54 protein-coding genes, 6 tRNA genes and 1 pseudogene (2 of these 61 cut by a window edge) are annotated in these 57,671 nt (G+C 41.8%); 23 read left to right on the forward strand and 38 right to left on the reverse strand.

Annotated elements, in window-relative coordinates; all coding sequences use genetic code 11:
• Positions 1-684 carry the 3' portion of an outer membrane protein transport protein gene (locus tag EC846_RS17070; protein WP_123775864.1) on the forward strand. The gene continues 663 nt to the left of window position 1, outside the view, so 684 of the gene's 1,347 nt are visible here — the last part of the coding sequence; the start codon falls outside the window, past its left edge; its stop codon occupies positions 682-684.
• Between the two features lie 253 nt (positions 685-937).
• Positions 938-2,167: an OmpP1/FadL family transporter gene (locus EC846_RS17075; RefSeq protein WP_123775865.1), complete on the forward strand. Its 1,230-nt coding sequence runs from the start codon at positions 938-940 to the stop codon at positions 2,165-2,167.
• Between the two features lie 80 nt (positions 2,168-2,247).
• On the opposite strand, the gene thrH is transcribed toward EC846_RS17075, so the two are convergent.
• A complete protein-coding gene (gene thrH / locus EC846_RS17080; RefSeq protein WP_004652299.1) occupies positions 2,248-2,865 on the reverse strand; it encodes a bifunctional phosphoserine phosphatase/homoserine phosphotransferase ThrH in 618 nt (205 codons plus the stop codon).
• A 208-nt stretch (positions 2,866-3,073) separates the two neighbouring features.
• Here thrH and EC846_RS17085 point away from each other — a divergent pair, with 208 nt between their 5' ends.
• On the forward strand, positions 3,074-3,694 hold the full coding sequence (locus tag EC846_RS17085) for a phosphoadenosine phosphosulfate reductase family protein (protein ID WP_005259304.1): 621 nt from the start codon (positions 3,074-3,076) through the stop codon (positions 3,692-3,694).
• Positions 3,695-3,875: 181 nt separating this feature from the next.
• Positions 3,876-5,264, forward strand: coding sequence for a WS/DGAT/MGAT family O-acyltransferase (locus EC846_RS17090; RefSeq protein ID WP_004775297.1), 1,389 nt, complete (start codon positions 3,876-3,878; stop codon positions 5,262-5,264).
• A gap of 35 nt (positions 5,265-5,299) precedes the next feature.
• On the opposite strand, the gene EC846_RS18525 is transcribed toward EC846_RS17090, so the two are convergent.
• The 6 genes from EC846_RS18525 to EC846_RS17120 all read right to left on the reverse strand — a co-directional run bounded on the left by EC846_RS18525 (position 5,300) and on the right by EC846_RS17120 (position 10,068).
• Positions 5,300-5,473: a PA1571 family protein gene (locus tag EC846_RS18525; protein ID WP_004775299.1), complete on the reverse strand. Its 174-nt coding sequence runs from the start codon at positions 5,471-5,473 to the stop codon at positions 5,300-5,302.
• A 135-nt stretch (positions 5,474-5,608) separates the two neighbouring features.
• Complete coding sequence (gene rng, locus EC846_RS17100; RefSeq protein WP_004775302.1) at positions 5,609-7,063, reverse strand: ribonuclease G; 1,455 nt, start codon at positions 7,061-7,063, stop codon at positions 5,609-5,611.
• Positions 7,064-7,126: 63 nt separating this feature from the next.
• Positions 7,127-7,687, reverse strand: coding sequence for a Maf-like protein (locus EC846_RS17105; RefSeq protein ID WP_123775866.1), 561 nt, complete (start codon positions 7,685-7,687; stop codon positions 7,127-7,129).
• On the reverse strand, positions 7,675-8,166 hold the full coding sequence (gene mreD / locus EC846_RS17110) for a rod shape-determining protein MreD (RefSeq protein WP_005259310.1): 492 nt from the start codon (positions 8,164-8,166) through the stop codon (positions 7,675-7,677). The genes EC846_RS17105 and mreD overlap by 13 nt, the downstream gene beginning before the upstream one ends.
• Positions 8,153-9,010, reverse strand: a complete 858-nt coding sequence (mreC, locus tag EC846_RS17115; RefSeq protein ID WP_004775307.1) for a rod shape-determining protein MreC — start codon at positions 9,008-9,010, stop codon at positions 8,153-8,155. The genes mreD and mreC overlap by 14 nt, the downstream gene beginning before the upstream one ends.
• Before the next feature lie 17 nt (positions 9,011-9,027).
• Positions 9,028-10,068, reverse strand: coding sequence for a rod shape-determining protein (locus tag EC846_RS17120; protein ID WP_004775309.1), 1,041 nt, complete (start codon positions 10,066-10,068; stop codon positions 9,028-9,030).
• A gap of 133 nt (positions 10,069-10,201) precedes the next feature.
• On the opposite strand from EC846_RS17120, the gene gatC reads away from it, so the two are divergent.
• Genes gatC through gatB form a run of 3 tightly spaced genes read left to right on the forward strand, consistent with a single transcriptional unit; the run spans position 10,202 to position 13,520 of the window.
• The gene (gatC, locus tag EC846_RS17125) at positions 10,202-10,519 is read left to right on the forward strand and encodes an Asp-tRNA(Asn)/Glu-tRNA(Gln) amidotransferase subunit GatC (RefSeq protein WP_004652310.1); all 318 of its coding nucleotides are present in this window, start codon (positions 10,202-10,204) and stop codon (positions 10,517-10,519) included.
• 53 nt (positions 10,520-10,572) lie between these two features.
• Complete coding sequence (gene gatA / locus EC846_RS17130; RefSeq protein WP_123775867.1) at positions 10,573-12,051, forward strand: Asp-tRNA(Asn)/Glu-tRNA(Gln) amidotransferase subunit GatA; 1,479 nt, start codon at positions 10,573-10,575, stop codon at positions 12,049-12,051.
• Positions 12,051-13,520, forward strand: coding sequence for an Asp-tRNA(Asn)/Glu-tRNA(Gln) amidotransferase subunit GatB (gene gatB, locus EC846_RS17135; protein ID WP_123775868.1), 1,470 nt, complete (start codon positions 12,051-12,053; stop codon positions 13,518-13,520). The genes gatA and gatB overlap by 1 nt, the downstream gene beginning before the upstream one ends.
• Before the next feature lie 44 nt (positions 13,521-13,564).
• On the opposite strand, the gene EC846_RS17140 is transcribed toward gatB, so the two are convergent.
• On the reverse strand, positions 13,565-14,185 hold the full coding sequence (locus EC846_RS17140) for a TetR/AcrR family transcriptional regulator (protein WP_004775313.1): 621 nt from the start codon (positions 14,183-14,185) through the stop codon (positions 13,565-13,567).
• 112 nt (positions 14,186-14,297) lie between these two features.
• On the opposite strand from EC846_RS17140, the gene EC846_RS17145 reads away from it, so the two are divergent.
• Both EC846_RS17145 and EC846_RS17150 read left to right on the forward strand, forming a co-directional pair.
• Entirely contained in the window at positions 14,298-15,164 is an 867-nt protein-coding gene (locus tag EC846_RS17145; RefSeq protein WP_123775869.1) for a metal-dependent hydrolase, read from the forward strand.
• A gap of 143 nt (positions 15,165-15,307) precedes the next feature.
• Positions 15,308-15,790, forward strand: coding sequence for a hypothetical protein (locus tag EC846_RS17150; protein ID WP_123775870.1), 483 nt, complete (start codon positions 15,308-15,310; stop codon positions 15,788-15,790).
• Between the two features lie 51 nt (positions 15,791-15,841).
• On the opposite strand, the gene EC846_RS17155 is transcribed toward EC846_RS17150, so the two are convergent.
• Both EC846_RS17155 and EC846_RS17160 read right to left on the reverse strand, forming a co-directional pair.
• The gene (locus tag EC846_RS17155) at positions 15,842-16,357 is read right to left on the reverse strand and encodes a hypothetical protein (RefSeq protein ID WP_123775871.1); all 516 of its coding nucleotides are present in this window, start codon (positions 16,355-16,357) and stop codon (positions 15,842-15,844) included.
• A 153-nt stretch (positions 16,358-16,510) separates the two neighbouring features.
• Positions 16,511-17,281, reverse strand: coding sequence for a hypothetical protein (locus EC846_RS17160; RefSeq protein WP_123775872.1), 771 nt, complete (start codon positions 17,279-17,281; stop codon positions 16,511-16,513).
• A 129-nt stretch (positions 17,282-17,410) separates the two neighbouring features.
• On the opposite strand from EC846_RS17160, the gene EC846_RS17165 reads away from it, so the two are divergent.
• Entirely contained in the window at positions 17,411-18,160 is a 750-nt protein-coding gene (locus EC846_RS17165) for a DUF4850 domain-containing protein (RefSeq protein ID WP_123775873.1), read from the forward strand.
• Between the two features lie 13 nt (positions 18,161-18,173).
• On the opposite strand, the gene EC846_RS17170 is transcribed toward EC846_RS17165, so the two are convergent.
• Positions 18,174-19,073: a LysR family transcriptional regulator gene (locus EC846_RS17170; RefSeq protein ID WP_047429744.1), complete on the reverse strand. Its 900-nt coding sequence runs from the start codon at positions 19,071-19,073 to the stop codon at positions 18,174-18,176.
• A 100-nt stretch (positions 19,074-19,173) separates the two neighbouring features.
• Between EC846_RS17170 and EC846_RS17175 the strand changes: the two genes are divergently transcribed.
• Together EC846_RS17175 and EC846_RS17180 are read left to right on the forward strand one after the other, a co-directional pair.
• Positions 19,174-19,746, forward strand: a complete 573-nt coding sequence (locus EC846_RS17175; protein ID WP_004775326.1) for a chromate transporter — start codon at positions 19,174-19,176, stop codon at positions 19,744-19,746.
• Positions 19,743-20,258, forward strand: a complete 516-nt coding sequence (locus EC846_RS17180) for a chromate transporter (RefSeq protein WP_123775874.1) — start codon at positions 19,743-19,745, stop codon at positions 20,256-20,258. The genes EC846_RS17175 and EC846_RS17180 overlap by 4 nt, the downstream gene beginning before the upstream one ends.
• 48 nt (positions 20,259-20,306) lie before the next feature.
• On the opposite strand, the gene EC846_RS17185 is transcribed toward EC846_RS17180, so the two are convergent.
• The 6 genes and pseudogenes from EC846_RS17185 to EC846_RS17210 form a co-directional block, all read right to left on the reverse strand.
• Positions 20,307-22,358, reverse strand: a complete 2,052-nt coding sequence (locus EC846_RS17185) for a M13 family metallopeptidase (protein ID WP_123775875.1) — start codon at positions 22,356-22,358, stop codon at positions 20,307-20,309.
• Between the two features lie 215 nt (positions 22,359-22,573).
• Positions 22,574-23,767, reverse strand: coding sequence for a peptide antibiotic transporter SbmA (sbmA, locus tag EC846_RS17190; RefSeq protein ID WP_123775876.1), 1,194 nt, complete (start codon positions 23,765-23,767; stop codon positions 22,574-22,576).
• Between the two features lie 228 nt (positions 23,768-23,995).
• Positions 23,996-24,976 (reverse strand): patatin-like phospholipase family protein, encoded by a 981-nt coding sequence (locus tag EC846_RS17195; RefSeq protein WP_123775900.1) that lies wholly within the window; start codon positions 24,974-24,976, stop codon positions 23,996-23,998.
• Between the two features lie 159 nt (positions 24,977-25,135).
• Complete coding sequence (locus tag EC846_RS17200; protein ID WP_123775877.1) at positions 25,136-26,611, reverse strand: alanine/glycine:cation symporter family protein; 1,476 nt, start codon at positions 26,609-26,611, stop codon at positions 25,136-25,138.
• A 91-nt stretch (positions 26,612-26,702) separates the two neighbouring features.
• Positions 26,703-27,938: a sodium/glutamate symporter gene (gltS, locus tag EC846_RS17205; RefSeq protein ID WP_123775878.1), complete on the reverse strand. Its 1,236-nt coding sequence runs from the start codon at positions 27,936-27,938 to the stop codon at positions 26,703-26,705.
• A 236-nt stretch (positions 27,939-28,174) separates the two neighbouring features.
• Positions 28,175-28,606 (reverse strand): annotated as a pseudogene (locus EC846_RS17210) (hypothetical protein); the annotation flags it as partial.
• A gap of 425 nt (positions 28,607-29,031) precedes the next feature.
• On the opposite strand from EC846_RS17210, the gene EC846_RS17215 reads away from it, so the two are divergent.
• The gene (locus tag EC846_RS17215) at positions 29,032-29,736 is read left to right on the forward strand and encodes a nitroreductase (RefSeq protein ID WP_123775880.1); all 705 of its coding nucleotides are present in this window, start codon (positions 29,032-29,034) and stop codon (positions 29,734-29,736) included.
• Between the two features lie 26 nt (positions 29,737-29,762).
• On the opposite strand, the gene EC846_RS17220 is transcribed toward EC846_RS17215, so the two are convergent.
• On the reverse strand, positions 29,763-30,977 hold the full coding sequence (locus EC846_RS17220; protein WP_123775901.1) for a multidrug effflux MFS transporter: 1,215 nt from the start codon (positions 30,975-30,977) through the stop codon (positions 29,763-29,765).
• Between the two features lie 143 nt (positions 30,978-31,120).
• Here EC846_RS17220 and yccS point away from each other — a divergent pair, with 143 nt between their 5' ends.
• From yccS to EC846_RS17240, 4 genes are all read left to right on the forward strand, one after another.
• Positions 31,121-33,295 carry a YccS family putative transporter gene (yccS, locus tag EC846_RS17225; protein ID WP_004775341.1) on the forward strand — a complete coding sequence of 725 codons (2,175 nt, stop codon included), beginning with the start codon at positions 31,121-31,123 and terminating at the stop codon, positions 33,293-33,295.
• Positions 33,296-33,373: 78 nt separating this feature from the next.
• A complete protein-coding gene (locus tag EC846_RS17230) occupies positions 33,374-33,958 on the forward strand; it encodes a YcxB family protein (RefSeq protein WP_005259343.1) in 585 nt (194 codons plus the stop codon).
• Positions 33,959-34,117: 159 nt separating this feature from the next.
• On the forward strand, positions 34,118-36,661 hold the full coding sequence (locus tag EC846_RS17235; RefSeq protein WP_123775881.1) for a PepSY domain-containing protein: 2,544 nt from the start codon (positions 34,118-34,120) through the stop codon (positions 36,659-36,661).
• 128 nt (positions 36,662-36,789) lie between these two features.
• Positions 36,790-37,575: a YdcF family protein gene (locus EC846_RS17240; protein ID WP_123775882.1), complete on the forward strand. Its 786-nt coding sequence runs from the start codon at positions 36,790-36,792 to the stop codon at positions 37,573-37,575.
• A gap of 20 nt (positions 37,576-37,595) precedes the next feature.
• On the opposite strand, the gene EC846_RS17245 is transcribed toward EC846_RS17240, so the two are convergent.
• The 9 genes from EC846_RS17245 to EC846_RS17285 form a co-directional block, all read right to left on the reverse strand.
• Entirely contained in the window at positions 37,596-38,078 is a 483-nt protein-coding gene (locus EC846_RS17245) for a DUF2750 domain-containing protein (protein WP_004775348.1), read from the reverse strand.
• Between the two features lie 89 nt (positions 38,079-38,167).
• Positions 38,168-38,243 (reverse strand) — tRNA-Val (locus tag EC846_RS17250).
• Positions 38,244-38,382: 139 nt separating this feature from the next.
• Positions 38,383-38,459, reverse strand: a tRNA-Asp gene (locus EC846_RS17255).
• Between the two features lie 39 nt (positions 38,460-38,498).
• Positions 38,499-38,574: transfer RNA gene (locus EC846_RS17260), tRNA-Val, on the reverse strand.
• 101 nt (positions 38,575-38,675) lie between these two features.
• A tRNA-Asp gene (locus EC846_RS17265) sits at positions 38,676-38,752 on the reverse strand.
• Between the two features lie 43 nt (positions 38,753-38,795).
• Positions 38,796-38,872: transfer RNA gene (locus EC846_RS17270), tRNA-Asp, on the reverse strand.
• Positions 38,873-38,895: 23 nt separating this feature from the next.
• Positions 38,896-38,971: transfer RNA gene (locus tag EC846_RS17275), tRNA-Val, on the reverse strand.
• Between the two features lie 169 nt (positions 38,972-39,140).
• The gene (elsL, locus tag EC846_RS17280) at positions 39,141-39,644 is read right to left on the reverse strand and encodes a cell wall-recycling L,D-carboxypeptidase ElsL (RefSeq protein ID WP_069578852.1); all 504 of its coding nucleotides are present in this window, start codon (positions 39,642-39,644) and stop codon (positions 39,141-39,143) included.
• A gap of 265 nt (positions 39,645-39,909) precedes the next feature.
• Entirely contained in the window at positions 39,910-40,275 is a 366-nt protein-coding gene (locus EC846_RS17285) for a YbaN family protein (RefSeq protein ID WP_004775350.1), read from the reverse strand.
• A 100-nt stretch (positions 40,276-40,375) separates the two neighbouring features.
• Here EC846_RS17285 and EC846_RS17290 point away from each other — a divergent pair, with 100 nt between their 5' ends.
• From EC846_RS17290 to dapE, 3 genes are all read left to right on the forward strand, one after another.
• The gene (locus EC846_RS17290; RefSeq protein ID WP_123775883.1) at positions 40,376-41,236 is read left to right on the forward strand and encodes a DUF1853 family protein; all 861 of its coding nucleotides are present in this window, start codon (positions 40,376-40,378) and stop codon (positions 41,234-41,236) included.
• Positions 41,237-41,356: 120 nt separating this feature from the next.
• Entirely contained in the window at positions 41,357-41,500 is a 144-nt protein-coding gene (locus EC846_RS17295; protein ID WP_165569309.1) for an entericidin A/B family lipoprotein, read from the forward strand.
• A gap of 124 nt (positions 41,501-41,624) precedes the next feature.
• Complete coding sequence (dapE, locus tag EC846_RS17300) at positions 41,625-42,758, forward strand: succinyl-diaminopimelate desuccinylase (protein WP_005259356.1); 1,134 nt, start codon at positions 41,625-41,627, stop codon at positions 42,756-42,758.
• 48 nt (positions 42,759-42,806) lie between these two features.
• Here the strand turns inward: dapE and EC846_RS17305 are convergent, their stop codons facing one another.
• The 6 genes from EC846_RS17305 to pilG form a co-directional block, all read right to left on the reverse strand.
• On the reverse strand, positions 42,807-43,262 hold the full coding sequence (locus EC846_RS17305) for a hypothetical protein (RefSeq protein WP_005259357.1): 456 nt from the start codon (positions 43,260-43,262) through the stop codon (positions 42,807-42,809).
• A gap of 12 nt (positions 43,263-43,274) precedes the next feature.
• Positions 43,275-48,359 carry an Hpt domain-containing protein gene (locus tag EC846_RS17310; protein WP_123775884.1) on the reverse strand — a complete coding sequence of 1,695 codons (5,085 nt, stop codon included), beginning with the start codon at positions 48,357-48,359 and terminating at the stop codon, positions 43,275-43,277.
• A gap of 152 nt (positions 48,360-48,511) precedes the next feature.
• Positions 48,512-50,593, reverse strand: coding sequence for a methyl-accepting chemotaxis protein (locus EC846_RS17315; protein WP_123775885.1), 2,082 nt, complete (start codon positions 50,591-50,593; stop codon positions 48,512-48,514).
• A 47-nt stretch (positions 50,594-50,640) separates the two neighbouring features.
• Entirely contained in the window at positions 50,641-51,177 is a 537-nt protein-coding gene (locus EC846_RS17320; RefSeq protein WP_004775363.1) for a chemotaxis protein CheW, read from the reverse strand.
• A gap of 44 nt (positions 51,178-51,221) precedes the next feature.
• Complete coding sequence (locus EC846_RS17325; RefSeq protein ID WP_004775365.1) at positions 51,222-51,584, reverse strand: response regulator; 363 nt, start codon at positions 51,582-51,584, stop codon at positions 51,222-51,224.
• 20 nt (positions 51,585-51,604) lie between these two features.
• Positions 51,605-51,988 (reverse strand): twitching motility response regulator PilG, encoded by a 384-nt coding sequence (gene pilG, locus EC846_RS17330; protein ID WP_004652356.1) that lies wholly within the window; start codon positions 51,986-51,988, stop codon positions 51,605-51,607.
• A 278-nt stretch (positions 51,989-52,266) separates the two neighbouring features.
• On the opposite strand from pilG, the gene EC846_RS17335 reads away from it, so the two are divergent.
• On the forward strand, positions 52,267-52,911 hold the full coding sequence (locus tag EC846_RS17335; protein WP_123775886.1) for a hypothetical protein: 645 nt from the start codon (positions 52,267-52,269) through the stop codon (positions 52,909-52,911).
• 215 nt (positions 52,912-53,126) lie between these two features.
• Complete coding sequence (locus tag EC846_RS17340) at positions 53,127-54,842, forward strand: proline--tRNA ligase (RefSeq protein WP_123775887.1); 1,716 nt, start codon at positions 53,127-53,129, stop codon at positions 54,840-54,842.
• Between the two features lie 56 nt (positions 54,843-54,898).
• On the opposite strand, the gene EC846_RS17345 is transcribed toward EC846_RS17340, so the two are convergent.
• The 5 genes from EC846_RS17345 to EC846_RS17365 all read right to left on the reverse strand — a co-directional run bounded on the left by EC846_RS17345 (position 54,899) and on the right by EC846_RS17365 (position 57,029).
• Complete coding sequence (locus EC846_RS17345; protein ID WP_004775368.1) at positions 54,899-55,234, reverse strand: YegP family protein; 336 nt, start codon at positions 55,232-55,234, stop codon at positions 54,899-54,901.
• Between the two features lie 155 nt (positions 55,235-55,389).
• Positions 55,390-55,734, reverse strand: coding sequence for a zinc ribbon domain-containing protein YjdM (locus tag EC846_RS17350; RefSeq protein WP_004775370.1), 345 nt, complete (start codon positions 55,732-55,734; stop codon positions 55,390-55,392).
• Positions 55,735-55,786: 52 nt separating this feature from the next.
• Positions 55,787-56,143, reverse strand: a complete 357-nt coding sequence (locus EC846_RS17355; RefSeq protein ID WP_123775888.1) for a DUF488 domain-containing protein — start codon at positions 56,141-56,143, stop codon at positions 55,787-55,789.
• Positions 56,144-56,167: 24 nt separating this feature from the next.
• On the reverse strand, positions 56,168-56,506 hold the full coding sequence (locus EC846_RS17360; protein ID WP_123775889.1) for a DUF2004 domain-containing protein: 339 nt from the start codon (positions 56,504-56,506) through the stop codon (positions 56,168-56,170).
• Between the two features lie 76 nt (positions 56,507-56,582).
• Complete coding sequence (locus EC846_RS17365; RefSeq protein WP_004775373.1) at positions 56,583-57,029, reverse strand: SRPBCC family protein; 447 nt, start codon at positions 57,027-57,029, stop codon at positions 56,583-56,585.
• A gap of 187 nt (positions 57,030-57,216) precedes the next feature.
• Here EC846_RS17365 and EC846_RS17370 point away from each other — a divergent pair, with 187 nt between their 5' ends.
• On the forward strand, positions 57,217-57,671 hold the 5' portion of the coding sequence (locus EC846_RS17370; RefSeq protein WP_123775890.1) for a YgfZ/GcvT domain-containing protein. The gene runs 268 nt beyond the window's last position; the window shows 455 of its 723 coding nt (coding positions 1-455); the start codon lies at positions 57,217-57,219; its stop codon lies off the right edge, out of view.

Raw genomic sequence — 57,671 nt, forward strand, 5'->3', positions numbered from 1 at the left:
GTTGACCATAAGTTTAATGCAAGTGAAAATTTAAGTTTAGCATCTCCTTTAGCTACTGCATTACCAGGACTTGCTGGACAACTTCCAAGCTTAGGTTTAACACCTCAACAAATTGCTGCAATCGGTCAAGCTGTAACAGGTTTTGCAGGAGCAAACTCAGCTGAAGGCCAAACTAAAATCACTACCCCACAATCTGTTAACCTTGATTTCCAAACAGGTATCATGGCAAATACAGTTGCATTTGCAAATGTTCGCTGGGTGAACTGGAAAGACTTCTCAATCACTCCTTACAAATTTGGTAAAGCAGCTGAAGCAGTTGGACCATTAGTAAATCGTCCAAATGGTTTTTCTCTAGTTGAATACGCTGATGACCAATGGTCTGTAAACGCTGGTGTTGGTCGCAAACTGAGCGAGCAATGGGCAGGTAACGTTTCTGTAGGTTGGGATTCTGGTGCAGGCAACCCTGTTACGACACTTGGTCCAACTGAAGGTTACTGGAACGTGGGTCTAGGCTTACAATACAGCCCTACCCCTGCGACATTTATTGCGGGTGGCGTAAAATACTTCTGGTTAGGCGATGCTAAAGCACAAACTGGTGCTCAAGCAGGCGGCAATGACTATGTAGCTAAGTTTGAAGACAACAATGCAATCGCATATGGTTTAAAAATTGGTTATAAATTCTAATCCAATAATTTAAATCAAAAGGTCATCTCAGGATGGCCTTTTTTTATACAATTTTAATAAATAAAATCAAAATAATAGATAAACTCCCCTGCTCATTTATCACACGCAATCCACCAATATAAAACCTGAATGCTCAAGTATTTTTGGTGACCTTGCCAGTTCATTTATGGACATTTGTAAAATATTTAAGCCTCTAAAAATTATGATACTTTTCGCGCCATTCTGTTACAAAGTGATTTGAGAGAACATATTAATGAAGCTGAATGCTATTCAAACGGCTCTTCTACTTAGCTTAGTTCCAACAACGACAACATTTGCCGCAGCATTGGATCGCTCAGGCCAATCAATTGCAGCGTTCCTCCAACCAGACAATTATTTTGAAGCGGGTATTACGATTCTTGATCCAAATGTATCAGGTAAAGACATATCACAAAACAATACAGGCAATATGGCGAACCATTACTACTCGCCAAATGCTGCTTTAAAAATTCAGGCAACGGATCATTTTTCAATTGGTTTGATTTATGACCAGCCTTATGGTGCCGATGCAGAATATACAGGGCATAGCAACTTTATCGAAAGCCGCCCTGTTCCTTTCAAAGGTGGTACATCTGTTACGGTTGATACTGAAAACTTAAACCTGTTATTTGGTTACCAACCGAACCAGAACTGGAACCTGTATGCAGGTGCGGTTTACCAGACCTTAGACAGTACGGTGTTATTACGTGGCCAAAGTTATAGCGCATATAGCGGTTATGATTTCAAAACAGGTCGGGACGAAGCAGTTGGCTGGTTAGCAGGTGTGGCATATCAAATCCCTGAGATTGCACTTAAAGCCTCTGTAACGTATCGTGCCAAAATCAAGCATGAAATGAATGCTTATGAAACTCATGGTGTAGCAGGCATGACGGGTAATCCCGCTTTTGATGCTGTTTTAAATAAAATTAATAACTCAGAAGGTGTGACAGAAATTACGACACCTCAATCTGTTAACCTCGATTTCCAAACTGGCATTATGGAAAATACAGTTGCGTTTGCCAATCTACGTTGGGTGAACTGGAAAGACTTTGCCATTCGTCCTTATAAATTTGGTGCTGCTTCGACTTTACCCCCAATCATCGCATCAACAGGTAAAAAAGACGGTTTCGATCTAGTCGCTTATACCGAAGATCAATACTCAATTACTGCGGGTGTAGGTCGTAAAATCAATGATCAATGGGCAGGTAATCTATCTGTAGGTTGGGACTCTGGCGCTGGCAACCCAGTCACCACATTAGGCCCAACTGAAGGTTACTGGAACGTCGGCGTAGGTGTTCAATATAGCCCTACACCGTCTACCTTTATTGCGGGTGGTGTGAAATACTTCTGGCTCGGTGATGCAAAAGCACAATCAGGTTCTCAATTTAATACACCGGGTTATGTGGCTGAATTTGAGAATAATGATGCGATCGCATATGGCTTAAAAATTGGCTATAAGTTCTAATGATTAACCTATAATAAAAGGCGCTTTAAGCGCCTTTTATTATTTTGGAATTTTTAAAAATCAGTAATCAGATGGATGAATTATTCAGGAATATCACGTTGTGATACTGAACGAATCGCCTGTTTTAATGCTTCATAGCCATGCAATGGTGGGAACTGTGGAAACTCGGCAATTACATTGGCTGGTGCATCAAACAAGAAACCATGATCGGCTTCACCCAGCATGGTGGTATCGTTATAAGAATCACCTGCCGCAATCACACGGAAGTTTAAGCCATGTAATGCTTTGACTGCTTGGCGCTTTTGATCTGGCTGACGTAATTTATACGCGGTAATCATGCCATTTTCATCTGTCTCAAGCTTATGACAGAAAATCGTTGGCCATCCCAATTGTTTCATGAGTGGATGAGCAAACTCATAGAAAGTATCAGATAGAATGATCAGCTGAAAATGTGTACGCACCCATTCCACAAACTCTTTCGCACCTTCAAAAGGCCCCATATCTGCAATCACGGCCTGAATATCATTTAAGCCCAAACCATGCTGTTTTAAGATATTCAAACGTTGAGTCATCAACACATCGTAATCGGGAATATCGCGAGTCGTTGCCTCAAGTTCTTTAATCCCTGTTTTTTTTGCAAAGTTAATCCAGATTTCTGGAACTAAAACCCCTTCAAGATCTAGGCATACGATTTCCATGCTTATTCAACTATCCTATGTGTTAAAAATTGCGCTAGTTTAACATGGAGATGTGCTCAACAATTGCCCTTTTTTCATGGTCTAACCATAGATTTTTTGAATAAGAATTTCCTTGGCGAACATATCCGATCAGACATAATTGCATTACTATATGAGGCAGTATGTCGTGTAAACGACGAAGACCGATGAGCATAAAAGGCAACGTGTTATGACTTTAAATTTGGATCAAATCAATACAGAATTTGGCAATGATGCTGAAAAACTAATTGAATGGGCATTAAGCTTAAATGAAAAGGCCATTGTGACAACGAATTTCCGTCCATTTGAAGCTGTCATTTTGCATATGTTGACCCGCGTCAAACCTGATATTCAGGTGGTCTGGATGGATAATGGTTACAATACCGAAACCACCTATAAGTATGTGGATGAAATTACCAAGTTACTGAACTTGAACCTTCTTACCTACTTACCAAAACGTTCACGTGCACATCGTGAAGCACTGGAAGGCCCTGTTCCTGCACTCGATGATCCAAAACACGAAGCCTTTACTGCGGAAGTAAAATTAGAGCCGTTTGAACGTGCAATCCGTGAAACTGCCCCTAAAGTCTGGTTTACCGCTTTACGTGCTACAGATACCGCTGTACGTGCAGAAATGGATCCTGTCAGCATTAATCCAGATGGCCTTATCAAGGTTGCCCCATTATTAAAATGGACTTCAAAAGACCTTTGGGAATATATGCAAAAACATAATTTACCAGACAACGAAGATTACTTTGATCCGACAAAAGGTGAAGAGCATCGCGAATGTGGTTTGCACTTAAATCACTGATTTTAGCGCCGCATTAAAATAAAACCACTGATTCATCAGTGGTTTTATTTTTCCTGACTCGTCTGTACAAAGTCATATTTTAACCAGAACAAACAGTATATACTGCGCAGAACGGTTCAATAATACTAATAAGAGCTCAAAGAGTATCTTATAAAAAATGCGATGAGAGGCTAGATCTGCTATGCGCCCACTACACCCCATTGATTTTATTTTTCTCTCGCTAGAGAAAAGACAACAGCCTATGCATGTAGGTGGCTTGTTTTTATTCGAGCTTCCAGAGAATGCTTCACCTACATTTGTGCATGATCTAGTTAACGAAATTCGTCAATCTAAAAGTATTCCCGTCCCGCCATTTAACAATCAGTTGAATGGTTTGTTTTGGGGTGAAGATAGCGAGTTTGATATCGACCATCATTTCCGTCATATCGCTTTGCCTAATCCAGGGCGTATTCGTGAACTTCTGGTGTATATCTCTCAACAGCATAGTTCCTTGATTGATCGGGCCAAACCTCTCTGGACATGTGACATTATCGAGGGTATTGAAGGCAACCGTTTTGCCATGTATTTCAAAATTCATCATGCGATGGTAGACGGTGTTGCGGGAATGCGCCTGATTGAAAAATCACTTTCTCATGATCCAAATGAAAAGCATGTTGTACCGTTATGGTGTGTAGAGGGCAAAAGAACTAAACGTTTAAAAGCGCCTAAGCCACCGACAGTGAGCAAAATTAAAGGCGTGATGGAAGGCATTAAATCCCAGCTTGAAGTGGCCCCAAAGGTCATGCAGGAGCTGTCACAAACTATCTTTAAAGAGATGGGTAGAAATCCAGACTATGTGTCAACCTTTCAAGCACCGCCATCTATCCTGAATCAACGCGTGAGTTCTTCACGTCGCTTTGCTGCACAATCGTTTGAACTGGAACGTTTCCGTCGTATTGCCAAATCTTTGGGTGTGACCCTGAATGATGTGATTTTGGCAGTCTGCTCAGGCGCATTACGTGAATATCTGCTCAGTCACAATAGCTTGCCTAAAAAGCCACTGATTGCGATGGTGCCTGCGTCTTTACGTACGGATGATTCTGATGTCAGCAACCGTATTACCATGATTCTGGCAAATCTTGCGACTCATATCGAAGACCCGATTGAGCGTTTGGAAATTATTCGTCGCAGCGTACAAAACTCAAAACAGCGTTTTAGTCGTATGACTGCCAACGAAATCTTAAACTATAGTGCGGTGGTGTATGGCCCTGCTGGTTTAAATATTGCATCTGGCATGTTGCCTAAGCGTCAAGCGTTTAACCTTGTGATTTCAAATGTACCCGGCCCGCGTGAGCCATTGTATTGGAATGGTGCCAAACTTGATGCACTCTATCCTGCATCGATTGTGATGGATGGTCAGGCGCTGAATATCACCATGACAAGTTACTTGGACAAGCTAGAAGTCGGTTTGATTGCATGTCGCAATGCACTACCGAAAATGCAGAATTTACTGACTCATTTAGAAGAAGAAATTCAACGTTTTGAACAAGCGATTCAAGACTTGCCTCAACCGCAGAAAGCGGCGAATTAAATCCCAGAATAAGTTAAGGGGCTTTCGTTAGCCCCTTACTTTTTAATTGTGCGGCAACGCTGCAAGAGCTGATGGCAGGCTGAACGAATCATCGCGGTGGTGATCTGAACTTCTTTACCTTGACTGTCTACCATATAGCATGTGTTTACAGGGTTACTGTCTAAAACATGTTTGAAACCGTGGTTCACTAATCTTTCACTCACATTCATAATTATATACCTCATATTATTTGCTAAGGTACCCAAAAGTACCTATGGCTCATTCTATGGTTCTAGTATTTAAAATTCATGATAGAAAGTAAAATTTCAGTTGTAACAAGGCTTAAGCGAAATCTTGTTACAACTTTAGGTTAAAATGATATCGTATTGCTCTTGCGTATACAGATTTTCCACCTGAAATTTAATCACACGATTAATAAAATGTTCTAAATCCGCGACAGCTGGGGCTTCTGCTGTTAATAGCCGATCAATGACCGCTGGGTGGGCAACGACAGTAAAGCCACCCTTGGAATCAAATGCACGGGCATAACGTAAGATTTCTCGAAATATCTCGTAACATACTGTCTCTGCTGTCTTCACATAGCCCCGTCCTTGACAGGTTGGGCACGATTCACACAGCAAATGTTCCAAAGATTCGCGTGTACGTTTACGCGTCATTTCCACTAAACCGAGCTCGGAAACCTGCGTAATTTTAGTCTTGGCATGATCGCGCTCAAGCATGCGTTCAAACTGACGCATCACTTCCTCTCGATGCTCAGCTTCTTGCATGTCGATAAAATCAATAATGATAATGCCGCCCAGATTGCGCAGACGAAGTTGTCTTGCAATCACTTGTGTGGCTTCCATATTGGTTTTAAATACCGTGTCTTCTAAGCTACGTCCGCCGACATAAGAACCTGTGTTTACATCAATGGTGGTCATGGCCTCGGTCTGGTCTATCATCAGATAGCCACCAGACTTAAGTGCTACACGGGTTTGCAGTGCTTTTTGAATATCTTCTTCGACGTTATATAAATCAAATAATGGCTTCTCGCCTGGATAATGAATCAAACGGTTTTGAATGGTCGGCACAAACTCATCCACAAACTCACTCAGTTTGCCGTGAATTTCCCGTGAATCGACATAAATTTTCGCCGTTTCATCACTTGCCAGATCACGCACAATGCGTTGCGGTAAAGGTAATTCTTCAAAAATCAGTTCAGCCGTCGCCGCTTCTTTTTGTTTACGCTGGATAAATTCCCATAACTTGCTGAGATAGCACATGTCTTGCGCAATCGCAGCTTCATCTACCCCTTCTGCGGCAGTACGCACAATCACACTGCCCGGCAAATGATGCTCAGCCTGAATACCTTCAATAATGCCACGTAAGCGGTCACGCTCTTCCTCAGACTCAATACGCTGAGACACACCAATGTGATTACCATAAGGCATCAACACCAGATAACGCGAAGGAATGGAAAGATCAGTACTTAAACGGGCACCTTTGGTTCCCAGCATGTCTTTCATGACCTGAACCGTCAGCATTTGCCCGGGATGTAATAACTCAAAGACATTTGGCGTAGGTTGCGAACGCGACCACACCATATCGTTAATATGCAAAAAAGCGGTTCGAGACAAACCAATATCAACAAAGGCCGCTTGCATACCCGGAAGTACACGCACAACTTTACCTTTGTAGATATTACCCACTAACCCACGTTTCACAGTACGCTCAACGAATAGTTCATTGACCGTACCATTTTCAATCAATGCCACACGACATTCCATCGGCGTGACGTTAATCAGCAACTCTTCTGCCATAACAAACTCAAAACTTTATAAAAATTCTTATATCCGAAAGTGTTATCCCCAGTATTCCAATACTTAGGCTTTAACCCTTTCTAATAACTGTGCTGTCTCGTATAGAGGCAAACCCACTACATTACTGTAGCTGCCCCGAATTTGAGGAATATATTGTGCAGCAATTCCCTGTATCGCATAGGCGCCAGCTTTTCCTATCGGCTCGCCAGTCGCCCAGTATTTTTCCATTTCTGCATGACTCAGTTGTTGCAACTCAACTTGAGTACGTACAGCAGTGCTGAGCATCTGTGCAGACGTCGCAACACACAGACCAGAATAGACATCATGCCATTGTCCGGAAAGTGCTGACCAGATTTCAAAGGCATGCTGCTTTGATTCTGGTTTTCCAATAATCTTGCCAGCAAAACTTAAACTGGTATCCGCCGCAATCACGATTGCATCAGGGAATTGAGCTAAAACAACTTGAGCTTTGGCTATGGCCAGACGCTCAACATAGTGTTCAACCACTTCCCCTTCTTGCACAGCCTCATCAACATCGGGGCTGTAGATTTCAAAATCTAGCCCCAGTTGCGTTAACAGCTCCTGCCGACGAGGCGAGCTTGATGCAAGAATTATATGCGCCATTTATGTAAACAATAATAAACCAAGGGCCATGCTAACACACCTGTCACCACAGGTTGCCAATGACGGGCAATCGAAAAATGAGTTCCCGCAATGGTCTGGCTAATCCATAGAAAGGTAATATGCGCAACAATGGCAATCACCGCAATCACCCATGAGTTCCCAAACGTCAGAATGCGACGTTCACGAATCAAATAACGTGTCGCAAAGGCAATCAGTACAAAACTCAGTGCATTTAAGCCAAAAGGCGCATCGAGTAATAGATCAACAAAAAGCCCCATGCCAAAGGCAAACCAGACTCCACACCAGACAGGCTGATATAGAATCCAGAACAGCATGATCATCAACATCATCGACGGTCGCCATCCAGAAGCCTCATAAGGCATCGGATAAACCATCAACACTGAGCCGATAACAATGGACAGAATGATCATCAACAATGGATCTTTACGTTTCTCATAGTTCAGTTTAGCGATCGGCATAAGGTTGCTCCTGCGCTAAAGATTCAGAGAATAATACGACCACATGATGACCACTTGCCAGTTGGGCAGCTGGAGCCACGTCAATTTCAGCAAATTCACCCGACGTATGTCGACTGACCTTTGAAACCGTACCCACTAAGTAACCTGCTGGAAAATGTTCACCAAGTCCAGAACTAAATACTTTATCCCCAACCTGAATATTGGCACTGGTCGGGACATATTCCATTTTGAGTTGCCCCAAATCACCTGTACCCGTGACAATGGCACGCATTCCCGTACGTTCTAAACGCACCGACAATGAATGTTCCTTATCAGATAGCAGCATAATCCGTGAACTATGTGGATAGACATTAATAATCTGCCCCATAATCCCCTTATCATCCAGCACAGTTTGACCTGTTCTTAAATGATCCACGGAACCACGGTTAATGATAATAATATGTCGCAATGGGTCAGCATCTGTTCCGATCACCTCAGCAATCTGCATACGGCCATCAATAATCAATGGCGTATCCAAAAGCCCTCTTAGACGGTTATTTTCCGCAGAGAGTTCTGATAGCTTTTGGAGACGGACTTGTGCCTGAAGAAGTTCAGCCTGCATGGCCGTATTTTCACGACGCAATTGAGCTTCAGATTTGGTTTGTTGGTTAAGCCATTCTCGCGACAGTACAGGATAGCTTGCCAGCGCATAAATTGGATTATACGCGGCATACAAGACATCCCTTGCTGGTTGAATTACATAGGGCATGCGCCAATCAAAGAAAAGCACCACCAAACATGTAATGACCGCAATGACAAATGAGCGAAAAGATGGCGGTTGTCTTGAAAAAAGATTCGGTTGCACCGCCTAGTCCTTATGATTTAACCAACGAAAAGCATGTCATGGTTTGGATTGTCAAAGAACTCTAAGACTTTACCGCCACCACGAGTGACGCAAGTTAAAGGATCATCCGCAACAATCACAGGTAAACCTGTTTCTTGAGCAAGCAATTTATCGAGGTTACGTAGTAATGCACCACCACCTGTCAAGACAATACCACGCTCTGCAATATCAGAAGATAATTCAGGTGGGGTTTGTTCAAGTGCAGATTTCACCGCACTCACGATGCTTTGTAATGGATCAGCAATGGCTTGAGTGATTTCATCAGAAGTCACGGTAATCGCGCGAGGTACACCCTCTGCCAGATTACGTCCGCGAACTTCGATTTCGAGGGTTTTGCCATCAGCAACAGCCATACCCACTTCTTTCTTGATCACTTCAGCTGTGGTTTCCCCGATCACACAACCGTGCGCTTTACGAACGTAGTTGATGATCTGTTCATCAAATACATCACCACCGATACGTAATGAATCTGCGTATACACAACCTTGTAATGAAATGATTGCGATTTCAGTCGTACCACCGCCCACATCTACAACCATCGAACCACAAGCTTGCTCAACTGGCATACCTGCGCCAATTGCAGCCGCCATCGGCTCTTCGATCAAACGGACATCACGTGCGCCTGCATTGAATACAGCCTCACGAATTGCACGACGCTCGACCAAGGTTGATTTACATGGTACACACACCACAACACGTGGCGCTGGTGGGAATAAACGCTTCTCATGCACTTTGCCAATAAACTGATTCAACATGGTCTCAGTTACTTCAAAGTCAGCAATGACACCGTCTTTCATTGGACGAATCGCTGAAATATTCGCTGGTGTACGGCCTAACATTTGTTTAGCATCAAGACCTACAGCGGCAACAATTTTTTGCGAACCACTGTGACGAATTGCCACAACAGTTGGTTCATTTAATATAATGCCACGGCCTGGTGCATAAATAAGTGTATTTGCAGTACCTAAATCAATGGCTAAATCCGGCGAAAACAAGCCAATTAGTCGTTTTAGAATCACGGGGGCGTTCTCAATTAAACTTTGTGTGAATACAAGGTGGCAACTTTAACTAAATGTGATGATTTGAACAAGTCAATCGCTTATTATAACGCACGATATTTTGAAATTTTTTAATACTGAATTAGGTAAAGTTATGTCTACATCATCAGATGCTCAGCAGACAACAGACTTAAATGCGCAAACGGTATCGCAAATTGCACACCTTGCCCGTTTATCTCTCAATGACACGCAATCTGCTGAATATGCTCAAAGTTTAAATAAAATCCTTGGCATGATGGAAAGCTTGAAAGGCATTAATACCGATGATGTTGAGCCTTTAAAGAGCCCATTTGACAATCCGCAACCTTTACGCGCTGACGTTGTGACTGAAAGCAACCATCGTGATGAATATCAAGCGGTCGCACCTGCTACAGAAGCAGGTTTATACCTCGTACCTCGCGTAATTGAATAAGTTTTATTCGATTAGTCAATATTTTATATTTAGAATGTAAAGAAATTTTTCATATGACAGATTTACATCGCTTATCAATCCGTGAACTCTCTGAAGGCTTAAAAACAGCCCAATTTTCATCACGCGAATTGACTGAACATTATTTAAAGCGTATTGCCCACATTGACCCAAAAGTAAAAAGTTATGTGACGATAACCGCAGAACAGGCACTTGCTGAAGCAGATGCCGCAGATGCTGCACTTAAGTCAGGCAATGCACACGCGTTGGCAGGTATTCCACTTGCACATAAAGATATTTTTTGTACCCAAGGCATTAAAACCACTGCCGGTTCAAAAATGCTGGATAATTTCATTTCACCTTACGATGCAACGGTTGTTGCAAAAGCCAAAGCTGCGGGTCTCGTGACTTTAGGTAAGGTGAACATGGATGAATTCGCAATGGGTTCAACCTCTGAGAATTCTTATGTCGGCGCAACCTCGAATCCATGGGCACTGGATCACGTTCCGGGTGGCTCATCGGGTGGTTCTGCAGCAGCAGTTGCGGCTGATCTCGCACCGATTGCGACAGGTACAGATACAGGTGGCTCAATTCGTCAACCTGCTTCATTCTGTGGCTTAACCGGCTTAAAACCGACTTATGGTCGTGTGTCTCGCTTCGGTATGATTGCGTATGCATCCTCTCTCGATCAAGGCGGCCCAATGGCGCGCTCGGCGGAAGACTGTGCATACTTAATGAATGTGATTGCGGGTCATGATGCCAAAGACTCTACTTCGATCAATAAAGAAGTGGATGATTATGTTGCCAACCTAAACGGCACGGCGGTGAAAGGTTTACGCATTGGTATTCCAAAACAGTACTTCAATGTTGCTGGTTTAGATGCAGATGTGAAAGCACGCGTTGAAGAGTCATTGAAAAAGCTTGAAGAGATGGGCGCAACCTTAGTTGAGGTTGATCTCAACATGACTGAAGCCTATGTACCAACTTACTACTTGATCGCTCCTGCAGAAGCATCTTCGAACCTGTCACGTTTTGACGGCGTTCGTTATGGCTATCGTTGTGAAAATCCTGTGGACTTGATGGACTTGTACAAACGTTCACGTTCAGAAGGTTTTGGTGCAGAAGTACAACGTCGTATCCTGATCGGGACTTATGCCCTTTCTGCAGGTTATTACGATGCATACTACGTCAAAGCACAAAAAGTTCGTCGTTTGATCCAGCAAGATTTCTTGAAAGCCTTTGAAAATGTAGACGTGATTGCTGCACCATCAGCACCCACAACCGCCTACAAAATCGGTGCCAACCTCAGCCCGACTGAAATGTATTTAGGCGATATCTATACCCTTGCTGTGAACTTGGCAGGTCTACCAGCCATCAACGCACCTGTTGGTTTTGATAAAGACAACTTACCTGTAGGTTTACAGTTGATTGGTAACTATTGGTCAGAATCACAATTGCTTTCGATTGTGCATCAATATCAACAAAATACAGACTGGCATACTAAACGTGCGGCAATTGCTGAGGAGAATGCATAATGACTGAAGCTCAAAAGTTAAAGTTAATTGACGGTTGGGAAGTCGTTATCGGGATCGAGATCCACACGCAGTTGGCGACCAAGTCTAAAATCTTCTCGGGTTCATCGACTGAATTTGGACAAGATCCAAATACGCAAGCCAGCCTTGTTGATTTAGCCATGCCGGGTGTTTTACCTGTATTGAATGCTGAAGTGGTTGATCTTGCGATTCGCTTCGGTTTGGGTATCGATGCCTATATCGATCAAGCCTCTGTGTTTGCACGTAAGAACTACTTCTACCCAGATTCTCCAAAAGGCTACCAGATCAGCCAGATGGATAATCCGATTGTGGGCTTGGGTCATATCGATATCCAGCTTGAAGACGGCACTGTGAAACGCATTGGCGTAACCCGTGCCCATCTTGAAGAAGATGCAGGTAAATCGATCCATGACCAGTTCGAAGGTATGTCGGGTATCGACTTAAACCGTGCAGGTACACCATTGCTTGAAATCGTATCTGAGCCAGATATGCGTTCGGTTGAAGAAGCAGTTGCCTATATCAAGTCGATTCACACGCTCGTGCGTTGGTTAGGTATTTCTGACGGTAACATGGCAGAAGGTTCATTCCGTGCCGACTGTAACGTGTCGCTTCGTCGTCCGGGTCAACCTTTTGGTACACGTTGCGAGTTGAAAAACCTCAACTCATTCCGTTTCATTGAACAAGCAATCAATGTTGAAATTGAACGCCAAATGGAAATTTTGGAATACGGCGGTGAGATCGATCAGGAAACCCGTTTGTTCGACCCGAACAAGATGGAAACCCGTTCAATGCGTTCGAAAGAAGAAGCGAACGACTATCGCTACTTCCCAGATCCAGATTTGTTACCAGTAATCATTGCTGATGAGCAAATCGAAGCGGCACGCGCTGCCCTTCCAGAATTGCCTAAAGCACGCCGTGCACGCTTTATCGCTGACTTTAGTGTGACTGAATACGATGCGCACGTATTGACGCTGTCACGCGAAATGGCGGACTTCTACGAAGCGGTTGTGGCTGCTGCTGGCGGTGCGAAACAAGGTAAAGTCTCTGCAAACTGGGTAATGGGTGAATTCTCAGGTGCTTTAAACAAAGCTGGCCTAGAATTGGCGGACTCTCCTGTTTCAGCTGAGCAGTTAGGTGGCATGATCGCACGTATTGTCGATAACACCATCAGCGGTAAAATCGCGAAGCAAGTGTTTGGCTTTATGTGGGAAGCAGAAGGTAAATCTGCGGATGACATCATTGCTGAAAAAGGCTTGAAACAAGAAACTGATACAGGCGCGATTGAAGCAATCATCAAAGAAGTGCTTGCAGCCAACGAAAAAATGGTTGAAGAGTACAAGTCTGGTAAAGAGAAAGCCTTTAACGGTCTTGTCGGTCAAGTGATGAAAGCATCTAAGGGTAAAGCTAACCCTGCTCAAGTGAATGAATTAATGAAGAAATTGATTGGTTAATACCATCTGATTTCAAAGTAAAACCCGCTTTAGAGCGGGTTTTTTTATATCTTTAACTTATTGCGATCATCATCAATATAGGACATCGTAATATCAATTAAGCAATCAATTAACTCTTCAAAGCTAAAGCCTGTATTTTGAGATGAAAAGAAGTTCATCGTGAGCGCAACACTTGAGTTAATTAAAATATAAACCATCAATTTCAGATTTTTTATTCTCAAAACCTCTGGATGTTTTACCGCATATTCAATCGCTAACGTATTGATGGCTTTTACAGCCTTCACATGACTTGCCTCTGTACTATATTTCCCTGAAACACTCACCCAATAAAAATATTTATTATCATCCTTTGCCAAAAAATCACCAATTTTCAAAAAAATTGATCTGATCGCTGCGGGAATTTCCATATCCTGAATCTCTGGAATCACGGCATAAATGACATTTGCCAGCTCAGCAATAAAATATTGCTGCATTTCTATAAACAGTGCCTCTTTATTCTTGAAATACTCATAAAAACTTCCTGAACCAACCCCTGCAATCTCACATACTTTCAGTACAGTTGTATGATCCAATCCATTATTTTTTACTGATATAAATCCTGCATCAACTATAGAATTATAGGTGTTTTTTGATCTACTTTGCTTTGGTTTTCTTATATTTACCACTCTAAAAATCTCCCTATAAAATCCGTCTTTTTTCCGTATAAATTCATTGATAAATTGTATAGAGAAACTCAAAACTGTTCAAATTATCACCCACTGCTAAGGAAAGAAGAAAATGAATATAGCGGCACCGTCTCTACACAAAATCGTTCGTCGTAATGTGGTTATTCCTTTTGATAAAAGCAAAAAGTTTTCTTTTTACTATGAAGATAATCTCGTTGTTACCTCATTGTTTGTGGTTCTTTCCGCCATGTTTCCACCTGGAGAAATGTTTTTTATCGAGAGTATTCGAAATGTCCGTGATCAAATTAAAGATGAAAAATTACTAGAAGATATCCGAAATTTTATTGCGCAAGAAGCATTTCATAGTCGGGAACATCAATCTCTAAATGAGCATCTTATTCATTCGGATTACCCAGAAGTTATAGAGATAGAAGCCAAGACCAAAGCAAAATTAGATGAATTTCGGAAACTTCCTAAAGTTGAACAATTAGCCGCAACCGTGGTGATGGAACACTATACGGCAACGCTTGCACGGTTATTATTAACTGATCCATTAATTAAACAGAGAACGACACAAGACAGTAGAAACCTATGGGAATGGCATGCGCTGGAAGAGTTAGAACATAAATCTGTGGCATTTGATGTGTTGAATGCCATAGGTGGTAATACGGTTAAAAATAGAAGGATTGCACTCAGTAGGGTTACCAAACTCCTTTCTCCTGTACTTTTTCATTACTGGATCAAAATATTAAGACGGAGTGATATTCAGTTTTCGTTTCGGGAGCTCAAAGATGGTGTATATCTAGGCTTTGGAGGAATTAATCGTGTAGGGATTATCACTAAAGCAATGGTTGAGATGCTGGATGTACGAGATAGAGATTTCAATCCCCTACACATGCAGACTGAACAGCTCGAAGCAGAATATCGAGAAAAATTGTTTGGTGAAAATGGTATTTTAAAAAGTGCGTTTAAAAGCTGATTGATTTTAGAGTTAGAAAATCCTTTAACAGTCTTGTTAGACAAGTAATGAAAACATCTATGAGAAAGCCCTCTTTTTATAGCGGGTTTTCTTATTTTATAAGGTAAAATACCTGCACAATAATTTTTCAAATCAAAACTAACATGATCGTTAAATTTATGAAAAAGAGATTATTTCTTAGCACTTGTTTACTTTTAATCAGCAATTCTAATTTTGCACAAACACCTCAAGTTCCTAAAGCTGATACTGAGGCTATTTTTAAAGCAGCGGGCTTTTCAAAAACAAAATATGGTTGGGAAGGTAACTGCGATATAGGTGAAATCACTACATATAAAGACTTAAATGGTGATGGACTAAAAGATGCCATTATTTCAGATGCTGACTCAACATGTTATGGTCGAGAAATGGTTGGTTATCACATCATTTCCCAACAGAAAAAAGGGATATGGAAAATGATCGTCGAAAACCGAGGCACTCCAACTTTCTTAGACACAAAAGGTAAAGATGGTTGGCCAGATCTTATTAATAAAGGTTCTGGTTTTTGCTTTTCTGTATTCCGTTGGGATGGTCAAGAATATAAGGTTCACCGTTATGAATATGAAGGTAAAGCATGCTCATTACGATAAATAAAAATGCAATAAAATAAATCCCTCATGAACGAGGGATTTTATAACTTATTAACGTATCACACCCAACTTATTCCAAATATCAGGTGTTAAAAAAGTCGTGACCAATTTATTTAAATCAATATAGCGCAACGTGCCTTGCAACTGCTGTCTGACCGCTGGATCTTTAACAATATCCTCACCCGCGCTTTGACCTAACTGCTGAAAAGCCTCTCCAACAGCCTTAACACCTTCCGCCTGAATCACGGCTTTAGTCTGCGTCGAACACTGCTCCACAATCACACGCTGTAACACCTGTGCCAACTTCTGATCCAACTGGGTTTTCTGCTCAGGTGTGACATTACTAAACGCCTTTAAATCAGGATGTGCAGCCAAAGCACTATACGTCCATTGCAAAACTGTGGTTTTATCCGCTGCGGTGGTCGCTTTCACCAAACAATCACTCAGTTGATCGACTGTTGGCCCTGCCATTGCCACTTGGGTTGTACCCAGCACAGCCGCAGCCATGAACGCAGAACAACTTAAACGAAAAAATTTACGGCGGGCAGAAGTATAAACATGAGACATAAGCACAGTTCCAAATTGCAATTTTTCCCTTTGTACCATGTACAAGGCAAATCATCTGTTATGACGCTGTAAATTGCGTAAGCCCACGCCTTTAAAGCTTTGACAAAGTGTAAAATGATCCTCTAAAACAATCCTATATTCCTGAATGCGCATTTATTCCATACCTGCATAATCCCATGATGCAGGAATATTCGGCTGCTTCGGCACTTTATTTAAATCAATATTCAGGTTGCGACTGCCTTTAAACGATTTCTCACCCGAATCTGATGCAGGTGATATATCTAGACTGTAACGATAACGGAATTGCCATAACATTGGCTTGATCGGACGGATATCCAGACTCAACCCATCTTCATCATGACAGTTGCCTTTGGAATTCTCATAATCCTGTTCCGAGAAACAGGCCCGAATCATGCGATTAAAACTAAAAGGATAATTTTCAATAAAGCGATGGGTTTTGCCTGAATCCTTTAATTCATAAAAACTGGCACGCTCAATCCCCGCCCCACCACCTGAATACATTTCAGAAAAAGTATCAATCACCGCAATGGCATAACGGTTCTGATCCATCGGAAATAGTTTAGGAAAAATATACTGTCCTGATCTTGCCATCTCCTCGTCAGGTACTAATGGAATATGCCATTGCTTCAATAACTTAAAGCCTGAATCTGAGTGATTAAACTGGACAATATTTCCCTCAGATAATAACCATACATCTTGAGGAGGTATTTTTAAGCTCAGCCATTTTGCTTGCTGCGTACAAATATCTTTGACTTGCTCACAGAGTTGTTTTTGTTCTGACTGGCTCAGTTGTGCTTTCTTAAACTCCAGAATCTGTAATGGCGCAGCAAAAGTAGAGACACTCATATAACTCAACACAGCAGTGAAAATGACTCGACTCAATCTATTGTTATTTTTAAACATGGTATTTCCTTAGGCTATTTTTATCGATTTATCCAATAATTTTACAATTGCTTGATTTTGATTTTGTGATAAATCTTCACCATCCGAAATATGTTAATTTAAAGCGAAACTTAAAACACGCCATTAAAAATGAAAATATTCCTTACCACTTTTGCTTTTGTATTCTCGATCTTCACTTCGGTAACGCATGCGGAGATTCACAATTTCAAACCGAATTTTCCTCAATTCTCAAATACAGCACAACAACGTCAAACCCAAAACCAAATCTATGCACTGGGTGAAGCCTCCTTTGCCAATGACGTTCGTGTACCCTTCTATGGTATTACTGCGCCAAATCCTGTCGATGATGGTCTATTAAAAGATTTTAAAACCTGTACGGCAAAAAGTTGTCATTTCAATTTTAAATTAGCCGCCGATCAGGCCAAACAACTTAAACTGGTTGCACTTCCTGAAATTGGTCTTGTACTTGTACCTAGAGACTGGCGCGATATCGAAGCGCATGCAGGGGCAAATGGTACAGGCTCAGCATTACTCATGAGTCCAAATCAGAAACAGGCCATTGAACTCTATGATTCATCTGTTTGTATTGGCTGTGGTATGCCCTATGCCAGCCTTTATTTTCCAGACTTGCTAAAACAAAGTATTGAAAATGAATATGGTGGATATAAAGATCCAAAGAAATTAGTCAACCTTGTACATCCTTCCAAACAAGTGGCCTTCTTTAGTTATCAGATTCCAAAGCTGAATAACAAAACCCATGGTGTGGCTAAATATATCGATGATGGCGACTTTAACTTCAGGATCATTAAAGTAACCCTAGATAAATCCCAACAGCCTTTGGTCGGGACGATTTTAAATTTTTATCATTTTAGCCATTAGCCTGTGAGGATGTTTAAGCAGATTGGCTGGCTCTGAGTAGATTCAGGAAATGCTCGACCCGAACATTGTTTTCTTTATTTCGAAAAATCGCATAAATAGGGGCAATACAGGGTTTTTTCGCCTCCAGACTGCGATAGACAATCTGCTTGTTCCAGAAATCCTGAATTGAAGCGGGCACAATGGAAATGCCGATCCCCGCAGCAATCAAATTAAGACTTGAAGTTAAGCGCGGTGCTTCCTGCACAATATTGGGATTAAAACCAGCCTGATAGCAGTTCGCCAAAATATTATCAAACAGATCCTGTCCAGCAATACGGCGATATAATACAAACTCATAAGGCTCGAGGTCTAGCAGTCGAATTGGCCCCTCTTCGACAGCTAGAGGATGATTACTGGGTAATGCCACAATTAATGGTTCATCCAGCACATGCAGACTTTGCAGTCCAATACGAATCGGCGCAGGCTTGCGTAAAAACACAATATCTAGTTCTTGATTAATTACTGCATCGGTTAAGGAGCTGCTGCTTTTTTCTTCCAGATGAATGGCAACGGCTGGAAACTTCTCTCGAAACTCACGCAATAAGGCAGGCAGAAATGGATGTAAACCAGCCGAATTGGTAAAACCGATATTGATCTGTCCTTCCAGACCTTGGGCAATATTTTTTACCCGTTTCGGAATAGATTGGGCATGTGCCAGAATCGTGATGGCTTCCTGATATAAAGCCTTCCCCGCTTCGGTGACTTCAACCCCACGCGGCAAACGTTTGAGCAATGTTGTATCCAGTTCCTCTTCCAGACTTTTGATCAGTCGGGTCAAAGGTGGCTGTTGCATGTGTAGTCGAACGGCCGCTTTGGAAATATTACTTTCCTCAACCACAGCAACGAATGCGTTCAGTTTATGGATATCAATCATACATACCTTAAAAGTATATCTAACAGCAAAAATAGCATTTGTGAATATACCATAAATCTTTCATGCTATAGCTCATGAAGTTGAACAGAAAGGTTATCCAATGAAAGCCCAAGCCCTATCAATACAGAATGAGCCCATCACAACTGCTCCTGATTGTAAGGCATTATTCACGGGATTTATGAAGTTGGGATTGATGGGTTTTGGTGGGGTTTTACCCTTGGCTCATCGCATCATCGTTGAAGAACACAAATGGATAGATGAAGGCAAATTTACCGACTTGTTAGGCGTCTGCCAATTATTGCCTGGCGGCAACATCATCAATATGGCTGTTGCGATTGGCATGGAATTTGAAGGTGTTAAAGGCGCAATCAGCTCAGTGCTTGGGTTGATCTCCGCACCAACCGCAATCGTGCTGATCATCTATCAGGTGTATGAATATTTTCAGTATCTCCCAGCAGTCAAACATATGATTCAAGGTCTAGCGGCAGCGGCGGCAGGCTTACTGTTTGCAACAGGATTGAAGATGCTCAGACCGATCTTAAAAAGTTACCTGACCATCTTTACCATTGGATTGACCTTTGTCTTTATGATCTGGATCAAGCTACCACTGGCACTGACTTTGGCCATTCTACTCGCAATTAACATGCTGGTTTTAGGAGTGAAAAAATCATGATCTTACTCACTCTTGCCATCGTTTTTACTCAACTTTCATTGCTGGCTTTTGGTGGTGGTAATGCCATTCTGCCTGAGATGCAGCATCAGGTTGTTACTGTCCATCAATGGCTCACTGCCGAGCAATTTAGCTCACTGTTTGCGATGGCCCAAGCGGCCCCCGGCCCGAATATGATGATTGTGCCTTTGGTTGGTTGGCATGTCGCAGGCCCAGCAGGACTACTGGTTACGTCACTAGCGAAATTTGGTCCCTCATCCATCATTACCATTTACGCGCTTAAATTCTGGGAACGTTTTAAAGCTAATCCACTACGCGCTCGTTTTGAAAAAGCCCTAAAACCGATTACTGTAGGTTTAGTGCTGGTCAGTGCATGGTTGATTGCAGATGCATCTGCACAAAACCTGCTGCTGGTCATGATCGTAATCGTGACCGCAATCCTCGGCATGTTTAAAAAGATTCATCCGCTTTGGGTGATGGCTGTGGGTGCTGGACTGGGAATCGCCTTCCTCTAACAAGTAATAAAAAACCTGCTTGATGCAGGTTTTTTATTGAATCTCGAATTACCAGATGCTGACCCGTTTTTCAGGCGCCAAATACATTTTGTCCCCTTTCTTAATCTTGAACGCATCATAGAACGGTGCTTGATTGACTAAAGCGCCATTGGCCCGAACTTTATCTGGCGAATGTGGATCTGTTTTTAAATATACAATCGCTTGAGCTTCTCGGGTCTTGGCACGCCAGACCTGTGCCCAACCCATGTAGAAACGCTGTTCACCAGTTCGACCTTCAATAACAGGTGCTGGCTTGCCTGCCAATGAAATTTGATAGGCTTTATAGGCAATCGATAGTCCAGAATTATCTGCAATATTTTCACCTAAAGTCAGTTCACCATTGACGTGATACCCTGCAATCGGTTCATAGGCATTGTACTGTGCTATCAAAGCCTGTGTTTTGGCTTTAAAGCGCTTGTGATCTTGTGCAGTCCACCAATTGCGCATATTGCCCAATTCATCAAACTGACTACCCTGATCATCAAAACCGTGACTAATCTCATGTCCAATGACACTGCCGATGCCCCCATAATTAACCGCATCATCGGCATCGATATTAAAAAATGGCGGTTGTAAAATGGCGGCTGGGAATACGATTTCATTAGATGATGGATTGTAATAGGCATTCACCGTCTGCGGTGTCATAAACCATTCATCACGATCCACTGGCTTACCTAGTTTATCTAAATCATCTTGATGCTCAAACTCGCTGGCACGAATCACGTTACCAATGAGGTCACCCTCTTTAATATCTAGCGCTGAGTAATCACGCCATTTCTTCGGATAACCTACTTTAATCGACAAACTGGATAATTTCTTTTTGGCCTGTACTTTAGTTTCAGGACTCATCCAGTCCAATTGGCTAATACTTTGATCATAAGCCTGTATCAGGTTCTGAACCAAAGCATCCATGCGTTGTTTTTTATCCGCAGAAAAATGCTTTTCCACATAGATTTTACCTAGACCATCGCCCAGTACCCCATTCACAGTTTGTACACCACGCTTCCAGCGCACTTCCTGTTCGGCAACATCACGTAAGGTCTTACCGTAGAAGGCAAAGCTTTCATCGACAAAAGCTTTATTCAGGTAAGGCGCAAAACTACTAATGAGATTCCATTTAAAATAAGCCTTCCAAACGTTTAAAGGAGTTCGATCAATCACTGGATCAAGGGATTGAAAATAACTTAACTGGTTCACCTGAATGGTCTGGATTTTATCCTTCACCCCAACCGAGCTGAGATAAGTGTTCCAGTCAAATGTTGACGTCAATTTTTTTAGATCTTTGGTTTTATAAATATTATAACGCTTGGATAAATCACGATTCTGAACATTGCTCCACTGAATCTTCGCCAGCTCGGTTTCAAGCGTCAGGATTTCTTTTGCATGTTGAGCCGCTTGCTGATCACCTGACAGTTGCAGCATACGTTCAATATGCTTGAGATATTTTGCACGCGTTTCTACAAATTTCTGATCATCTTTTAAATAGTAGTCACGATCAGGTAACCCCAATCGACGTTGCACCAATCCTGCAATCATCACATCAGAGCGCTTCATATCCTGTCCAATACTGATATCAAACGGCGTTCTGACGCCAATTCGAGAAAAATGCCCCATTAACTGGGCAAAACCTTGTTTGCTTTGAAGTGCATCGACCCGTGCCAACTCCTGTTGTAAAGGTTTGATGTCTTGCGCTTCAATCGCTTTTTCGTCCATAAAACTGGCATACAGACTGGCAATCTTTTGCTCTACGCTGCCTGCTGCCCATTTTTGTGCAGTCAAGTCTTCAACGATGCGATGTAATTGATTGGTTGATAATTCATGTAACTCATTAAATGCACCCCAACGTGCCTTATCCGCTGGAATTTCAGTTTGTTTCAGCCATGTTCCATTCACATAATCATAAAAGTCATTATTTGCACTGCCATTCTGATCAATATACTGTTGATCAATACCTGAGATTTTTTGAGTTTGGGCAGATTGAATGGCTTGAGCTGCCCAGACATTTATTGTTGTCGCAGTCAGCGCAACGGCCAAGGCACTTTTAAGCAATAAAGGTTTCATGATTTATCCTGTTTATTTAAGTTCTAAGCGATACAAGAGAAAAATGAGAGATCATTAATTTTATCAACAGACTATAGTGAAACACTTTTGCTGAATAAAGTCATTTTCCCTGCAATATATATTCACTTTTCACATAAAAACTAATACACAAAAAATCATCGCCCATAAAAAAAGCCTTAGTATTGAACCAAGGCTTTGCTATATAAATGACTAAACTAATCCAAGATTTTTTCAAAAGCTTTAAGACGTTTATGAATCGAAAGTAACTCTACAATTGTTTTCCAAGAAGTAATCAGATATTGAAAGGATTCTCGGACTTTATCGAAAATATTACCTATCTGGTTAATTAGACCCAAAGTCATCTTACCTGAAGCGATTGCTGGGAATAGAACCATCAAACTATAGAGAATATCGAGCTGTTTGTACCAAATTGCGACCAGATTGAAATAAGCATAATGAAAATAGAGACGGAAATAGTTTTTCCGTACACCTGTAAATAATTCTTTTAATGTCAGTGGATCAGCACGATCTGCATGATCCTCACCATATACCAACTCTTTACGATAAGCTGCTTCGACTTTCTGGTTATTGAATTGCAGTCCAGGTAATTTAACACCTACAACCATCAATAACACAGTACCAAAAATCGCCCATACTATCGCAGCCCAAACTAAAGAGTGGCTAATTTCCCCTACAACAGGAAGCTCTGGGACATGTTTTGAAAACTCAAATAATAAAGGTAAAAATGCAATTAAGACCATAACAGCTTTAATCAACTCTACCCCTAAATCTTCAAGTATCGTGGCAAAGCGCATCGTGTCTTCCTGCACACGTTGAGCAGCACCTTCAATATGACGTAATTGTTCCCAATGAGCGGTATAATATTCATTCATGGCAGTCCGCCAACGAAATACATAATGGCTAGTAAAGAAAGAGTTCACAACCACTAAAGTCACAGCAACCATTGCTATATATAGGAATGTTAATGTTCCCATATAGAGTTCTTTAATGTCTCCACCACCATTCGCAAGCATTTTTTGAATCAGATCCCAAAATGGACCATACCAAGCATTGATTGCAACACTCACCTGCACGCCGAACCAGATATTAAACAGGATAAAGGCTGAACCCCAGATCGACCAGCTTTGCCATTTATTATCTGACATCAAACGCCAGAACCCAGCGAATAGCACTGTAGCAGCAAAGAACCAGCAATAAAACCAGATAAATGAAGGTGCCCAGAACCGACTGACACCTATCGGTAGTTCAGCATCAGCATAGCCTTTAGGAAAACCAAGATACTCTCCCCAACTATGCCCACCGGTATACCAGAGCAACATGTTGAGAGATAACCACACAATCACTGAAATAAAAAACAATCGTGGATTAGGAAAAAAAGACTTAAACATCGTGTTTAACAATCCTTGTTGTGCTGCAATTAACTTTAATGCGTCATCCTATGACTCAAAACTTAAAACTATCTGATAGAAAAGTTTTATGATTTGTAGTTATTTACTATTTTTCTGCGCTTTTTAATAGCATTTTGTAGAATATTTATAACTTATTCTTATAGAAAATTCATTTTAGTAAATGGACTCAACGACTTAAGTCCATCTATAAATATGAAGAATACCAAGTTATCTTGATAAAGAACGGTTTTGCTGTACCGCCATATTTTGCTGATCGGTCTTTGAAAAGTCTGTTTTACTTTGAATGGCCCATTGAATATCCGCCAGTTTTTCATTGGCTGCATCAATCCCAGCCTGCATGGTCGACTCTCGGCCTTTCACATCAAAAATATGCGCTTTCTCACGTAGATCGGGTTGAATCACAATATCTGCTTCTTTGAGCTCTTCTTCAGCCAAACGACCTTGCATGATATTTATATTCTGGTTAAACAAGCCCCATACATTGGTAGTTTCGGTATGGATCGGCTGAGCTAGAATGTCTACTGCAATCACTACATCTGCGCCCAATTCGCGTGCCACCTGCACGGGTACAGGACTGACCAGACCACCATCAACATATTCCACGTCATGAATCATGGTCGGCACAAACATACTTGGAATCGAAGCAGAAGCACGAACCGCCTGTCCTGTATTGCCATAGTTAAATACGGTTTTTGTGCCGTCCTTTAACTCTGTCGCGACCACATAGAGTGGGATTTTCAGCTTTTGTAAGGGCGTATTGTGAACTTGCTGATTGATATAGTCTTCAACCTTTTTTCCATCAAAAAAGCCTTTCAGACTCAGATTGACATCACGGACATCATTGGCTTTTAACTTCAAGGCAATATCACGTAATTCAGCTGCACTTTTTCCACTGGCATAGATCGACCCCACAATACTACCCGCACTGGTTCCCACGATAAAATCAGGACGAATGCCTTGTTGCTCTAAAACTTCGATCACACCAATATGGGCATAGCCACGCGCCCCACCACTTCCAAGCACCAGAGCTACCACAGGACGCTTTTGTTGCTGTTTAATATAAGTAAATGGTTGCGAAACAGCATGTGCTTGAGCATCTTCCACAGCAGGACTTATGTGAGCTGTCGTTTGACACCCCGCCAAGATCATCATTGAAAGGCCAAGCGTCCATAATTTAAGCTGTTTCATACGCAGTGTTGCCATATTGACTATTTTTCTGTGTCGGATTTTAGCGCCAGCACATTTGAAAAGATGTATCAATTTCTTTGCATTTGTCATAAAAACATCATAAAAAAAAGTCCCTCGAAAGGGACTTTTTTTATTCATTCAATGCTTTATTAAACTGAATTACCAAATATCTGAGTCAACTTTTTTCTTAAACTCAGGATGGTTATCCAGCTTGAATTCTGGATGCTGAATGCCTTGCTTTAACTGCGAGGTATAGTCTTTTAACAACATCCGTAAGTATGGTGTTAATAACAAAATAGCAATCAAGTTAATGGTTGCCATTAAGCCCATTGATAAGTCAGCCATAGACCAGATTAATGGAACACTTGTAATCGCACCAAAATATACCATTGCCAAAACTAGAATACGGAAGCCAAACATGACCTTCGGGTTATTATTAATAAACTGTACATTACTTTCTGCGTAAGCATAGTTACCAATAATTGAAGTAAAAGCGAACAAGAATAGAATGACCGCAAGGAAACCACCACCCCAACTACCAATCTGACTTTCTAAGGCTTTCTGGGTTAACGTCACCCCTTCAAAACCAGCCTCGTGGTACATACCCGATACCATGATGATAATCGCAGTACATGAACACACAACAAAGGTATCTACAAATACACCAAGCATTTGAACCAAACCTTGGTTCACAGGATGTTTTACATCAGATGCAGCAGCGGCATTCGGTGCAGAACCCATACCCGCTTCATTTGAGAATAAACCACGTTTAATTCCCATCATCATTGCCATCGAAATCATCGCACCGAAGAAACCACCAGCAGCCGCTTCAAACTCAAAAGCTTTAGTGAAAATCAATTTAAAGATTTCAGGCAACATTGGTAAGTTAATTGCTGCGATATACAACGCGACCGCAATATACAACAGTGCCATGAAAGGTACGATGCCTTCCGCAACTTTTGCAATACGCTTAATACCACCAAAGATGATTAACGCAGTCATCACGACTAACGCGATACCTAACCATGAAACTTCTAGATCAAGCCCACCTAAGTGTGCGACAAGATTAGCTTTGTCCCAACCCCAAGCATGCGAAGTTGCACCAATAATTGCGTTTGCTTGAACCGCATTGAATACAAAACCGTATGCCAGAATCAATGCCAATGCAAACACGATACCCAACCATTTCTGCTTTAGACCTTGGGTAATGTAATAAGCAGGACCGCCTCGGAATTGTTGGTTTTGGCTATCACGCACCTTGAATAACTGTGCCAATGAAGACTCAACAAATGCAGAACTCATCCCTAAAAAGGCAGTAAACCACATCCAGAACACAGCACCAGGACCACCAATCGCAATTGCAATGGCGACACCAGCAACGTTCCCCACACCAACACGACTTGCCAAGCCAGTTACAAATGCCTGAAAGGGTGTAATACCGTGATCATCTTCACATTCTCTACGACTTCCTTTCATCACCTTAATACTATGAAAGAATAGTCTAAGTTGTACTGCACCTGTGATAAGGGTATAAAACACCCCAACAAATAGCAGGAAAATGACCAAGAAGTTCCATAGAGGATCATTCAAGAATTGGACCCACGACATGAGCGTGGCATTCAGTTGTTCATTCATATTCTATTCACTTCTTCTATGCTGCCCGAAGTACAGGGTTAATTTACAAAAGATTTAGTAAAAAAGCCCCGCATGGGGCTTTTGATTCAACTTAGGCAAAGAATTTCAAAATTAATTGAATTACGGTTGCGTTAATTAAATCAACGAAGAACGCACCACAAAGCGGAACAATTAGGAACGCTTTATGAGATGGTCCATACATGTTGGTAATGGCCTGCATGTTCGCAACCGCTGTTGGTGTTGCCCCCATACCAAAACCACAGTGACCAGCTGCCAATACAGCAGCATCGTAGTTTTTACCCATTACACGGAAAGTAATGAATGCTGCATACAATGCCATAGTAATAGTTTGCGCACCTAAAATTACGACGAGCGGCCCAGCAAGATCTGCCAACTGCCATAATTTGAGTGAAAGCAATGCCATTGCTAAATAAAGCGACAATGAAGCGTTACCAAAAACATCAATCGCGCGATCAAAGATATCAACCTTTAATACACTTTCTAAGATATTACGTAAAATAACACCGCCACCGAGTGCCCAAACGAAAGTCGGTAACTCGAACCAAGTGCCTTTACTATAACCTGTCATGAATTCTGCGAATGCAAGACACGCAGCAAACATACCTAAAGTAGTAATGGCATTATCAGCAGTGATTAAACGGACTTGATGTGGATTTTCAAATGGCGCCAGTTCGTCAGGATGTCGATCTAAATGTGTATCACGATCTTTAATCTCTGCTGGTGTCTGTGCTTGAGCAAGGCTGTAGCGGTTAATCAACAATTTAGCCAATGGACCACCGATAATACCACCGATAATCAGACCAAACGTTGCACTCGCCATACCTAACGCTAAGGCACCTTGAATCCCATGTTGAGTTTCAAGAATCTCACCCCATGCACCTGCTGTACCGTGACCACCTGTCAACGTGATTGAACCTGCAATCAGACCAACCAGCGGATCGATACCCAGCATCGTTGCCAAACTCATACCGACAGCATTCTGAACCACGATAAATGATGCAACGCAGACCAGGAAGATCACCAACCCGATACCGCCTTCTTTAAGCTTCATGAAATTGGCACTTAAACCAATAGAAGCAAAGAAGATCAACATAAAACTGGTTTGTAACTCGCTACTAAAGACAATGCTATAGCCCCAAAGCGAGTGCACAAGTAGCGAAACTACCGCAGCAACAAGACCACCTGCAACAGGCTCAGGAATGTTATAGCGTCTTAAAAAATCAATTTTATTAACGAGCAAACGCCCTAATAACAGCACAATAACGGCTGAAATCAGAGTATAAAAACCATTAAAAGTAAATTCCATATCTTCTTCCGTTTATTTCACCAGTTCCTTCGATGGCTTGTCCCCACCTCAAAACTGCTAAAATAGTAACTCTCAAAATGAGTGAAAACTCAATCAACTTTATAAAAAGTATACAGTCCGATATAAGAACCTTTTACACATTATAGTGATTCAATTTTCACGGATGATTTTCATCTGCAGGATAGATGGCTTAGAAGTTATAGCAAGCCATTGCCTCTACACGATTATCTTTACCCTCGGTCGCTATTCTTTTCAGCGCCTTCCAGATCAACCTTATTGATGCGGTTAAAAATACCATCGCCGCCTTTTGATTGATACAAAGCATTACCACGCAAGAAACCATAAAGCTTTACTTCTGCACCAGATGCAGCGCTAAAACCTAATGGAGATTTTTTCGGGGTATTAGCCGTGACAACAGCAGGATTATTTTGATTATTGGTTGTAACCCCTGTACTAGCAGGAGCTACGGCAACTTGAAGGTTATCATTTTGTTGTTTTGTTTGGGGAACATATTGCTGTAATAAAGCGCTTAATTCCTTCACTTCATCACGAAGTTGCTGAATCTGTTCTTGCTTTGAAGCAGCATGTGTACTGTTCATCATTAAGGTTGCAACAGTAATTGCCAGACCTTGCATTACGAACGGCTTACGGATGAGAGATAAACTCATGAGAAGCTCCTTGTATATAGTGTATATTTCAACAATTCCCACAGACATTGAACTGGATAAACTCAAGCTGTCTTTTAAATAGAAAATTCCCCCTCACCGGATCAGCAAGGAAAGCCTAATCAATTTTAAAAAGGGCGTATTATGCATAAATTTCGAATATTGTGTGTACTTTTTATTTAAAGAGTTTTATTGATTTCATTGAGTATGCATAAATATTATTTCGATTTCATTATGTTACCAATAGAATTATTTTTCACACAAATTAGACAAAAGATAGAAAACTCACAACAATTAGTGTTAATCCACTAATTTATTTGCATATTTTTTACTCAAACCTAAATTTATAGCTGAAAAACTGGCAACAAAAAACACTTATTGATTTATAGTCTCCAAACATTAAAAAATCAAAATGTTGAGGAGTCTTCATGAACACGGAACAAGTCCGCCTTGTGGATGAGGCCATTACATCTCGTCACTCGGTACGTGCGTTTTTAGATACCCCTGTTGATCCCCAAACCATTAAAGATATCTTGACGGTTGCCAGTCGTGCCCCTTCTGGCACCAATGTTCAGCCATGGAAAGTCTATGTGGTGACAGGGCAAAAACGCGCCGAAATGATTGACCGTGTTTGTGCAGCACAAATCGAACTTTTGCAAAAACCTGAACTGGCTGCCCAATATCAGGAAACTTTTGCGTACTATCCTGACACATGGATTTCACCGTTTATTGATCGTCGTCGTGCCAATGGCTGGGGACTTTATGGCTTGCTTGGCATCCAGAAAGGCGAAAAAGAAAAAATGGCAGCGCAGCAACTGCGTAACTTCCAGCTATTTGATGCGCCTGTTGCCTTGTATTTTACCGTGAATAAAATAATGGGTATTGGTTCCAAAATGGATATTTCCATGATGCTCCAAAATGTCATGGTGGCTGCCAAGGCGCGTGGTCTGGATACTTGCCCACAAGCCGCATGGAATCATTTCCACCCAGTCGTTTTAGATATTTTAGGTGCACCAGAAGACGAAGAACTGGTATGCACGATTGCCTTGGGTTATGCCGATCCTGACCATATTGTGAATACTTTCATTACGCCACGCGAGCCTGTTGAAAACTTCACCGTCTTTTTAGATTAAACCACTAGAAATGCAGCAGTAGTTCTTTAGCTAGAACGACTGCTTTGCAACTTACCCACTTTTAAAATTGCCAAGAAACCTGCGCTGGTAAATAACAGCATCATGATGCCCATATTCAAGGACGCTTTCCAGAACAGGAAATTCAGGATAATCCCTGCCAATAGACCGCAAGCAAATTGCATACTGCCCATAATCGCACTGGCTGTGCCTGCACGCGCGCCTTGTTGAGACATTGCCAAAGCCATCGCATTCGGCCCCGTTAAACCGATGCCAGACACCACCAAGAACAAGCCAGACATGAGTAACCATAATGGCGCATGCACCATAAAGCCCGCCCCTAGCACATTCAACGCGCCAAAACACTGAATCGCACCACCCAGCTTTAAACGCTGGAAAATGCCCATACGGGTATTCAAGTGTTTATTAATCGACGACATCAACATGATGCCTGCCGCATTTAAGGCAAAAGCATAAGAGAAATTTTGCTGAGATAAACCATACTGCCCCATGAAGACAGCTGAAGCAGAACTGATATAACAGAATAAGGCTGCGCCTGTTAAACATCCCGCAAACATCGGCACACGGAAACTATCATCCTTTAAGATCGCCCCATATAATGTTGTGACTTGATAGACCGATAATTTTAAACGACGCTCAACGGGCAAAGATTCTTTAAAGAAGAAATGCACACAGAACCAGCAAATTACGCCAATAATGGCCAAGCTAATAAAGATTGCTTGCCACGGGAAAAAATTCAGAATCCACGCCCCAAACATCGGTGCAAGAATTGGGGCTAATCCCATCACAATCATCATGCTGGAAAATGCTTGTGCAGATCCTTGCATGTCCAGACGGTCACGGATTGCAGCGCGTGCCATCACGACACCGACACAGCCACCTAAAGCCTGAAAAATACGGGCTGCGATCAGGGCCCATTCATTGGTTGCAAAGACACAAGCCAGACTGGCGATGGAATAAAGCGCCAAGCCAAAATAAAGAGGGATTTTACGTCCAATCCGGTCACTGACAGGACCATAAATCAACTGACCAATTGCCAGACCCAAGAAATAGGCAGGCAAGGTATTGGCAACCATTTGTGTACTTACCCCGAATTCATCTGCCATTTGAGGCAAAGCAGGTAAATACATATCAATGGATAACGGCCCTAACGCAGTTAACAAAGCAAGCAACATAATCCATGCTGTTGAATATTGACGTTGATTGGTTTGCTCGGCCTGCATACTGCCCCACTTTAACAAATTTTGGAATATTCTAAGCTTAGCATCCCCACCAGATTTGTGCATAATATTAACGTCTGCGAACACTTTACCCCTGTGAACAGTCACGATGAAAATTCAATTGTAGAATACAAGAAGGACAACCCTTGAATCCTTGGTTCGGACGTTTAAAACAAACAACCTATAACACCACGTTTATGTATAACGTGCGTATGTTAATTGCCTTTACAGGGACAGCTTTTGTTCCTTATTTATTAGATTATCAACTTGCAACGATTCCCTTAACATTAGGTGTCGTCGCTGCAGCGATTAGTGATATTGATGACCGCTTCTCTGTACGCATCATGAATCTGATTTATACCTATATCGGATTTTTTATCACTGCTGCATCGGTTCAACTGTTATTCCCCTATCCTGTTGCCTTTGCAATCGGATTAATTGCCTCATGTATCGGCTGGATCTTACTCGGTTCACTCGGGCGACGTTATGCCACAATCGCTTACGGTTGTCTGGTCACTTCCGTCTATACCATGTTGGGTGTGCATTTATTTGAGCAATGGTATGTTCAACCCGCCCTTTTAGTCGCAGGTGCGGCTTGGTATGGTCTACTCTCCACCATCAGCTTCCTGCTTTTCCCTGTGCGGAAAGTTCGGGATCAGCTTTCGGCTTCCTATTCTGCGCTAGGTAGTTTCTTATTTGCCAAGTCCAACCTGTTTGATGTGGATATGACCCCATCCAGTTATCAACAAAGCATGATTGATATTGCCATGGAGAATGGCAAGCTGGTGGCGATCTTTAATGATCTACGCATGTCCTTATTAACTCGTCTCAAAGGTGACCGCGGTCAAAAGGACACACGGCGTAGCCTGCAATATTATTTTGTAGCTCAAGATATTCATGAGCGTGCAGATTCTGCCCATATTGATTATCAGAAACTGGCGAAAGTCTTCCAGCACAGCGATATTCTGTTCCGTTTCCAGCGCATCCTGTCTATTCAGGGCAAGGCCTGTCAGGATTTGTCTCAGTCGATCCTCAGTCGTACCCGTTATGTCCATAACAAACGCTTCAAGCATAGTTTTGAAAATTTAAGGATGTCGTTGGAAAAACTGCGCGAAGATGGACATTATGATCAGGTGCGGATTAATGCATTGTTTGCGCTGTATCAGAACCTGAAATCAATTGATGCACAATTACAGAATCTGGAAACCGAACGGAATCTGCAAAAAATCAATGCACAGCATGCGGAAAGCCAGCTCAAAGATGATGACCTAAAAGGTTGGAATGACATTATTGTGCGTGTCAAACAACATCTGTCACCTGAGTCAGTGTTATTCCGCCATGCTGTCCGTTTATCGATTGTCCTGTTTATCGGCTATCTCTTTATCCAGATGACGGATATCGCCTATGGCTACTGGATTCTGTTAACTGCACTATTTGTTTGCCAACCCAACTTTAACGCCACCAAACGCCGTTTGTATTTGCGAATTGTTGGTACCTTGGTCGGCATTATTGTCGGTCTTGCGATTATCTATTTTATCCCTTCGATTGAAGGACAACTGGTCATGCTGGTGCTGAGCGGTGTGCTATTTTTAGAATTGCGCAGTAAACAGTATGCACAAGCCACTGCCTTTATTACCATTTTAGCCTTAATCAACTTTAATCTGGATGGCTCAGCCTTTGCAGCTGGTTTTCCACGCTTGATTGATACGGTGATTGGTTGTGCTCTGGCTTGGTTTGGTGTCAGTTTTATCTGGCCAGACTGGAAATTCCGCAGACTGCCCCGCTCGATCCGACGTTCTTTACAGGCGCAATGTAAATATCTTGCAGAAGTGGTCGAGCAATATCATCATGGTCGTAATAATGCCTTGAATTATCGTGTTGTCCGACGCGCTGCCCACAATACTGATGCAGAGGTGGCTTCGCTGATTTCAACCATTGCCACCGAACCGAATATTGATGTAAACCAAAAAAGTCTAGCCTTCGAGTTTCTATGTCTCAGCCATACTTTTTTAAGTTATATCGCGGCGTTAGGGGCACACCGTGAAAAAATTCAGGATCAGGAAGTATTATCTCTACTCGATCAGGCACTGGATGATATTCAGGGTGCATTACTCAGAGATGAAGTCCCTGATTTATCAGCACAAAATATGATGCAAACCATTCGTGACCGTCTAAGCCGCAATGAAGAAAATGATCAAAACTCATTAATTATCTTGCAGCAACTGTCATTGATGCTCGGTGTACTGACCCGTTTAAGTATGCTGAAACAAAGCCTGAGTCATGAACCAAATGAAGACGGCACAGAGTATGCATCGCTCTAATCATTCGCCATTGGCATAATATCTTTGCATGCCAATAGGTGTTAAACTTAACCTAGTTCTAAACTCATTTTTTACACTATGACCGCCAAAACGCTATACGCTTATACGCTACAACCTGTTCCTTACGAAGTTTCTGAAGCTGAACAACGTCAAGCTCAACTTATGATTTGGCGTAGTACCAACAAATTCAGCCGCAAAGCATGGATGATTATGATTGCACTTGTTGTGCTTTCTTTAGTTGCAGCAGGACTTATTAAATATTACTCAACCTACTCTACCGTGATTTGCTGGGTAGTGATTGTGAGTGTGGTTCTTTTTTATTTGATCAAGAAATTTGGTCTGGAGTGGTACGTCAAACGTAAAATGACTGAATTCCCTGTTCAGGAAATTAAAGGTTTACGTTTAGGTGTACAACCGCATGGTATCGTGATGCGTCAAAAAGTTGGCCTGCAAGAAGGCACAGCAACAATTGGCTGGAAAGATATCTATGAATGGTATAGCTCACCAGACTTTATCCTTGTAAATTTCAAGGTAAAAACCCCAAAAGGTGAAGAACAGCAAGGTGCTTATATTTTGCCAAAACGTATGGATTCAAAGAACTTTTCTTTCAATACCGTTCGTAAGCACTTAAATGAAACTGTAGGTGCGCCTAAATCAATTTAAGACACGGATGAACCAAAAACCTCTCGCAATGAGAGGTTTTTTATTGCTCTTAAAATAAATGAGAATCAAAATCAATATTACCTGCAAAATCCACAATGTATTCTTATTCTTGAGTTATAATTTTTTACATGAATTCCACTCTATTTACATTTTTTGACCATGTTTAAAAAAGTTTTCTTCCAGATTCACTGGTTTTTAGGGATCACCGCGGGGCTTATACTCTCTTTAATGGGCGTAACGGGGGCGATTTACTCTTATGAACCACAAATTCTCAAATGGATTAATCAGGACAGCTATGTTGTTGAAGTGGCTCAATCACCCAAATTAACACCTGCCCAGCTTTATCAACATTTCAACCAACAACAACCAGAAATCGAAATCAACAGTATTACAATCGCTTCTGATCCCGCCGCCTCTTCCACTGTGAATATCAAAAAAGAAGGGGCGCGTCGCGGCTATAACATGATGGTCAACCCATACACAGCGGAAGTCTTACCCGAGATTAAAGGTCGTGATACGTTGCAATTTATCCAACGTTTACACCGAAATTTAACTGCGGGTGAGTTTGGTGCACAAATTACGGGCGCCTCTACCCTGATGCTGATTTTCTTTGTATTGAGTGGACTCTATTTACGTTTTCCAAAGAAACATACTTTTAAACAATGGTTCTTTATCAAACCCAAGTTAAAAGGCCGTAATTTTATTTGGGATCTACATGCCGTTGTCGGTACATGGGTGGTTATCTTCTATCTACTATTTGCCTGCACAGGCTTATATTGGTCGTATGACTGGTGGCGTGCGGGTATGTTCAAAGTCATGGGCGTCGAACAACCACAACGTAACCAACAGCACAATGAACCTAGAAATAGAAAGCATAAAGAAGAAGGTTTATCGACTCAGCAGGTCAATACCATCCTGACCCAGACTTGGACAGGTGTGAATGCTCAAATTGGTCGTGAATATTCAACGTTGACCTTAAATATTCCAAAGCGTGATGATGCAAAAGTTGAAGTGTCTTTTGTGGATATCATCCCACAACACGAGCGCGCACGAAATCAGGCCGTCTATAATTACCAAGATAAGCAGTTTGAAAAATTTGAACTGTATGAAGATAAAAAGCTCAATGAAAAAATCATGAGCAGTATGCTTCCTGTACACCGCGGTAGTTTCTTTGGTTCGACCTATCAATTCATTGCGATGCTAGCGTCACTGAGCATGCCACTGTTTTTCGTAACTGGCTGGATGTTGTATTTAAAGCGTCGTAAACAAAAGAAACTCACTCAAGCCGCACGTCAATCTCTTGGTACTCAACAGATTGATCCAAATGCACAACCTTGGCTGATTACTTACGCATCTCAAACAGGTGTCGCAGAGCAACTGGCGTGGCGTACAGCCACAAGCTTACAAGAAGCACAACAGCCAACCACCGTAAAACCGATTCAACAGCTTACTGAACAAGATCTGCTACAGGCACCACAGGTTTTATTCGTGATCAGTACCTATGGTACTGGTGATGCACCAGACCTTGCCTCAAGTTTTAGCAAAAAGCTGATGCAGCAAAGTCTTGATTTAAGTCACATGCAATATGCAGTGCTTGCGCTTGGATCAAAAGAATATCCTGAAAGTTATTGCAGCTTTGGTTATGCAGTTGATGCATGGTTAAAACAATCTAAGGCACAACCGTTCTTCGACCTCATCGAAGTAGATAACGCCAATGCCAATGATATTCAACGCTGGAATGAAGCACTTTCAGTCGTAACCAAGCATGAATTACATGCCATGAATATTGAAAAAGTGTTTGATCAATGGACATTAAGCGAACGCACTTTACTCAACCCAAATAGTGTAGGCCAAGCGGCTTACAATATTGAACTGACCACAGCTTCGGATATGACGTGGCATGCGGGAGATATTGCCGAGATTCAGCCATCAAATAGCCAAACAGAGATCCAAAACTTTTTGGCTCAACACCAGATTGCAGCAGAGACTGTTGTTGAATCTATTAACCAGACCATTGCACAGGTACTTTGGGATAAAAATCTACGTATTGAAGTTAAACCTTTCAATACTGTAGAAGAATTATTAGCTCAGCTTCCAACATTACCAACGCGTGAATATTCAATTGCCAGTATTCCTGCCCAACAGCTATTAAGACTGGTGGTACGTCAAAACCGTGATGAAAATAATCAGCTCGGTTTAGGTTCTGGATGGTTAACTGAATATGCGCCACTTAAACAACCGATTGCATTACGTATCCGCACCAATGAGTCGTTCCATTTAATCGATGATAACCGTCCAATTATCTGTATTGGTAATGGTACCGGTATCGCAGGTTTAATGAGCCTTTTACAGCAGCGTAACCGACAAAATTACACGACCAACTGGCTCATTTTTGGTGAACGCCAACGCGAACATGATTTCTTCTATCAGGAAACGATTGAAGCGTGGAAAAACATGGGCACATTACAACGACTTGATCTCGCTTTTTCAAGAGATCAGCAACAGCGTATCTATGTACAGGATGTTTTACGTAACAATGCAGAGGAACTGTTGAAGTGGATTCAGCAAGGCGCTGTGATTTATGTCTGCGGCAGTATTGAAGGTATGGCCTCAGGTGTAGACCAAGCTTTAACGGATATTCTCGGTGAAGCAACGCTAGATGAATTACGACAAGCAGGTCGTTATCGCCGCGACGTTTACTAACGTTATTCTTTTCTAAAAAACGGGTGCCAGTCACTCGTTTTTTTATTTTCCTAAGACAATCGGAGAGTTTGCCTTTCTTTTAATTTTGCATACACTTAGCACGGTTCAAATCGACTACGATTAAGATTATGCAAATAAGTTCATGGGTTCGTATTTTTCTCGCCCTTATTGGTTCAGTTTTATTTTTAGATGGCGCTATTCTCATCGCATTTAAAAAGATTCATATTGGTACAGTACTCCCTCTCCTGCTTGGATTATTTTTCTGCCTATATTCTTACTTCTATTATCATATTGAGCGTTTCTTTTTCTACCACTTCCGTTTGCATTCAATCTGGCGTTTTGGCTGGCTCTGTTTTTGGGCATGGTTAATTAGCTTAGGCTATTTCTTTGATTATCTTGCTGACAACAATGCAAAAACACAACATGTTTTACCCGTAAAGGCCATTATTGTTTTGGGTAGCGGTGTAGAAAATGGAGAACCTTCGGCGACGCTGGCAAAACGTTTAGACCGTGCGGCTCCTGTTGCCCTAGCTCAGCCAGATGCGAAACTGGTACTGACAGGCGGGATTGATTATGGTGAAACGGATAGCGAAGCCGTGGTGATGTCTCGTTATCTACAGAAGCAATATAATATTCCTATGTCACAAATCATTCTGGAAGATAAAAGCACCAGTACTGAACTCAATCTGAAAAACAGTCAGGCTTTATTACAAGCCCAACACATCAATATCCAGCAACCGATTGCAATTGTGACCAGTGATTTCCACACCTTAAGAGCTGCTGCAATTGCCAAGAAACAAGGCTATCGAGATATTATCTTGCTCGGTGCAACCACGCCTTTAGCTACACGCTATAACGCATGGTTAAGAGAATATTTTGCTTATGCCAGCGGCTGGTTGCTGAATGAATATTGATTAAAGTTTTTCTGTTCAAATTATGATGAAGCTGAGTTATGCAAACGAATATCTCGAGGTAACGGAAGCTTTAACTCAGCAAACACATCTGGTCGTTGCAAGTAAATCTGGTATAAAAAATTCTTAATATCTAATAATAAAGCATCAGGGGTAACCAGCAGGTTATTCCCTTCAGGTGTTAAATCCAAAGATAAAATCGTGTTATTTTCTTTTAGAAAGGGAATCATCTTCTCAATAAAAGCCAATAAGGGCACTTCCTGAATTTCGTATTGGGCCCAATTGTCTTTAATCAATAATTTCGCCAAGCTTTTATTTTGCCATACAGATAACGCATGCTGACCCGATGGTGTTGAACATAAAGCCCAGCCGTCATGATAGAGCGCAATCACGTGACGTTGCATAATAATATTTTGAATAAATTGACGATAGGTGTCTTTGAGCGAAGAATTGGCAGGTGTAGCTTGAGATTTCGACGCAGCCTTGCGTTGATAAGGATTTCTCATAAAGTACTTCATATTAGAATCATTATATTGATGCTAATCATAAAATAACTTTGTATTGATTACAATGATATGAGATTGGGGAAGAAATATGGTGGGCGCTGACGGGATCGAACCGCCGACATTCTGCTTGTAAGGCAGACGCTCTACCAACTGAGCTAAGCGCCCTGAGCGAGGATCAACAAAGCGAAGCTTTGTCTGAGCGCAAGAGAAAAATCTTTGATTTTTCTAATGGCATCTCGTATCAGAGATCAAGTATAAAAATACTTGTTAAAACTAACATTCTCTTAAACCGATATCAAGAGAATGGCGCAGCGGACGGGGCTCGAACCCGCGACCCTCGGCGTGACAGGCCGATATTCTAACCAACTGAACTACCGCTGCACTGTATTACTTCCATAAAGAAGTAAATGTCACAAATTATGGTGGGCGCTGACGGGATCGAACCGCCGACATTCTGCTTGTAAGGCAGACGCTCTACCAACTGAGCTAAGCGCCCTGAGCAAGGTAACAAATCTAAAGCAATGCTTTAGGAATTTGTTTGAATAAAAAGAATAAATTCTAATTTACTCAACTCTATCCAATCTTGCAATCTTAAAGTGGCGCAGCGGACGGGGCTCGAACCCGCGACCCTCGGCGTGACAGGCCGATATTCTAACCAACTGAACTACCGCTGCACGATAATTTTGCAATCATGGCAAACGAATATTAAAACTTAAGTGGCGCAGCGGACGGGGCTCGAACCCGCGACCCCCGGCGTGACAGGCCGGTATTCTAACCAACTGAACTACCGCTGCACTTGAGTCTTAACGTAAAGGCTTGGTGGGCGCTGACGGGATCGAACCGCCGACATTCTGCTTGTAAGGCAGACGCTCTACCAACTGAGCTAAGCGCCCTTAACGTCTTCATCGTTTGTGAGGTGCATTATAGAGAATCTTTACAGCCTGTCAAACGCTTTTGCCATTCTTTTCTGAAAAAACCGAACGAATGATTAAAAAATAAGTAATTCCATGCAAAAACCGATATTTTCGTATTTTATTTAAGCACTTATTCATATTTTCATCTTTAGTTTTCTAAGGCTTGTTCAGAAATATAGACCAGCGCTTGTTCAGAAACGAGATCAAACAGCTCGACGATTTCATCATTTTTCATTCGAATACAACCATGAGACATTGGAATACCCATTGGTTCGGTGTCAGGTGTACCATGAATATAGATATAACGCTTAAAGGTATCGTGCCCTTCCCCATGATTAAAGCCTTCTTCCAGCCCATCCAGCCATAAAATGCGTGACAAGATCCAGTCTCGTTGAGGAAATTGCTGAGCTAATTGCAGATCATAGACTTCACCAGTCGGTTGACGCGCGATAAATACGGCATGTTTTGGTGCATCACCACCAATCTTTTGTGCGACCTGATGCCAACCTCTTGGGGTCTTACCGCTATTTTCCTGTTCACCAATACCGTTTTTGCCCGAAGAGATCACATAGAATTTATTATGTTTCGGCAAACGTAGCGTTTGTTGTGCCAAGTCTATGATGATGTCTGCCTGATCAAGGGTATAGGTCATTATTATCTCGATAAATGATAGAACACATTTATTTCAACATAGATGAAGCACTTTTTCTTGTACTTTTCAGTAGTTTTAGTGGGTGATAGGTGTTAAAGCTGACGAGGAAAATAAAATAGAGTCGTAGACATGATCTGCGTTCTTTGTTCGTGTTATTCGAATATCTTTTAGATGGGATTTAAGACAAAGGTTGCTTAATGCATTTACTTAAAAACAGTTATTGTCTTATGCATGAGGAATATATTCCGCAAGAGCGTTGCTTTTCTTAACGCTGCTCAGGCTCGGGACGTAACCACAGCCACACAGCCACGATAAACATGGTGACATCAGTAAAAACTTTGACGAGGAATGGCGCATTGGTGAATAGCATCAAAATACCACTGAGCAGCATCATGATACTGGCGATCCATTTTGCTTTACGCGGTACTGTGCCATGTTCACGCCAGTTGCGTAAGGTCGGGCCATATTTAGGATGGTTCAATAACCATGCATCCATTTCAGGCCAGCCTTTAGAAGCCGCCCATGCAGCCAGAATCAGGAAGACGGTTGTAGGCATGCCCGGTAAAATTGCCCCAATGATTCCCAACGTAATAAAAATCACGACCAAGCTACGCCAGAATAAAGTTTTCATTGAGCAATTAACCAACAGCTGTTTACAACCGTGCTAGTATAAAGTGTTTTTATTGTGGTTTCTTAAACTTAACCTATTATTTCAATGATTGAGTGGCTTGATGTCTAAAATGATTACCACCCCTTGTTTTTTTGAGCCGTGGTTACAGTTTAACAATCCAATCGTACGGCATTTGGCATTCTGTATTGCCAGCCCGAATATCCTGACTGAAATTCCAAACGATCTCGCCATAAAAAATCATTTTGAATTACATCCTGATCAGAAATGGCAAACGCATTATCAAAATTATGAATCACGTTTAAAGCAACTGGATCAGCAACCACAGCCGCTGATTGATTTTCTGGCTCAACTTAAAAGCACACGACTTGGCTTACGTTTTGAAAACTTACTCTGGTTCTGGTTATTGGATGATGACTACCATCCCTATCGACTGCTTGGGCATAGCATTCAAAAAATTGTAGGTGCCATTACCTTAGGTGAGCTGGATTTTGTTGTGCTCAATCAGGAAACGCAAGAAGTTGAGCATTGGGAAGTGGCTTTAAAATATTATTTAGGCGAAGGCAAACTCGATCTAGCACAATGGTTTGGGTTAAATAGAGAAGATACTTTACAGCGTAAATTAAAACATTTTACCGAACGTCAATTCCAGTTTACCGAGGCAAATCGTCACCCAATTCAGCGTAAGTTTGCGGTGATGAAAGGTCAGTTATACATGCCTACAGATCAAAGTGAATTAAGCGTACCTTCGTGGATTAATACTTCACGGCGTTTAGGTCAATGGGGAACCCAGATACCAAACACGCCCTATTATCGCTTACAACGACATGAATGGCTCTGTCCTGATCAGGACGCTTCATCGCAACCTGCTATGTGGTGGACTAATGGGCTTTATTATCACCACACACCAACGCCTAGTTATTACATGTTCCGCCAACCTTCGCTTTTGTTTAGCTTAACTTAATTTACTTGTTATTCGACTAAATAACATTTTATAACACATTTACCATCAAACCCTTATGTTCATTTAATGGTAAATTTTTTAGCCTCTTAAGTACATCATAATTACATTTAAACGGAGAAGATGATGAAAAAAATCTTAGTTGCTTCAATCATGACTGCTTTTGTTTTAACTGGTTGTAATACATTTAAGGGTTTTGGTCAGGATGTATCTAAAGCAGGTGATAAAGTCTCTCAAACTGCTGAAAAGACTCAGGATAAAATGTAATTTTCATAGAAAAAACATCCCCGAACCTTATCTAGACCTAGATAAGGTTTATTTTTAATACCTTTCTCGATCAGATTCCCCTATTATACCGGTTCATATTTCACCAGATTTAGCTACATCTCGCATGAACCATTCCGATACTCTTGAACTTAGTTTACAACTTCTACGTCAGCCGTCTGTCACTCCTGTTGATCATGATTGTCAAAATATTATGGCTGAACGCTTAGCAAAGATTGGCTTTAATATCGAAAACATGCGTTTTGAAGATGTTGATAATTTATGGGCGCGTCGTGGTACTGAAAATCCAGTATTCTGCTTTGCAGGCCATACCGATGTGGTGCCGACCGGCCATTTAGATGCATGGAATTCAGACCCGTTTTTACCAAGTATTCGCGATGGTAAATTGTATGGTCGTGGCTCTGCTGATATGAAAACAGCGCTGGCTGCAATGGTGGTTGCTTCTGAACGTTTTGTTGCCAAACATCCGAACCATAAAGGCTCAATTGCATTTTTAATCACTTCTGATGAAGAAGGCCCATCGATTAATGGTACGGTTAAAGTTGTTGAAACATTAGAAGCGCGTAATGAAAAAATGACTTGGTGTCTGGTGGGTGAACCATCAAGTACGCATCAGCTTGGTGATATTGTTAAGAATGGTCGTCGTGGTTCGTTAAATGCCGTTTTAACTGTTCATGGTAAACAAGGTCATGTTGCCTATCCACATCTGGCGGAGAATCCAATTCATACCGCATCCAAAGCGCTCAATGAGCTGTGTGAAACTGTTTGGGACAATGGCAATGAATATTTCCCTGCAACCTCATTCCAGATTTCAAATATTCAGGCAGGTACGGGTGCGACCAATGTGATCCCGGGCACCTTGAAAGTAACTTTCAACTTCCGTTATTCAACTGAAGTCACCGCTGATATCTTGAAACAACGCGTACTTGAGACTTTAGATAAACATCAGCTTAATTACGACATTCAATGGACTTTGTCTGGTTTACCCTTCCTGACTCCAGTCGGTGAGCTAGTGAATGCAGCAAAGACAGCAATTAAAAATGTGACTGGCGTTGACACTGTACTATCAACCAGCGGTGGAACCTCAGATGGTCGCTTTATCGCGCCAACAGGTGCACAGGTGCTTGAGCTAGGCGTATTGAATGCCACCATTCATCAGATCAATGAGCATGTCAATGTCGCAGAATTAGAGCCACTCGCTGAAATCTATGAGCAAATTTTAGTAGAGCTACTTGCTTAAACATTGCGAGAGCACATAAAAAAGGAACTCAAATGAGTTCCTTTTTTATTACAGTCCCAGTTGAGCTTGTATATTTTGCAGATTGGGGACATAAAACTTATTCTCCCCCATCTTCACATATTGAAAGACTTTATCATCATCAATTTCACGTTCTTCATCGACAATCTCTGAAATACGCAAACGGATCGACTCAGGCATTTCATTACAAACCAGTGCAAAACGCTGTGACACATCCTCGCCTTCTACAACCAGCGCCACACCTTGTTTTTGCTCAGGATCATTGACCGCATAAACAGGCAGCTTCAAATCATGCCATTCAATATGTTCAACATTGGTTTGAGTATCCATTGCTGACAAGACAATATTCTGCGGCAACAACATCGGAACCTTTTGATGACATTCAATAATGTATGCATCAATAAATCCTGTTGAGACCGTAATTAAATGTTGTAACTCTTGCTGGTCAATCTGTCCCAATGCCGAGTTTGCGCCTTTCTTTACCATTTTTTCTACCTCTTAGCGCACAGCCAGTAAACTTTCAATATTTTCCAGAAGAGCTTCTTCCTGGAATGGTTTACCCATGTATTGACTTACACCAAGCGACAATGCACGTTCACGATGTTTCTCACCTGTACGCGAGGTGATCATGATAATTGGCAAGTCCTTATGCAACTCATGGTGTCGTACAAGGTTTGTGACCTCAAAACCATCCATACGTGGCATTTCAATATCCAGTAGCATCAGGTCAGGTTTTACTGTTTCGAGCTGCTCCATCGCATCAACACCATCTTTGGCAGTGACCACATCATAACCTTGGCGCTCTAACAGACGTGAAGTCACCTTACGTACGGTAACCGAGTCATCGACAATCATGATCAGGCGACGTTCATCATAACGCTGTTTGGTATAAGTCTCATCGGCCTGCTTACTACGCGCAGTCGACTGCGCTTGTCGCGCAATATTCTGACCATCCAGAATTAAACAGACCTGACCATCACCCAGAATCGTTGCACCCGCAATCACACCAATACTAGAGAACTGCTGCCCGACAGGTTTCACAACAATCTGACCACGCGAACCAATCAATTGATCCACCAGTAATGCCGTAGTCTGTCCTTGTGCACCTTTGATCAGTAACACAGGTAAAGAATGAACCACACCACTCAAACGTGGAATTGGCTGTCCTGCCACAAACTCAGAAAGATAGCGTAAACGGTAACGTTCCCGATCAATAGTGAAATAGTCATCCTGACTGTCAAAGTATTGCTCAAGTGCCATTGGTGAAATACGAACAATACGATCGATCTGTGCCAATGGGAATGCAAACTGTTGATCGCCTGCTTTAACCATCAAGGCATCACTTACTGCAACCGTTGTTGGAACTCGGATGGTAAAGGTGGTGCCTGTACCCAATGTAGAATCCACACTAACATGCCCGCCCAAAGCTTTAATATCGCTTTGTACCACATCCAGCCCTACACCACGCCCAGAAATCTGTGTGACCTGAGCAGCAGTACTAAAACCAGGATGGAAGATAAATTGTAAAATCTCTTCCTGTTCCAGCTTCTGGTCTGGCGTCATTAGACCCGTTTGCAGTGCTTTTTCTTTAATACGGTTAACATCGATCCCTTTACCATCATCACTGAAAGTCACGACTACATCAGTACCTTGACGGCCAATATTCAGGACGATGTGCCCAGTTTCAGGTTTATTGGCTTGTAAACGCTGTTCACGATCTTCAATACCATGGTCAATCGCGTTACGTAACATATGTTCAAAAGGTGAAACCAGACGCTCAAGAATACTACGGTCTAATTCCCCTTCAGTATTGTTCACCACCAATTCAGTTGGACGGTTCAATGCTGAAGCGGTTTGGCGCACGATACGCTGTAAACGCGGTAACAAGCGTGAAAATGGTACCAGACGAGTACGCATTAAACTTTCTTGAATCTCAGCCTGAATACGAGATTGTTGCAGCAACAAGCCTTCTGTATCACGAATCTTCTCAGACAATGTGGTCTTGAAGTCAACCAAATCCGAAGCAGATTCGGCCAGTGATTTTGACAACTGGTTCAGAGATGAATATTGGTCCATCTCTAATGGATCGAAGTCGGCATAACGCGCATCTTCTCCACCATGTCGTGCAATAATCTGACTTTCCAGCTCACCTTCCATTCGACGTAACTGATCCGCCAAACGCTTGATCGCCAGCTCCATTTCCGTCAGCGTACCGCCCAATTGACCTAAGTCCATCTCGATACGCGAACGGTTGATCGCATTTTCCCCTGACAGGTCAATCATCTTCTCGATGACATCCGCAGAGACACGAATCATTTCATTATTCTGTTCAATACGTTCTGTGGTTTCCCACTCACCCAGCATTGACGGCGGTTCTGTCCCATCGCCCTGAACAAACTCCATCGTATATTCAGGCGTGAAGATATCTCTCGCAGAAAGTTTCTGAGGAAGTTGTGCCGAAACATCGACAAACTCCATCTTCTCCAGACTTTGTTTTAAACCATCAAAATTCGCATATTGGCGCTTAAAGATGGCCTCATGCAGCCATGCTAATGCGGTATTCAGCAGGTTGTCATACACATTTGAATTGAAATGATGAACACCAAACTGCTCAAAAGCATTTTCTAAATGATAGGCAATTACAGCAATGGCATCCATTTCAGCCATGCGCGCGCCACCTTTTAAGCTGTGGGCATTACGTTGTAACTGTAGCAGCACACTACGATTACCACGTTGTTCAAACCATTGCTTCAATAAGCTTTGTGCCTGTTCCAGCAGCTCTTCTGCTTCCTCGAGGAAAGTCTGCTCGACCAGCGAACGAACATCATCGTCCAATGGCTCTGCCACCGTCTCAAGGGTTTGAGTTGCAGAAGTCGCATCAAGTATCTCATCTGAGGCAACCGCGCTTGTTTCTGGCTCTAATGTCAGCGTCTGTGAATCAAGTACAGGTTCAACTTCGGCGAATTCAGGTAATTCGGCTTGCGCTTCAACAACATCTATTTCAATTGCTGCAAATGCATCTACACCCTCAATCACTGGCTCAAGCGTTACAGGAGCAACCGTTTGGTCTGCCTGTTGAAGTAACTGCACCACATGCGTTGATGGATAATCTGTTTGCTGATCGCGAATGGTCTGAATGCGGTCTGCAATATCGTCCTGAACTAAACGAATAATTGCAACCAAGTGTGGAGTCGCCTGAATTTGCTGATTAATCAGTTTTTCATAGATGGTTTCCAGCTCATGCGCAATCAAACCAATATGACGCGCCTGAATCATATTTGCACCACCTTTTAAGGTGTGCAAATAACGCATCAGATTTTTTAGAGCATCCAAATTCTGATGATCGGCGGTCCATGTGCTTAAGTCAGTATCAATCCCTGCAAGCAGTTCATCGGCTTCTTCAAGGAAAATATCCAACAAGTCTGGATCAAAGTCACGATTTGACTCTGCTGATTGTAATTGTTGCTTATCCAGTGCCAGTTGTGCTGCAAACGCAGTTACATCGACAGTTGCATTGGCTGGGGTTGCAATTCCCGAGTTACTTGTCTCAACAGCGCTCTCATTGGTCTGTGTTTCAACCGTCTCAAGGACAGGTTGTGGCGTAGCGAAAGTAACATCAACTTGCGGAGCTGTAACCGTGGTTTTTTCCAAATTATGGAGAACGGCCAAAGCATGCGTTGCTGGATAATCGACATGCTGATCACGAATAATTTGGATACGATCAGCAATATCATCCTGTACAGCACGAATCACAGCAATGAGTGCAGGCGTTGCTTGAATTTGCTGGTTAATCAACTTTTCATAAATTGTTTCGAGCTCATGCGAAATCAGGCCAATATGACGTGCCTGAATCATATTTGCGCCACCTTTTAAAGTATGCAAATAACGCATCAGATTCTTTAAAGCATCAATATTTTTATCATCCGCCGCCCATGTATTGAGATCAGTATCAATCCCTGCAAGCAGTTCATCTGCTTCTTCAAGGAAAATATCGAGCAAGTCTGGATCAAAATCACGGTTCGCTTCATCCGAATCTAACTGTTGCTTATCCAGTGCAAATTGGGCAGCTAAGTCAGTCACAGCGCTTGAAGTTGCTTGTGGTTCAACCGCCAAAGTTTCTTCAACTGTATGGGTCTCGACATCCACAGCTTCTTGCTGCACAGACTCAACATTTTGCTGAGTAAATGAGCTTAATTCATTTAAGACACGTTCATGTGCTTTGGTTAAAGTGACACGCTGGCCGGCTGCCAAGGTATCAAATAACTGGATAAACTGTTGATGAACTTGATGGTAAAGTTCAAAGGCATAATCAAGATTGAGTAAGCTTGGTTTAAAAATAAGATCTTGATAGCTTGAACGCAATAAACTGGTGTACTGATACATACCAATCGTTGCATGATGATGCGTATGCTGTAACAGGATTTCGGCCTGTTGACTCAGTAACTGGATATATTGCGGGAACTCATGGCGCGCACGCTTCTCGAAATCAAATTCAACATCCAGTAAGTCATTAATTTCCAATTCAATTAATTGAGATACCAGACCTTGTGGACGTATTGCTTCACCATTCTTTTCTTCTAACTGGAAGTCATAGCTGTCCCAAGCAACATTAAAGGTCTCATAAATTTCATTGAACCTTTGTTGAGTACTTTCATGCTTCAAGGTATGTAAATAATCACCGACAAACTGTGCATAATGCGTCAGTAAAGCCGTTTCATCTGAACTTGAGTCCAGTTCTTCCTGTAATAATGTTTTAAACAGATTTTCAACTTTTGAACTGGCTTCAAAGACATGATCGACATGCGCCATTGCAGAACTGCCACGCAAGGTATGCAACGCACGAATTAAGGTATTGTATTGATCATTGCTTGGACGATCATTTTGTAAGAACTGATTGATGGTCGCCAGATGTTCTTCTGCTTCTTCTTGGAAAATGGCCAGAGTTTCTTTGGCCAATGCCTCATCCTCAAACGGCGTCGCCAATTCAAGCTCAGATACAGGCTCAACTTGCTGTGGTGCTTGTTCCTGTGCATCCGTTTCAACGACAACATCATCAACTAGCTCAAGGCCAGTCAAGACCTCGTCATGATTAAGATCAACGGCAAGATTTAAAAGCTCTGCTAGCGCAGGCTCAGGACTTTGTTGCTGTTGTAATTGTTGTCCTAATAAAACCAATGGCTTTAAGTCGACTTGATGGGCCTGAACTGCCTTAAAGTCATGCGCAAGTTTAAAGCGATAAAGATTAAAAACCGACTGTACATAACGCTGAATATCAGCATTCAAAGTAATTGTGCCCGCAATCACACGATTTAAAGTATCTTCGACTGTCCATGCCAGCTCACCTGAAGACTTCGCGCCGACCATTCTTCCAGAACCTTTTAAAGTATGGAAATGACGGCGAATATCGGTCAGCACATTCTGTTGATGTGGTTGTTCTTTCCATTGAACAAGTAATGGCTCTAACTCAACAAAGATCTCATCTAATTCTTCAATAAAAATCTCAAGAATCTCTGCATCTTGTTCAAGATAACTGTCTTCAGGAAGCGTCATCGTTTCAACTAACGTTTTTAATATTTGTTTCATAGCTGCTTCTTTCGTTTTTATCCACCAATGTGGGTAAAAATTACGTCTATCTATCACACAAGATGTAGTTCCACTTCGCCATCACCTTGTTGAGATATCCAACACATCTAAAATGGAAAGACAGACACCCCCATCTGCCTTTCCAATTCGTTTTACTCAGGTAACTTAAAGTCAGTTACTGATTCACGTAACGATTCAGCCATATTTGCCAACTCAGAAACTGAGCGTGCTGTATCAAACGTTGCTGTTGTCGTTTGTGACGTAATTTCCTGTACAACATTCATCGTGGTTGCAATATGACTTGCAGAAGCAGACTGAAGTTTTGCTGCATCCGAAATGCTTGCAATCAGTTTCGCCAAGTCACCCGATACTGTTTGAATCTCATCCAGTGCAATACCTGCATCCTTTGCCAGATTCGCACCACGAACAACCTCGGAAGTGGTTTGTTCCATTGAGATTACAGCTTCGTTGGTATCCGTTTGAATGGTTTTAACCAGACTTTCAATCTGTTTGGTTGCTGATGCAGAACGTTCTGCAAGACGCTGTACTTCATCGGCTACGACCGCGAAACCACGGCCTGCTTCACCAGCCATCGACGCCTGAATTGCTGCATTTAATGCCAGAATGTTAGTTTGGTCGGCAATATCGTTAATCAACGAGACGATGTTACCAATCTCTTGAGAAGATTCACCCAAACGCTTAATACGTTTTGAAGTTTCCTGAATCTGTTCACGAATATGATCCATACCCTCAATCGAACGGTTTACGACTTGCGCACCATTGGTTGCAATCTGTACCGAACGTTGTGCTACGTCAGCAGATTCAGATGCGTTGGCAGATACTTGGTCAATGGACAATGCCATTTCATTCATTGCCGCGGATGCACCCGCAATTTCTTGCGCCTGATGTTCAGAAGCTTCGGCTAACTGGTTGGTAATGTTCTGGGTATCTTGGGTATAGCGTGCAACTTCTTGAGAAGTATCCGTGATTCGCGAGACAAGGTCACGTAACTGATCGATCGCAAAGTTAATCGAATCGGCAATTGCGCCTGTAAAGTCCTCAGATACTGTCGCATAAGAACGTAAGTCACCATCTGCCAAGTCTGCGATTTCATCAAGTAAACGTAAAATCGCATTCTGGTTACGGTCATATTCGTCTTGTAAACGGGTTACACGCTCTTTATCGGTGTTACTACGTAAAGCAAGTAATTGTAGTGCAGAGAAAACCAGCAAGCCTAAAGCACCGATCAGCACGATACCTGCAATAACATTGCCCCAACCACCCTCAGCTTTATTTGATAACGCATTCAAAGAGTTCAACAGCGCATCAGATTGAGAGAAGATTTGCGAAGATGCCTGACGTACGCGCACGATCTGGTTCGCGTTTTGCAATACCGTTGCCGCCGCTGATTTCAATACGGCGTCATAGTCAGATTTAATGCTGTCTACAGACTCACGTAAAGCAGCCGAACTAATACGGTCTACGCCCAGTTCAGAACTACCGTTTAACTGTGCATTTAAATACACACCAAAGGTATCAATATCGGCACCGAAGTCATTTGCAGAAACGCTAGAATTATCTGTACCAACCAATACCGAGTTGATCGAACGTAAAATACGTTCAGCAATAAACACTTGGTTCTTGGTGATAATTACCTGACTACTTGGCATGTTTTCACGTACCATCTGGTCAACCATCAGGTTATATTCAGCCTGAATCTCAGGGATGGTATCGCTAATCGCAATGTTGGTATCGTAAAGCTGGTTAATGACTTTCTGTTGTGATGAAATCAGGTCAATATTCTTAGAGATTCCACCCCAAAGCTCATTCACCTTCTTGTATTCATCAGAGCCTTTACCATAGACACTTTCAACCGTTTCAAGGTTTTCAGTAAATTGCTTTTCAGATTCAACCAGCTTTTTCATCTCTTCAGGTTTACCCGAAGCTGTCGCTTCTGTCGCCTGACGTGAAATGGTTTGCGATAACAAACGCAATTCACCCAGACTACGGGTTAACTGGTTTGAACGCGGTACACTAACGAACAAGTAGATTAAGAGGATGACTGCAAGGGCCAAAGCAATTAAAGCACGATAGATAATCGGTTTTGATTTCTCAGTTTCACCGAATAAACGGGAGAACTGATCGAGTTGCGTTCGTATATTATCGAGAAACGCTCCACCCTTTTTCAGCCCCGCACTATCACTACCATTCTTTTTTTTAAGTTTAAAGCCCATGTCAGCTTCTCCCCGAAATACGCCTTTATCTTCCGTAGCGTATTAAATTAGTTTATAAATTTTATTGATGCATTCATGTATTGAGGATTTTTTAATAATCGGCTCAATAAGAACACATGCCATTGTTGATTATGTTGGTGGAAATGACCTTGGCAATAGTCTTTTAACTTATTATCCAGATCATTATTTTGAGAGAAAAAACTCTTTTTATTAAAGTGCTGAATCCCCAAAACCTGATCAACGACCAACCCCACATAATGATCTTGATGGCTAATACAAATCACTTTTTGCGTCGGAGAAAACTGGCTTCTTTGCCCTGAAATAAAATGTGTTAAATCAGAAACCGAAAGCAGTCTTCCACGAATATTTGCCAAACCACGTACCCACGCCTGAGTATTTGGTACCGGTGTATATTTCGGAGGATAAATTACCTCAGAAATTTCCCCCAATGGCGCAACAAAATATTGCCCCAACATCTCAAATGCAATGCCCGACCAACGGTTCGTTTCATTTTGAGTTGAAGTATATTGTTTATTGCCTCGCTTGGATAAACGAAGCAACTCGATAAATCCATTTGCTGCCATACCCTATCCCGTATTGAATAATGAGAAGGCTCACATTGAGCGAATTAACTTAATAATTGTTTAATCACATCAATAAGTTGTTGTTCATCTACAGGCTTGGTCAAATAATCACAAGCACCCTGACGTTTACCCCAAACACGGTCAGTTGCCTGATCTTTGGTACTGACGATCACAACAGGAATATGTTGGGTGTCTTTACCTTTACTGATTTGACGGGTTGCCTGAAAGCCATTCATCCCTGGCATAACCACATCCATAAGCACTAAATCAGGTAATTCTGCTTGTGCCAAGGTCACCCCATCTGCGCCATTGGTTGCTTCAATTACGTCATAACCGTGCTTTGTTAAAATTTCTCTAAAGCGAAAAGTTTCAGTAGGTGAATCATCTACAATAAGTATGCGAGCCATTTTTTCCTCAATCTTTAATTTTATGCGCTAACGTGGTTGCGAATCGCGTTTAACAACTCATCTTTACTGAATGGCTTAGTTAAATACTCATCCGAACCCACGACACGGCCTTTCGCCTGATCAAACAAACCGTCTTTGCTTGACAACATAATGACTGGAATATTCTGATAATTTAGAGAGTTTTTAATTAATGCACAGGTTTGGTATCCATCTAAACGAGGCATCATGATGTCAACAAAAACGATATCCGGATTAGCTTCTGCAATTTTTGATAATGCTTCAAAGCCATCAACCGCAGTAATGACTTCACAGCCTTCACGTTGCAATAACGTTTCAGCTGTACGACGAATCGTTTTAGAATCGTCAATCACCATCACCTTTAAATTTTGAAATTTATCTTCCATTTATTGTCCTGCCCCAATACTCAATACAAATTATGGTTGGTTTAATTTGTTTTATACAGATCAGTTGATATTTTTAACATATCTTTACTTGCATTATCAATGAAGTTTTTTGAACCAACCTATCAGTTTCTCTAAACAATCCTAAGCAGATCACACTTTTAATTAAATTCCTAATTTTTTTGCCTAATAAGTATTTTTAAATGTATAAATTAGCACTAATATACAACTGATTATTATTTAAAAATAAGTGATTTAATTAACTTTTTCCGGGGAATGTAATGGCTGGTTCGTTAAAGTGCGGTTTCCGCATTCGTCACTTTACAACGATTACGCGTACTTACATCTGCTCATTTTTTCTATTTTTTGTTGCAAGCTCAACTTTTGCCGTAGTGGAACCCACCAAAGCCACTTGGTACCGCTATTATGACAAGAACGGCGTTGCCAATGTCAGCACCTCGGTCACCCCTGAACACATCCGTTATGGTTATGAAGCGCTTGACCGCAATATGCAGGTGATTAAGCGCAATCGACCTTATAACGCTACCGCTGATGCGCAACAATCTGCTCAACGTGAATCTGTTGCCCGTCGTCGGGAACAGGATCTAAGATTAAAACGCGCTTATGGCAATACACAGATCGCCACCGCCAAACGTGATCAGATTTTAGCGAATTTAAAGAAGCAGCTGAATTATCAACAGGAGCAATTGCAGCAACTGCAAAAAGACAAGATTGCTTTTAAGCGTCAGGAAATGGATTACCATCGTAAAGGTGAAATGCTGCCAGCCCAATTAAAAAGCAATCTGGAAAATAATTCCAAGAATATTGAGAACGTCAAAAAAACCGTTGAAAGCCTGCGCAATGCCTACCATAAAACAGAAATTGAATATGCCGATATCATTAGCCGTTTAAAGACACTGGAGTAAAACGCAGCCATTAAAAGTAAGAAATTACAGTGCCAATTGTGCTTTTATCTCATCTAAATGACTCTACATTTTCAACATTTAAATACATTGCAGTGGTTTATACTGCGCTAAATTGAATGATTCATGTCATAATGCCAACAGCTCAAAGTGAGCCTATTATTTTTGCTCCTTGTTGTAGCATCTTTTAAATAACACTTAACTTTAGGACAGTTTCCATGCGCGCAAGCCGCTTTTTATTTGCAACGTTAAGAGAAACCCCAAATGATGCTGAGGTCATTTCACACCAGCTCATGTTACGTGCGGGGATGATTCGTAAATTAGCTTCAGGCTTATACTCTTGGTTGCCCATGGGAACGCGCGTTTTAAAGAAAGTAGATGCGATTGTGCGTGAAGAAATGAACCGTTCAGGTGCATTAGAAGTCTTTATGCCTGTAACGCAACCTGCTGCACTTTGGGAAGAATCAGGTCGTTTTGAACAATACGGCCCAGAATTATTACGTTTTAAAGATCGTCATGATAATCCATTCGTATTGGGTCCAACCCACGAAGAAGTAATTACCGATTTGGCACGTAATGAGCTGAAAAGTTATAAGCAATTACCCCTGAATTTTTATCAGATCCAAACCAAATTCCGTGACGAAATTCGTCCACGTTTTGGGGTGATGCGCTCTCGTGAATTCATCATGAAAGATGCGTATTCATTCCATACAGATCAGGCATCATTACAAGAAACCTATGATGTGATGTATGACACCTATAGCCGTATCTTTACCCGCTTAGGTCTGGATTTCCGTCCAGTACAGGCAGATACAGGTTCAATCGGTGGTTCAGCTTCACATGAGTTCCATGTACTTGCAGCCAGTGGTGAAGACGATATCGCATTCTCGACTGAATCTGATTATGCAGCCAATGTTGAAATGGCTGAAGCAGTTCTAGTATGTGAACGTGCTGCCGCGACTCAAGCTTATACGCTTGTCGACACACCAAATCAGAAAACCATTGCAGATGTCTGCCAGTTCCTGAATGCAGATGCAAAGCAATCGGTCAAAGCATTATTGGTGCAAGGCCCAACGGATGAAAAAGGCAATACGCCAGTGGTTGCTTTGTTCTTACGTGGTGACCATGAGCTGAATGATATTAAAGCTGAAAAACATCCATTAATTGCTGCACCGTTGACTTTTGCAACTGAAGCACAGTTACAAGAACATGGTTTGACTGCTGGTTTCTGTGGCCCACAAGGTCTGGTTGAAAAAGGCTTAACAGTTATCGTAGATCGTGCAGCATCGGTATTGGCTGACTTTGTTGCTGGTGCCAATGAAGTGGACAAACATGCGACTGGTGTAAACTGGGATCGTGATGCCAAATTCACAGAAGTCTTTGACTTACGTAATGTCGTCGAAGGCGATCCATCTCCAGATGGTAAAGGCACACTTCAAATCAAACGTGGTATTGAAGTCGGTCATATCTTCCAGTTAGGAACCAAATATTCAGAAGCCTTAAACTGTAAAGTATTAGGTGAAGATGGTAAGCCATTAACCGTGACAATGGGTTGTTATGGAATTGGTGTAACACGTGTAGTGGCGGCTGCTATTGAACAAAACTTCGATGACAAAGGTATTATCTGGCCACAAGCGATTGCACCTTTTGAAGTGGCAATCGTACCGATGAATGCACACAAGTCACCGCGTACACTCGAAGCAGCTGAAGCGCTTTATGCAGAACTGCAAGCACAAGGCTACGACGTGTTACTGGATGACCGTAATGAACGTCCGGGGGTGAAATTCTCTGATCTTGAATTGATGGGGATTCCACATCGTATCGTGATTGGTGAAAAAGGTCTGGATGCAGGCACTTTTGAATACAAAGGCCGTCGCGATGCAGAAGCAAGCAATCTGAATAAAGAAGAATTAATGGCAAAACTTGTCCGTTAATCTGACCAACAGATGTAAAAAAGCCGTTTAATTTAAACGGCTTTTTTATGGCTTAATTACACGGTTAAATCTTTTACTGTTTCAGATGGGCCATTATTTTTGACAGATTCAATGCCCTTGTCACGAGACTGCTCACTAGCATAAAGCTGACTGGTACCAATCACCTGATGATTCGCTGCTTTTAAATTAAAATAAGGCTTGTCATTTTTTGAAGTTAAACGCTCATAACGGGCATCATCTGGACTATTTTTCTGAACAGATGCAATGCCATTCATTGCCGCTGCTTTGGTTTTATATAATTCACTGTTTAAAACTGGCTCACCATTTCCTGCTTTGAGTACAAAACGGTATTGCCCATCGCTTGCCTGACTTACTTCGAACCATCCTGCCATAAGGACCTCTATTTATTGGAGTTACATTTTGATTGTTATCTCATCCAATATAGATCAGCAATTGCCGTTTAAGAAGATTAAATTTTGTTCGTTTTTGGTAATTTATGTAATGAATAAAAAGGAGCATTTATATGCTCCTTTCCAAGTCTATTTAATTAAACTTTTTTCACAAATTCAGACTTCAGTTTCATTGCACCGACGCCATCAATTTTACAATCAATGTTATGACCATCGCTTGCATCTGGTACCAAACGAATACTTTTTACTTTGGTACCCACTTTAACAACAGATGATGAACCCTTAATTTTCAAATCTTTGACAACAGTGACGCTATCCCCATCGGCTAAAACATTGCCATTTGCATCTTTAATAATGTCTTGTACTTCAGTAGCCTGACTCTCGCCTTCTTTCCACTCATGTGAGCACTCTGGGCAAATCAATAAATCGCCATCTTGATAAGTATATTCTGATTGACATTGTGGGCAATTTGGAAAAGACATAAAAAAATCTCAAAAAGGCTATTATGAGGGATAGATGCCTTTTTTCAAAACTTTAAGCTTGAATGTCCTTCCCAAGCAAATAATTCTTTAAGACCAGCGCATGGTTTAACTCAGGATCTTTAGCCGCATAAATCAAAGTTAACTGTTCATGTTCCGCCATCTGTCTGAGTTCATTTACATATGGATTGCCTTCAAGCTCCTGATAATAACCTTCCTGAAAACTCAACCAATGCTCAGCTTTATGACAAAACGCCTTTCTTAATTCAGTAGAAGGCGCAATGTCCTTAAGCCATAAATCCAGCTGTGCACGCTCTTTGGAAATCCCTCGGGGCCACAACCGATCAACCAGAACACGCTGACCGTCAGTTGCTGCAACAGGATCATAAATACGTTTAATTGCAATCAGCACATTACTCTCCTGTTGGGCTTCTGCTTAGCTTTCCATTGAAATATCAATCACCTGACCTTTCGCATCAAAGCTGACACAAATCACATATTGGGTAATCTCATCCGGCAAAGTGAAATCCAGCATTTCACGGCTATCGATCTCATCACTTTCCCATGGGGCGGCCAATACCAATAAATCCAGAACCTGTAACGGTGTAGGTACGGCGCTTCCAGAATATTTTTTCCAATAATCAGGCTCAATTTCTTCAAGATGATGCTGGATAAATAACTCCACACTATCTTCTGCTTGATGATTTTCTAAAGCAGCCCGCATTGCAACACGCGCAAGCTGTTCTCGTCCTTTAACAATTGCTTGCTCAGACATTTGATTCCCCAATTTAATTTATTCATCCAATATTTTTTGTTTTTCTCACTCAACCGATTTTACTTAACGAAAGTCTTTATTCGTCAGGTATATCCGCTTGAACCAACAAGCCTAATAAATACAAAGATTCTTGCCACCCCAGATAACAGGCTTCTACAGGAATCACATCTGGTATACCAGCTTGCGTAATATGCACCTCTGTACCTACAGCAACGGCTTTTAGCTCAATCGTGACCTGAATATCACCAGGCAAATTTGGATCATCGAATCTATCGGTATAACGCAGCAGCTCATTCGGGACAATTTTAATATATTTCCCACCAAATGAATGGCTACGTCCTGTCGAAAAATTGGTAAATGACATTTTATAAGTTCCACCTTCCTGTGGATCCAGATGGTGAACTTTTGCGGTAAATCCATGCGGTGGTAGCCATTTTACCAGCGCGTCAGGATCAAGAAAGGCTTTAAAAACACGCGCAGGGGGCGCACTTAATACTCGATGTAGTTTTACTGTTCCAGTCATTATTGTTCTCCCATATCACGATCATTGTGTTTGGTCGATTTATCATAGCGACTTGGCATGTGAATGCTATGCCACTGATCTTTCATTTGAACACGATTATCGAGAATCTAAAGCTGCTTTTTTGTGAAAAATGGCGCAAAATAACAGTCCATATTTTAGTGATCAGAATGCAGCTTAGGATTGATCTATGAGTCAACTTGCTTTTACTGCTTTTAGCTTAAATGGTGTAGATGCGCAAAAATTTTTACAAGGCCAAGTCACCATTCATGTTGAACGCTTACCAGAAAATGAAAGTCGCTATACTGCTATTTGTGATTTAAAAGGTCGTATTCATTTTGGCCTATGGATTAAAAAATTAAATCCAGAAAGTTTCGAGTTAGTGACCACTCAAGACCAAGCCGAAGAGTTTGCCAAGCATATTAAAAAGTTTGGTGCTTTTTCCAAAATGAAATTAGAAGAAACAGGCTCGGTTTTCCCAACAGTCAATGGTATTCAAACCGATTTTTCTTCAACAGAAATAGATATCAATGCTTGGCAAATTCAAGCGATTCAATCTGGACAAGCATGGGTTCAGCAAAGTACTGAACACTTGTTCCAACCACAAGAATTACGCCTGCATCAACGTGATGGTGTCCATTTCGA

It is taken from the genome of Acinetobacter sp. BIGb0102 (assembly GCF_003815055.1).
Taxonomy (GTDB): domain Bacteria; phylum Pseudomonadota; class Gammaproteobacteria; order Pseudomonadales; family Moraxellaceae; genus Acinetobacter; species Acinetobacter vivianii.

Excerpts from the sequence above, each read along its gene's own strand:
- EC846_RS17105 (WP_123775866.1), bottom strand. The coding sequence starts at position 7,687 with ATGGCGCATATAATTCTTGCATCAAGCTCGCCTCGTCGGCAGGAGCTG.
- EC846_RS17325 (WP_004775365.1), bottom strand. The coding sequence starts at position 51,584 with ATGGCTCGCATACTTATTGTAGATGATTCACCTACTGAAACTTTTCGC.
- EC846_RS17310 (WP_123775884.1), bottom strand. The coding sequence starts at position 48,359 with ATGAAACAAATATTAAAAACGTTAGTTGAAACGATGACGCTTCCTGAA.
- gatA (WP_123775867.1), top strand. The coding sequence starts at position 10,573 with ATGACAGATTTACATCGCTTATCAATCCGTGAACTCTCTGAAGGCTTA.
- EC846_RS17085 (WP_005259304.1), top strand. The coding sequence starts at position 3,074 with ATGACTTTAAATTTGGATCAAATCAATACAGAATTTGGCAATGATGCT.
- elsL (WP_069578852.1), bottom strand. The coding sequence starts at position 39,644 with ATGACCTATACCCTTGATCAGGCAGACATCATCATAGACTTGGCACAA.
- EC846_RS17230 (WP_005259343.1), top strand. The coding sequence starts at position 33,374 with ATGACCGCCAAAACGCTATACGCTTATACGCTACAACCTGTTCCTTAC.
- thrH (WP_004652299.1), bottom strand. The coding sequence starts at position 2,865 with ATGGAAATCGTATGCCTAGATCTTGAAGGGGTTTTAGTTCCAGAAATC.
- EC846_RS17075 (WP_123775865.1), top strand. The coding sequence starts at position 938 with ATGAAGCTGAATGCTATTCAAACGGCTCTTCTACTTAGCTTAGTTCCA.
- EC846_RS17145 (WP_123775869.1), top strand. The coding sequence starts at position 14,298 with ATGAATATAGCGGCACCGTCTCTACACAAAATCGTTCGTCGTAATGTG.
- EC846_RS17160 (WP_123775872.1), bottom strand. The coding sequence starts at position 17,281 with ATGTTTAAAAATAACAATAGATTGAGTCGAGTCATTTTCACTGCTGTG.
- EC846_RS17320 (WP_004775363.1), bottom strand. The coding sequence starts at position 51,177 with ATGGCAGCAAATGGATTTATCGAGTTGCTTCGTTTATCCAAGCGAGGC.
- EC846_RS17220 (WP_123775901.1), bottom strand. The coding sequence starts at position 30,977 with ATGCAGGCCGAGCAAACCAATCAACGTCAATATTCAACAGCATGGATT.
- EC846_RS17200 (WP_123775877.1), bottom strand. The coding sequence starts at position 26,611 with ATGAATGAACAACTGAATGCCACGCTCATGTCGTGGGTCCAATTCTTG.
- EC846_RS17180 (WP_123775874.1), top strand. The coding sequence starts at position 19,743 with ATGATCTTACTCACTCTTGCCATCGTTTTTACTCAACTTTCATTGCTG.
- EC846_RS17365 (WP_004775373.1), bottom strand. The coding sequence starts at position 57,029 with ATGACTGGAACAGTAAAACTACATCGAGTATTAAGTGCGCCCCCTGCG.
- pilG (WP_004652356.1), bottom strand. The coding sequence starts at position 51,988 with ATGGAAGATAAATTTCAAAATTTAAAGGTGATGGTGATTGACGATTCT.
- EC846_RS17215 (WP_123775880.1), top strand. The coding sequence starts at position 29,032 with ATGAACACGGAACAAGTCCGCCTTGTGGATGAGGCCATTACATCTCGT.
- EC846_RS17360 (WP_123775889.1), bottom strand. The coding sequence starts at position 56,506 with ATGTCTGAGCAAGCAATTGTTAAAGGACGAGAACAGCTTGCGCGTGTT.
- gatC (WP_004652310.1), top strand. The coding sequence starts at position 10,202 with ATGTCTACATCATCAGATGCTCAGCAGACAACAGACTTAAATGCGCAA.
- EC846_RS17235 (WP_123775881.1), top strand. The coding sequence starts at position 34,118 with ATGTTTAAAAAAGTTTTCTTCCAGATTCACTGGTTTTTAGGGATCACC.
- EC846_RS17305 (WP_005259357.1), bottom strand. The coding sequence starts at position 43,262 with ATGGTAAAGAAAGGCGCAAACTCGGCATTGGGACAGATTGACCAGCAA.
- EC846_RS17290 (WP_123775883.1), top strand. The coding sequence starts at position 40,376 with ATGTCTAAAATGATTACCACCCCTTGTTTTTTTGAGCCGTGGTTACAG.
- EC846_RS17315 (WP_123775885.1), bottom strand. The coding sequence starts at position 50,593 with ATGGGCTTTAAACTTAAAAAAAAGAATGGTAGTGATAGTGCGGGGCTG.
- EC846_RS17295 (WP_165569309.1), top strand. The coding sequence starts at position 41,357 with ATGATGAAAAAAATCTTAGTTGCTTCAATCATGACTGCTTTTGTTTTA.
- EC846_RS18525 (WP_004775299.1), bottom strand. The coding sequence starts at position 5,473 with ATGAATGTGAGTGAAAGATTAGTGAACCACGGTTTCAAACATGTTTTA.
- EC846_RS17175 (WP_004775326.1), top strand. The coding sequence starts at position 19,174 with ATGAAAGCCCAAGCCCTATCAATACAGAATGAGCCCATCACAACTGCT.
- gltS (WP_123775878.1), bottom strand. The coding sequence starts at position 27,938 with ATGGAATTTACTTTTAATGGTTTTTATACTCTGATTTCAGCCGTTATT.
- EC846_RS17170 (WP_047429744.1), bottom strand. The coding sequence starts at position 19,073 with ATGATTGATATCCATAAACTGAACGCATTCGTTGCTGTGGTTGAGGAA.
- EC846_RS17285 (WP_004775350.1), bottom strand. The coding sequence starts at position 40,275 with ATGAAAACTTTATTCTGGCGTAGCTTGGTCGTGATTTTTATTACGTTG.
- EC846_RS17350 (WP_004775370.1), bottom strand. The coding sequence starts at position 55,734 with ATGTCTTTTCCAAATTGCCCACAATGTCAATCAGAATATACTTATCAA.
- EC846_RS17090 (WP_004775297.1), top strand. The coding sequence starts at position 3,876 with ATGCGCCCACTACACCCCATTGATTTTATTTTTCTCTCGCTAGAGAAA.
- EC846_RS17335 (WP_123775886.1), top strand. The coding sequence starts at position 52,267 with ATGGCTGGTTCGTTAAAGTGCGGTTTCCGCATTCGTCACTTTACAACG.
- EC846_RS17345 (WP_004775368.1), bottom strand. The coding sequence starts at position 55,234 with ATGGCAGGATGGTTCGAAGTAAGTCAGGCAAGCGATGGGCAATACCGT.
- rng (WP_004775302.1), bottom strand. The coding sequence starts at position 7,063 with ATGGCAGAAGAGTTGCTGATTAACGTCACGCCGATGGAATGTCGTGTG.
- mreD (WP_005259310.1), bottom strand. The coding sequence starts at position 8,166 with ATGCCGATCGCTAAACTGAACTATGAGAAACGTAAAGATCCATTGTTG.
- sbmA (WP_123775876.1), bottom strand. The coding sequence starts at position 23,767 with ATGTTTAAGTCTTTTTTTCCTAATCCACGATTGTTTTTTATTTCAGTG.
- EC846_RS17155 (WP_123775871.1), bottom strand. The coding sequence starts at position 16,357 with ATGTCTCATGTTTATACTTCTGCCCGCCGTAAATTTTTTCGTTTAAGT.
- EC846_RS17165 (WP_123775873.1), top strand. The coding sequence starts at position 17,411 with ATGAAAATATTCCTTACCACTTTTGCTTTTGTATTCTCGATCTTCACT.
- gatB (WP_123775868.1), top strand. The coding sequence starts at position 12,051 with ATGACTGAAGCTCAAAAGTTAAAGTTAATTGACGGTTGGGAAGTCGTT.
- EC846_RS17185 (WP_123775875.1), bottom strand. The coding sequence starts at position 22,358 with ATGAAACCTTTATTGCTTAAAAGTGCCTTGGCCGTTGCGCTGACTGCG.
- EC846_RS17195 (WP_123775900.1), bottom strand. The coding sequence starts at position 24,976 with ATGAAACAGCTTAAATTATGGACGCTTGGCCTTTCAATGATGATCTTG.
- dapE (WP_005259356.1), top strand. The coding sequence starts at position 41,625 with ATGAACCATTCCGATACTCTTGAACTTAGTTTACAACTTCTACGTCAG.
- EC846_RS17245 (WP_004775348.1), bottom strand. The coding sequence starts at position 38,078 with ATGAGAAATCCTTATCAACGCAAGGCTGCGTCGAAATCTCAAGCTACA.
- EC846_RS17240 (WP_123775882.1), top strand. The coding sequence starts at position 36,790 with ATGCAAATAAGTTCATGGGTTCGTATTTTTCTCGCCCTTATTGGTTCA.
- EC846_RS17150 (WP_123775870.1), top strand. The coding sequence starts at position 15,308 with ATGATCGTTAAATTTATGAAAAAGAGATTATTTCTTAGCACTTGTTTA.
- EC846_RS17340 (WP_123775887.1), top strand. The coding sequence starts at position 53,127 with ATGCGCGCAAGCCGCTTTTTATTTGCAACGTTAAGAGAAACCCCAAAT.